The sequence below is a fragment of the Pseudomonas sp. 05L36 genome (assembly GCF_056398125.1).
On the sequence record NZ_JBFTOU010000029.1, the window covers coordinates 1 to 54,203 of the forward strand.

Here is a 54,203-nt window from a genome sequence, read left to right on the forward strand (position 1 = left end):
GGTGTTCAGGTGTTCACCTTGAATGAAGCGTTTCATGGGCAGCCCTTGCGATGAAATCCGGGGCAATCATAGCAAGGGTTGGCTTTGGCGTTTTGACACACTCTGGGCCATGGATGGCCGATGGCGGCGGGCCCACGGAGCAGGACCGGAGCGAGGGCATGCCGAGCCTAGGCGAGGCACCGAACGTCAGGGGCAAGAGCCCTTTGGTTACTTTGGGGCTTTTCCAAAGTGACCCGCTGTAAGAGCGGAACCATCAGTGGCCGTGACCGCAGCAACGGATATGCACACCCACAAAATACTCATCGCCTGACACACAGCCTTCGCGAGCAGACTCGCTCCCACACAGAATCGAGGACAATCGCAAAATCTCCTTGCATTACCTGCAATCGGGCCATCTCCCCGAAATAACGGATGGCGGTGTACAATCGCGTTCTTATACCCTCTGTTGATCATGCGAAGGATTTTCCGGATGTTGTCGCGCTTTCCTGCCGTCACCCGCTGCCTGACACTTGCCGCCCTTTTGGTGGCCGGTCCCGTTGCAGCATTGGAGTTTCCCCTGCCACCGCCCGGTGAAGACATTATCGGCCAGGTGCAGGTGATCAAGGCCAAGTACGAAGATACCTTCGCCGACCTTGGTACCGCCTACGATCTGGGCTACACGGAAATGGTCGCGGCCAACCCGGGTGTCGATGCATGGTTGCCAGGCACCGGCACGGAAATCATTCTGCCGACCCGCTTCATCCTGCCACCGGGCCCGCGTGAAGGCATCGTGATCAACCTGGCCGAGTACCGCCTCTACTACTACCCGAAAGGCAAGAACGTGGTGTACACGTTCCCGCTGGGTATCGGTCGTGAAGGCTGGGGCTCGCCGATTGCCCACACCAGCATCACCGCCAAGACGCCGAACCCGACCTGGACGCCTCCGGCTTCGATCAAGGCCGAGCACGCAGCAGACGGTGATCCGCTGCCCAACGTCGTGCCGGCCGGCCCAGACAACCCGCTGGGGCCGTTCAAGTTCACCCTGGGCACACCGGGCTACCTGATCCACGGTTCGAACAAGAAGTTCGGTATCGGCATGCGCACCAGCCACGGTTGCTTCCGCATGTTCAACAACAACGTGCTGGAAATGGCGGGCATGGTGCCGGTCGGTACGTCGGTGCGGATCATCAACGACCCGTACAAGTTTGGTTTGAGTGGCGGCAAGGTCTATCTGGAGGCGCATACGCCGCTGGACGACAAGGGCAACCCGTCGGTGGTCGACAAGCACACCGCGGTCATCAACGCGATGCTCAAGCGTGAAGACATCACTAACAACCTGCGCATGAACTGGGATGTGGTGCGTGATGTGGTTGCCGCTGAAGACGGCCTGCCGGTGGAGATTGCTGTGCCGGGCAACAACGCCGTACCGATGGTGTCGAGCACTCCGGTCGACCCGATGCAGTAAGCTTGTAAAGAGCCCGTCGGTGCGGACTGCGTCGACGGGTTTTTTATTGCCTGGAGAAACGCCGGGCAATAAAAAAGCCGACCCAAAAAATGGATCGGCTTGATAACAATCCCGAAGGATTATTACTTGCGGCTAGCTTTGTCCAGCATGCGCAGAGCACGCTCGTTAGCTTCGTCAGCAGTCTGTTGTGCTTTTTGAGCAGCAGCCAGAGCTTCATCAGCTTTACGGTAAGCTTCGTCTGCACGAGCCTGGGAGCGAGCAGCTGCGTCTTCAGTAGCGGTCAGACGTGCTTCGGTTTCTTTCGATGCGCTGCTGCAACCGGTAGCCAGAACTGCGGCCAGAGCCAGAGCAGAGAATTTCAGAACGTTGTTCATCGTGTTCCCCTTCAAGGACTTTCTATTAAGTAGCTATCTCCTCCGATTGAGGAAATAGCCGGCGTACATACTACCTATTACTTGTAGTAAGTAAAACTGACGTGACGCAAGAAGCAAAAAAAATTGTAGGCGTTGATTCTTTTTCGAGCAACTTTTAACTGAACTGATTAAAAAACATCCAGCTGCAAGGCCCGTGGCTGAGCCAGCTGGCGAGAAAAAGTTCCTTCGGCATACCGCTCTTTTTCCAGTCTGGCTAGAGCCCGCCTACATGGATTCGTCTACACTTTTGTTCGGCTTTTGCGTAGCGCCTCCCAATATCTTTCTCGATGTTCAGGTGACTTTAACAACGGGCGCTCGTCTTAAGTCTCAACATCCGGCAATGTTCAGGCTATCGACCCGGAGTGATCTTCGGTCGAGCCATTCCTGCGTGATCCGGAGCAGCACCCGCCAACCCGCACGATGACGAGCGCACCTTGAGCATTTCTGCCAATGGTGCCTACTATTTGTAGGTGCTCGGTAGCGCGAGATCGGTGCAGCTCTTCTCGGTGTCCATTCAGGCACGGGGTGGCGTAGATGTTCCTTCGCCGGAAAAACATCGGTAAGGTAGGGGTCGGAATTCCAGACCCGCGAGGAGTAGTGATGAGCGAGGCGTTGTCCATCCACCATGACCAGGCTGGTCATCAGTTCGAGACCAATGTGGACGGTCATCGTGCCTATCTGACCTATATGGACCTGGGGAAGCAGACCCTGGATATCTATCGCACCTTCGTGCCCAACGCACTGCGTGGTCGCGGTATTGCGGCAGCCTTGACCGAGAAGGCGCTGGAGTACGCTGACGAAATGGGCTACACCGTCATTCCATCGTGCTCCTACGTCGAGCGCTACATGGAGCGTCACCAGCGGCATGCGGCCAAGCTGAGTCAGTGACCTTCAACAAAACGAACGCATAAAAAAACGCCGGGTTCAGCCCGGCGTTTTTTTATGCGCTTTTTGTGCAACCAATCAGGCAGATCAGCTGCGATCGCGTTTAGGCAGCACATCCTTGAGCTTGGCATGCATGCTGCGCAAGGTGTTTTCGGTCGCGGTCCAGTCGATGCAGGCGTCGGTGATCGATACGCCGTATTGCAGGTCGGCGAGGTCTTTCGGGATCGCCTGGGCACCCCAGTTCAGGTGGCTTTCAACCATCAGGCCGATGATCGACTTGTTGCCTTCGAGGATCTGGTTGGCGACGTTTTCCATCACCAGCGGTTGCAGGGCTGGATCCTTGTTGGAGTTGGCGTGGCTGCAATCGACCATGATGTTCGGCTTGATCTTCGCCTTGTTCAGCGCCTGCTCGCAGAGCGCAACGCTGACCGAATCGTAGTTCGGCTTGCCGTTGCCGCCGCGCAGCACCACGTGACCGTAGGCATTGCCCTTGGTGGTCACGATCGACACGCCACCTTCCTGGTTGATGCCCAGGAAACGGTGCGGGCTGGAAACCGACTGCAGGGCGTTGATCGCCACGGTCAGGCCGCCATCGGTGCCGTTCTTGAAGCCGACGGCCGAGGACAGGCCGGAGGCCATTTCACGGTGAGTCTGGGATTCGGTGGTGCGCGCGCCGATGGCCGACCAGCTGATCAGGTCCTGCAAGTATTGCGGGGAGATCGGATCGAGGGCTTCGGTGGCGGTAGGCAGGCCTTTTTCGGCCAGGTCCAGCAGCAACTGGCGACCGATGTGCAAGCCGTCCTGGATCTTGAACGAGTCGTCCAGGTACGGGTCATTGATCAAGCCTTTCCAACCGACGGTGGTACGTGGCTTCTCGAAATACACGCGCATGACCAGATACAGGGTATCGGACACTTCGGCAGCGAGAACCTTCAGGCGCTCGGCATACTCGTGGGCGGCCTTGATGTCGTGGATCGAGCAAGGCCCGATGACGACGAACAGGCGGTGGTCGGTGCCATCCAGAATGTTGCGAATGACTTCGCGGCCCTTGGTGACGGTGCGCAGTGCGGCGTCGCTCAGGGGAATATCGCGCTTGAGCTGATCGGGAGTGATCAGAGTCTCGTTGGAGGCGACGTTTAGGTCGTTGATCGGTAAATCAGCCATCGTTTACTCGTCAGGTCACGGGTGCCGGCCGCCAGCGAACCCGCGCGGCGGAGCACAGCAAATTAAGCGCGTCGGGGAGCCGAACCTTAGCGCGTTACACCGTGGCTCGACAATGGGCAGACGCCGGTTTGGTGGGCTTTCGCAGTCAGTTTCCCTGCCATGAGGGGCAAACCGATCAAGAACACCCCTATTCCAGCACCGGCTGCGCAAAAGCCTTGCGCACCGAATCGTGAGAGAACTCGTCGGCGTGCTCCTGTACCCATTCAAGGGCCCGAGCCTGGATATTCTGCAAGTCGTCGTGGGCGTCATGCAGGCGGCAGTAACGTTCGATCTGGCACACCTGCTCGCCCATTCGGGCGCTGAATAGCGTTTGTTCGTCGACAAAGACGATGCCTACCAGATAACCGCGCTTGCGCCGCAGGCACCAGGCGACATAACCCAGGTAGCGCATGTCCGGGTTCACGGTCGGCATGCGTACCTCCAGCGCGGTGCCGTAGCGCCACGCGCGGTGATAATTGCAAGCCATGCCCCCGAGACTGATAGTGTGCAGCTGTCGCCGCGAAATACACTCTGGTTTCAGCAACGTTAATTCGACGGGCACATCGTCAGGGTGAGGAATAAATCGTCCCATGAACACAGACTCCATGTGTCGGCCATCTGACATTGTTACACCCAGTATAGTGGTCGAATTGGAACTGACCGATTTCGACGCCGACCAACGGCTGCTGGCGATGAGCGGCGTATCACTGGTTATTTTCACCAGTGTCGGCTGCGCCAGTTGCCGTTTTGCCCGCGAGCAATTGCCGACACTCGATCTGGCAGTCGATCGACTGTGCTGGATCGATGCCGGCAACAACGGCGGGGTGGTCGAGCGTTATCAGGTCTTTCACTTGCCGGCGCTGTTTGTCGTTCGCGACGGCGAATTCTTTGGAGCACTGAAATCGCGCCTGACCGACACCGAGCTCAACCGGGCCGTGCGCCAGGCGCTGAGTCGAACAGCAGAGGAGTTGCCATGATGGGGACAGTTGCCAGGCCGACGATCGGCATAATCGGGACCGGCGCAATCGGTGGTTTCTACGGGGTAATGCTGGCGCGTGCCGGTTTTGATGTGCATTTTCTGCTGCGCAGCGAGTTTTCCGCTGTGGCCGAGCACGGGTTGCAAGTCGATAGCGCGCCCCATGGCGCGCTGAAACTGAACCCGGTGCAGGCTTATTCGAACGCTGAAGACATGCCGCCCTGCGACTGGCTGCTGGTGGGCGCGAAAACCACCAGCAACGCCGACCTGGCACCCGCTATCCTGCAAGCGGCGGCACCGAACGCCAAGGTACTGCTGTTGCAAAACGGCCTGGATGTCGAAGACAGCCTGCGCGCGTTGCTCCCCGATTCGCTGCATGTGCTTGGAGGGCTCTGCTACATCTGCGTCCATCGCGAGGCGCCGGGCGTCATCACTCATCAGGCGTTGGGCGCGGTGCACGTTGGTTATCACAGCGGTCCTGCCGATGGGCCGGCACGCACTGCGATTGTCGAGGAAGGTGTCGGCCTGTTCCGCAGCGCCGGTCTCGATTCCCAGGCCATGGCGAATTTGCATCAGGCGCGTTGGCAAAAACTGGTCTGGAATATCCCTTACAACGGTCTCTCGGTGTTGCTGGGAGCGAGCACCACACCGTTGATGGGCGATGCCGACAGTCGCGAACTGATCAAGGCGCTGATGGCTGAAGTGGTGCAAGGCGCAGTCGCGTGCGGGCACGGTGTACCGGCGGGGTATGCCGAGCACTTGTTCATGGTGACCGAAAAAATGCCTGACTACTGGCCGAGCATGTACCACGATTTCCTGCACAAGCGACCGCTGGAGCTGGCCGCGATCTACGCCCGGCCACTGGCGGCCGCCAGGGCCGCGGGGTGTGAGATGCCGCGCATCGAGGCCTTGTATCGCAGTTTGAGTTTCATTGATCGACGAAACACCTGAGTCGACCAACCTGAGGGAGAAGGGCATGCCGAAGGCAATTGACGACAAACTGGTGCTGGCGATTTCTTCGCGGGCGCTGTTCGACCTGAGCGAAAGCCACAAGGTCTATCTGTCGAGCGGTGTCGAAGCCTACCGGCAGTATCAGATCGAACACGAAGACGAAATCCTCCAACCCGGCGATGCCTTTGCGTTGGTGCAGAAACTCCTGAACCTCAACAATAGCCTCGGCCGTGCCCGGGTCGAGGTGATTCTGGTGTCGCGCAACAGCGCCGACACCGGGCTGCGGGTATTCAACTCGATTGACCATTACGGACTGGCAATCTCTCGCGCGGCCTTTGTCGGCGGGCGCAGTCCGTATCCCTACCTCAAGGCCTTTGGCTGCGACCTGTTTCTCTCGACCCACGCCGAAGACGTACGCAATGCACTGGACGCCGGGTTCGCCGCGGCGACCATTCTGTCGGGCGGTGCCAGTCGTGCGGCCAGCGACGAATTGCGCATCGCCTTCGACGGAGACGCGGTGCTGTTTTCCGATGAGTCGGAGCGCGTTTATCAGGCCGGTGGTCTGGAGGCGTTCCAGGCCAGCGAGCGTGAGGCCGCCCGCGAGCCGTTGCGCGGTGGGCCGTTCAAGGGCTTTCTCGCGGCCCTCAATCTGTTGCAGCGTGAGTTCCCGGAGGACGCCTGTCCGATCCGTACTGCGCTGGTCACGGCGCGATCGGCGCCGGCCCATGAGCGAGTGATTCGCACGTTGCGCGAATGGGACATCCGTCTCGACGAGTCGCTGTTCCTCGGCGGCCTGACCAAGTCAGCCTTTCTCGAAGCCTTCGCGGCCGATGTGTTTTTCGACGATCAGGCCGGCCACTGCGAATTGGCCCGTGAAGTCGTCGCCACCGGTCATGTGCCCCATGGCATAAGCAACGAGCAAAAGGTTTAAGCCCACTGTTCAATGCGTTGCGCCGCATGTCGTAGTCGCCAAGGCACTGCTAAGCTGAATCAAATCTCCGCCATGTTGGCAGTCGAGGAGGTCATATGATTCGTTCGATGCTGTATGCCACTGACCTTGGCCTGTACGCGCCCGTGGTGATGCAGCATGCCCTGGAACTGGCCCGGACCTTCAATGCCGATTTGTATGTGGTGCATGCGGTTGAACCCATGGGGTTGTTTGCCGAGTCGGTGCTGCAAAGTTATCTCGATGAACAGGCGCTGAACGAGTTTCACAGCCAGGGCCTGAATACAGTGATTGCCAGTATCGAGCAGCGGGTGCTCGACAGTTTTCGTGAGGAGTTGGGGGATGAAGGGGAGCACGATCTGGAGCGGATTCAGGCAGTACGGGTGGTGCAGGGCGACCCATCGCAGGTGATTCTGGACCAGGCGCAGAAACTCTCCGTGGATTTGTTGATCGTAGGAAGTCACAGCCACGGTGCGGGTGCGGAAACGCCTTTGGGGCGAACCGCCGCCCGTGTGCTGCAACTGTCCAAGGTGCCGGTCTATCTGGTGCCGCTGGTGCAACGTCGTCGCCAAGGGGATCTCTAGAACACGAATAATGGCAATTTGACAAAAAAGTTCTAGATTTATTCTTCGAACCATTAATATAGTTATATACCGTCGCTGATGCCCGTGGCGTCTACCTGCTTTGAGGGATTCATATGAAGCTTCAACAATTGCGCTACATCTGGGAAGTGGCGCACCACGACCTCAACGTTTCCGCTACAGCCCAAAGCCTTTACACCTCTCAACCGGGCATCAGTAAACAGATCCGTCTGCTGGAAGACGAACTGGGCGTCGAGGTTTTTGCCCGCAGCGGCAAGCACCTGACCCGCGTTACCCCGGCCGGCGAACGCATCATCACCACCGCTGGCGAAATTCTGCGCAAGGTTGAAAGCATCAAGCAGATCGCCCAGGAATTCTCCAACGAGAAGAAGGGCACCCTGTCGATTGCCACCACTCACACCCAGGCGCGTTATGCGTTGCCGCCGGTGATCAGCAATTTCATCAAGCAATACCCGGACGTGGCCCTGCATATGCATCAGGGTTCGCCCATGCAAATCGCCGAAATGGCCGCCGACGGCACCGTGGATTTCGCCATCGCCACCGAAGCGCTCGAGCTGTTCGGTGATCTGGTGATGATGCCGTGCTACCGCTGGAACCGTTGCGTGGTCGTGCCTCAGGGCCACCCGCTGACCAAACTGTCGAAACTGACCCTCGAAGCCCTGGCCGAATACCCGATCGTGACGTACGTGTTCGGTTTTACCGGCCGGTCGAAGCTCGACGAAGCATTCAGCCATCGTGGCCTGACGCCGAAAGTGGTGTTCACCGCCGCCGACGCCGACGTGATCAAGACCTATGTTCGCCTGGGTCTGGGCGTGGGCATCGTGGCGAAAATGGCTGTCGACAGCAAACTCGACAGCGACCTGGTGGTGCTTGATGCCAGCGAACTGTTCGAGTCCAGCGTGACCAAGATCGGCTTCCGTCGCGGCACCTTCCTGCGTGGTTTCATGTGCGACTTCATCGAGAAGTTCGCGCCGCACCTGACCCGCGAAGTCATGGCCAAGGCCATTCAGTGTCACAACAAGCAGGAACTGGAAGAGCTGTTCGAGGGCGTCGAACTGCCCGTTCACTGATAGTGTTTCCTGCCGGTCAAACCACCTCGGTGACAGCGAACTGTTGCCGAGCGCCCGCCACCAGAATCTCCACCTCATCGCCCTCGAACTTGCCCAGCAGGCTTTTGCCCAGCGGTGAGCGCGGGGTGATGACGGTTATCAGTTGCCCCACCAGATCGACCTTCAATCCGGCTGCATCGGGGGCGAGAAACAGCCATTGTTCGCGCCCCCTTTCGTCCTCGAGCCCGAGCAGCGCGCCCACTTCGATGCCCCGCTGATCGTCATACGGGCGCAGGGCCAGGTTCTGGCAGAGGCTCAGTGACTGGCGAATTTCCTCGACCCGCCTGGCTTGCCCGGCCGCGAGATAGGACGCTTCCAGCCCCAGGGTGTCGTATTTGTTCTCGGCGATGTTTTCTTCATGGGTCGCCGTTTCGTAAGCGGTTTGCGCGGCCCGTTCGGCGATGTCTAGATCGATCCGCAGCTTGTCGAGAATCAGTTGGTGGACTGTGTGCTTATTCATGATCAATCGCAGAATTGCAGGACGTTGGCGCGGCTTTTTTCGCTGGGTGCAGTCCGGTCCTGTTGCAGCCAGAACTGACAGCTTGGGTTGGATAGGTTGCGACTGCTGCTGCGCGCCTGATCGAGCCGTTGCTGCTGCTCGTTCTTGCGCAGGTTTTCTTCATATTGCTCAAACAACGGACTCTGTTGCGGAATGTCCGGCACCGGTTGCGCTGCCACCGGTGGTTTGGCCAGTTGCTCCACAGCTGCTGCCACAGGTGCCAGTTGCTCGCTGAAAAGCAGGCGCGAAGCGAGCCAGCAGGTCAGCACAATGGCAATGAATCCCAGCCACATGCCGAGGGCGATGCTGCCGGTCAATTGCAGGGCATTGAGGCTGATTGGGAAAGAGCGGTGCGGAGTGGGGCGGTGGGGCATGGTTGCTTCCTGGCGAAAGGTCACGGGCGAGTGGCGATTGTCGCATGAAGAATAATCATCGTCGGCTCTTCTGCACGGGGTAATTTATGCGGACAATCGGCGCCTTTGCCAACGGGAACCTGGAATGCCTGAAATGAAAACCCGCTGGGATATTTTTTGCACCGTAGTCGATAACTTCGGCGACATCGGCGTGACCTGGCGACTGGCCCGACAACTGGTCGCCGAACATGGGCTGGCGGTGCGTCTATGGGTCGATGATCTGCGAGCGTTCGAGCGCCTGTGCCCGGAAATCGACATCCACGCTGCGCAGCAGTGGCAACAAAACGTCGAAGTGCGCCAATGGCCAGCCGAGTGGCAACCGACCGAAGCCGCCGATGTGGTGATTGCTGCATTTGCCTGCCAATTGCCGAGCGCCTACATGGACGCCATGGCCGAACGGGAAAAGACGCCGCTGTGGATGAACCTCGACTACCTGAGTGCCGAGGACTGGGTGATCGGCTGCCACGGTTTGCCCTCGGTGAAGTACAAAAGCGTGCAGAAGTTCTTTTTCTTTCCGGGGTTCCAGAAGGGCACTGGCGGGTTGTTACGTGAGCGTGGATTGCTTGAGCGTCGTCGGCAATTTCAGCAAAACCCGCAGGCTCAAAGAGAATTCCTGCACGGTTTGGGGATTGATCGTGCACCCGGTGCGCAGTTGATCTCATTGTTTGCCTACGAAAACACCGGGCTGGCCAGTTGGCTCGATGCGATGGCTGGCGATTCTACGGCCACTCATCTGCTGGTGCCGGAAGGGCGGATTCTCGGCGACGTAGAGCGTTGGCTCGGTGTGGAGGGTTTGGCGGCCGGTGCCGTGCATGTGCGTGATGCCTTGACCGTGCAAGTGCTGCCATTCGTCCGCCAGGACCAATACGACTTGTTGCTATGGTGTTGCGATTTCAATGCCGTGCGCGGCGAAGACTCCTTTGTGCGCGCTCAATGGGCCGGCCGGCCATTTCTCTGGCACATCTACCGGCAGGAAGAAGATATCCATCTGGACAAACTCGAGGCCTTCCTCGAAGTCTATATAAAGGGGCTTTCTGAACCTGCGCGGGAGGCGATCAGCGGTCTCTGGCGGGCGTGGAACGCTGGTGAAAAAATAGCCGACCACTGGCAATTCACCCGTAAACACTGGCCAGAGCTGGAAAAACACGCCGAGGCGTGGTGTCTGGAACAGGCCTTGCAGGCCGATCTTGCCACGGCGCTGGTACAGTTTTATGGAAATTGGATATGATACGCGGCCTAGATTTTTGTAAATCCCATCCAAATTCGGATATTCGCAATGAAAACTGGTAAAGAACTGAAACCCGGGACCGTGATTCGTCTCGAAAACGATCCTTGGCTGGTTCAGAAAGCTGAATTCACCAAGTCCGGTCGTAACAGCGCGATCATGAAGACCAAGCTGAAGAACCTGCTGACCGGTTACAAGACCGAGATCGTTTACAGCGCCGACGACAAACTGGACGACGTAATCCTCGACCGCAAAGAAGCGACCCTGTCCTTCATCAGCGGCGATACCTACACGTTCATGGACACCACCGACTACACCATGTACGAGCTGAACGCTGAAGACATCGAAGCCGTTCTGCCTTTCGTTGAAGAAGGCATGACCGATGTTTGCGAAGCGATCTTCTTCGAAGAGCGTCTGGTTTCCGTAGAGCTGCCGACCACCATCGTGCGTCAGGTTGACTACACCGAAGGTTCCGCTCGCGGCGACACTTCCGGCAAGGTGATGAAGCCTGCCAAACTGAAGAACGGTACCGAGCTGTCGGTTGCTGACTTCATCGAAATCGGCGACATGATCGAGATCGATACCCGCGAAGGCGGTTCCTACAAAGGCCGTGCCAAATAAGCACCGCTTGAGGAATGAAAAAGCCCGACCATTGAGTCGGGCTTTTTTGTGCCTGGATGAAACATCCAGTTCTCCTGTAGGAGYGAGCCTGCTCGCGATGKGCGTTAACGATAACGCGAGCTTCCTGAATGCCCGCGTTGTCTGGGCGTCCATCGCGAGCAGGCTCGCTCCTACAGTTGGGCGGTGTTATTTCAAGTGCTGTTTCAGTTCTTCAGACGCCTGCAACATTGCCGAACGCACCGCCGGCACCTGGCTTGCCACGTTGAGCAAACCGTAGTCGTGGATCAAGCCGTTGTAGCGAATCGAGGTCACCGGCACACCGGCTTCATCGAGTTTGCGGGCGTAGGCTTCGCCTTCATCGCGCAACACGTCGGCACCGGCGGTCTGCACCAGCGCTGGAGGCAATCCTTTCAACTGGGCGGTGGTCGCGCGCAGTGGTGAGGCGTAGATCTCGTTCCGTTGATTGGCGTCGGTGGTGTAGTTGTCCCAGAACCACTTCATCATGTTTTTGGTGAGGAAGTGCCCTTCGGCGAACTGGTTGTAGGACGCTGTTTCGAAGTTGGCATCAGTCACCGGCCACAACAGCACCTGGAACCTGATCGCCGGTGTGCCCTTGTCCTTGGCCATCAGCGCAACCACGGCCGCCATGTTGCCGCCGACACTGTTGCCGGCTACCGCCAGGCGCTTGCCATCGACGTTGATCTCTTTTCCGTGCCCGGCCACCCATTGGGTCGCCGCGTAAGCCTGGTTGATTGCCACCGGGTAATGCGCTTCCGGCGACGGCGTGTAGTTGACGAAGACGGCCGCTGCACCCGAACCCGTCACCAGGTCACGTACCAGCCGCTCGTGGGTCGGGAAATCTCCCAGTACCCAGCCACCGCCGTGGAAGAACATGAATACGGGCAGCTCACCCTTGACCCCGGCCGGCCGGACGATGGTCAGGCTGATCGGTTGGCCGTCGACTTGAATGGTCTTCTGGCTGACATCGGCTTTTGGCTGCGTCAGCTTCACCCCGGCCTGCGCGCCTACCAGAACGGCGCGGGCCTCGGCGGGCGTCATTTGCTCCATCGGCTTGCCGGTACCGGCGTTCAGAACGTCGAGGAATGCCTGGGTGTTGTGTTCAACCCCAGTACCTGCGAACGCGTTGCTGATGGACAAGGCGAGAAGGGTACCGGTCAAGACTTTGCTGAAAGTGTTCATGTTCGTTTCCTGTTCGGGCCTGGGTAGTCAGCGCTTAGACGGTTACGTGCAGACGCACATCGACGTTGCCACGGGTGGCGTTGGAGTACGGGCAGACCTGGTGGGCCGCGTCGACCAGTGCTTGTGCGTCGGCTTGTTCAAGACCGGGCAGGCTGATGTGCAGGTCGATGTCCAGACCGAAACCGCCAGGGATCTGGCCGATGCCGACATGGGCGGTGATCGAAGCGTCGTTCGGGATGCTGCGCTTGGTCTGGCTGGCCACGAATTTCAGGGCGCCGATGAAGCAGGCGGAGTAGCCGGCGGCGAACAGTTGCTCAGGGTTGGTGGCTGCGCCGCCGGCACCGCCGAGTTCTTTCGGGGTGGCGAGTTTGACGTCGAGGATGTTGTCGCTGGAAACCGCACGACCGTCACGGCCACCGGTGGAAGTTGCGATTGCGGTGTAGAGAGTTTGCATGGTGAAAGCCTCGTTTGGGGTTTGTTTTGCGCTAAATGTTTGCGCGCTAATTAAGTGCGAGGTGAATGTATCGCGCAAATATTTAGCGCGCAATATAAATTTTCAAACAGATTTGAAAAAGCGAAATGTCAGCGAGGGCGTTTTTGTTGGAAGTGTTGAGCTAGAGCTATCGAGGGAAATTTTTCAAGAAGAGGTGGCGAACCCGATTTTTCGGTCCCGCGCAAAACAAATGTGGGAGCGAGCTTGCTCGCGATTGCAGTCTCACATTCAGCAATGATGTTGACTGACACACCGCCATCGCGAGCAAGCTCGCTCCCACAAGGGATTTGTGGTGAATTGGAAATTACAGGCTGTCTTGCAGGTGACGACGCAGTTCTTGCAGCTCCGCTTGCAGGTTTTGCAGGCGCTCCAGTGTCATCCCGCTGGCGCCGAGGATGCACTGGGGAATATCCCGGGCTTTGTCGCGCAAGGCTCGGCCCTGCTCGGTGAGCTCGACGATCACCACGCGCTCGTCCTCGCGGCTGCGGGTGCGGCTGAGCAAGCCTTCGCCTTCCAGGCGCTTGAGCAACGGCGTCAACGAGCCAGGGTCGGTCAGCAACCGCGTGCTGATTTCACCTACGGTCAAACCGTCCCTTTCCCACAACACCATCATCGCCAGGTATTGCGGGTAGGTCAGGCCCAGCGCTTGCAGCAAGGGTTTGTAGACCTTGGTCATCATCAGCGAAGTAGAATGCAGGGCGAAGCAGGCCTGATTGTCCAGCAACAGGTTGTCGCAGTTATCCGGGGGGTTGCGCTCGGTGGTCATGTCGAAGCCTTGATCTGTGATCTTAGGAATCTAGCGGGCGAATCTTTAATGCGCCAGATAAATTTGATCAGTGCTGTTGCAAATGGGTTTGCAGCAGCAGATCCCAGGGTGGAACCGGGCTGAAGCGGGTTTTCAGGTACTCCAGCAACAAGCGACTGCGGGAGTTGGGTTGCTGTTCCAGGCGCAAGGCGTAGATGCCGGTGCTTTCCGGTTTCGGCAGGCCGCTGTCGCAGAACAGCGGCAGCAACTCACCCCGCAACAGGTACTCGCTGACCAGCCAGGTTGGCAGGTGCGCGATACCCAGTCCGGCCAGCGCGCCGCAGACCAGCGCCTCGGCATTGTTGGCACTCATGCGCACCCGCGCCGGCCGGTGCAACTGCATTTGCCCGTCGCGCTCGAAACGCCAGGCGAAGGGCGGGGCCAGGCCATCCCAGTCGAGTCCGTCGTGTTCAGTCAGTTGTGAGGGCTCGGTTGGCACGCCGCGACGCTGCAAGTAATCAGGGCTGGCGCAGGCGATACGCACCATGCTCGCCAGTGGCGTGGCTACCAGCCGGGTATCGGCCAATTGCCCGGCGCGCAGCACCAGATCGACCTTGCCGAGGTTCAGGCCCTGCATGTCGACGAAGCTGTCGATCAGGTGCAGTTGCACATCGAGACCGGGATAGAGCAAGAGGAAATCGGCGATCACCGGTGCCAGGTGCCGGCGCCCAAAGGCTGTCGGCGCATCGATGCGAATCAGACCTTCCGGCGCGCTGCTCAGAGACACCGCTTCGGCCCGGGCCAGGCGCAACTCGGCGACGATCCGCCGTGCGCGCTCGGCAAAGACCAATCCCGCCGGGGTGGCGCGTACTGCATGAGTGCTGCGCAGGAACAGCTGACTGCCGACCGCGCTTTCCAGGCTGTCGATTCGCCGTGCCACGGCCGAAGGGGTCAGCGGATGACGGCGCGAGGCGGCGGAAAAACTGCCGGTTTCCAGCACGTCGAGGAACAAGACCAGTTGGTCGGTCAGTTGATTGGGGTTCATGGCAGGTTTGCGCTTGTGCGAATTTGGCACAGCCATTGTGCGATGCTGTGCGTTTCCGCGCCAGAAGCAACTGCGTAGGATCAAAGGCCTGACGGCAACGGGGAAAATGCTGTGATTGAGTTTTTGATGTATCTGGTGTTCGGCGCTGCGTTGGGCACGCTCGGCGGGTTGTTTGGCATCGGCGGCGGCCTGATCGCCATTCCGCTGCTGGGCGTGCTGTTCGGGCTCGATCAGCAGATAGCCCAAGGCACAGCGCTGGTGATGGTGGTGCCGAACGTGATGCTGGCGCTGTGGCGCTATCATCAGCGCAACCGGATCGAACTGCGCCACGCGCTACCGCTTGCGATCATGGGGTTCTGCTTCGCCTGGCTCGGATCGATCTGGGCGGTAGGCATCGATGCGCAAACCATGCGCATAGGCTTTGTCGCGTTTCTGATCGCGCTGTCGGCGTACAACCTCGTTCGCATGTTCGCCGCCAGCGCTCCGCCGGCTTCGCAGATGAACTATTCATGGCCCTGGCTGGGCGTACTGGGTGCTGCATCGGGCACGATGGGCGGGTTGTTTGGCGTGGGGGGCGCGGTGGTGGCGACACCGGTGCTGACCAGTCTGTTCGGCACCAGCCAAGTGGTTGCGCAGGGGTTGTCGTTGGCGCTGGCCTTGCCGAGTACCGGGGTGACGCTGGTGACTTACGCCGTGCACCATCAGGTCAGCTGGGTGATCGGCTTACCCCTGGCGGTCGGCGGGCTGATGAGCATCAGTTGGGGCGTGAAGGTTGCCCACGCATTGCCGGAGCGGCTGCTGCGCGGGCTGTTTTGCGGGTTCCTGGTGTTCTGTGCGGTGATGCTCGCCTTCAAAGTTTGAAGCCTTCGATGATGTGCTCGGCCAGGCACTCGGTGATCGGTGACGGGTTATGCAGGTTGCGCACGAGCATGATGCTGGCCTCGGGCAGCAACGGCAGGTCCTCGGCTGCACCGAGGATGCGCATGTCCGCGGTGATCAGGCTTTCAAGCTGCGCCGTGACGGCCAGCCCGGCGCTGACTACTGCCATGATCGCCGACAGGCTGTCGCTGTTGTACGCCACCCGGTAGTCGCGCCCTTGGGCATCCAGGGCATTGCAGGCCCACAGGCGGCAGAAGCAATCACTGTTGAACATTGCCAGCGGCAGCGGCGTCTGCTCATGAGCGCTGTAGCATTGCGCTTCGGCCCAGACAAAACGTTCCTTGCGCAACAACTGGCCGATTTCGCTGCCCGGCTCGCGGGTGACGATGGACAGGTCGAGGTCCTGGCGCATCAGCAGTTGCTTGGATGATTCGCAGTGCACTTCTATCTGAATCAGCGGGTAGGACTGGGCAAACCGGCGCAGAATCCCCGGGAGGAATCGCATCACATAATCGTCCGGCGTGCCGATGCGCACCGTGCCGACCATGTCGGGTTCGCGCAAGGTATTGAAGACCTCGCTGTGCAGCTTGAGGATCCGCCGCGCATAGCCCAGCAACACCTGGCCTTCAGCCGTCAGCCGCACCTGCCGCCCGTCGCGCTGGAACAACTGACGCTGCAGCACATCTTCTTCCAGGCGTTTCATCTGCATGCTGACGGCTGACTGGGTGCGGTTGACGATTTCGCCGGCGCGGGTAAAGCCGCCCTGGTCGGCGATGGCGACGAAGGTGCGCAACACTTCGGTATCGATACTCGGGTAGGCGGACATCCATCAATCTCCGAGATATGTGACATCAGAAACATTCGTTGGATTGATCTTAGACCCGGCGCGAGACTGGAGCCATCCAAACGGAGGGCAACAAGATGAAAGGTCAACATGAGTTCCACGGTGCAGAAAAACACTCGATTCACGTGATATCCGATCTGCTGCACAAGGTCGGCCGCTGGTACGAACTGCATCGCGAGCGCGAACTGCTGGCGAGCTTGAGCGACGAAGCACTCAAGGACATCGGCATGAGCCGTGCGGATGTGGAGAACGAGTCGATCAAACCGTTCTGGAATGACCCGATGCATAAATGACCCGATCAATAAATGATGAGTGCCACGCTACACAAACCCCTTACCGGTGAGGTAGGTTGCGAGCAGACAAGGAGGCACCCATGCGCGCAACGTTGTCCTTTACCCTCAACCAGGCTCGGCGTCTGGCGCTGGCCGCCCAAGGGTTCAACGGGCGGTCGCCGCCAGCGGCGATCAAGGCTGTTGCACTCAATCGCCTGATCGAACGGCTGGGCATTTTGCAGATCGATTCGGTCAATGCATTGGTGCGTTCGCACTACCTTCCGCTGTTTTCCCGCCTCGGTAACTACTCTTCCGATTTACTCGACCAGGCTGCCTGGGGTCAGGGTAGGCGACGTACGTTGTTCGAGTATTGGGGTCATGAAGCCTCGTTATTGCCACTTTCCATGTACCCATTGATGCGTTGGCGCATGCAGCGTGCAGCCCGTGGCGAAGACATTTATCAGCAATTGGCGCGCTTTGGCCGTGAACAGCAAGACACCATTCGCCGGGTGCTGGCTTCGGTCGAGGAGCAGGGCGCGCTGGGGGCCGGAAGTCTGTCGACCCGTCAGGAACGAGCCGGTCCGTGGTGGGACTGGAGCGCGGAAAAGCATGCGCTGGAGTGGTTGTTCGCGGCCGGTGAAGTGACCGTTGCCGGACGGCGCGGATTCGAAAGGCTCTACGATCTGCCGGAGCGGGTGATTCCCCGGGCGGTTCTTGCGCACCCCGTCCTGAGTGAAGGCGATGCCCAGCGCGGCCTGTTGCGGCATGCGGCAACGGCCTTGGGAGTCGGTACGGAGAAAGACTTGCGTGACTATTTCCGCTTGAACCCTGCGGACAGCCGCCCACGTTTGGCCGAATTGGTCGAGGCCGGTGAATTGCAGACCTGCGAAGTCCAGGGCTGGCGGCAACCGGCCTATTGTCTGGCCGGGCCAAAAGTGCCGCGCAAAGTCGTCGCCAGTGCATTGCTCTCGCCGTTCGATTCGCTGATCTGGGAGCGCAGCCGGACCGAGCGGCTGTTTGATTTCCGCTATCGATTGGAGATCTACACGCCGCAGGACAAGCGGGTGTACGGCTATTACGTCCTGCCGTTTTTGCACAACGAGCGGATTGCCGCACGGGTAGACCTGCGCGCCGAACGGGCGGCGGGCCGTTTGGCAGTGCATGCCGTACATGAAGAGCAAGCGGGACTGGATGAGGAGGGGATGCTGGCGTTGGCGGTCAATCTGCGGCAGATGGCGGATTGGCTGGGGTTGGCGCAGGTTCAGTTGAATTGCCCACGGGCGAGTGCGGCAAGGTTGCGGGTGGCATTCACACAAATTGGCGGTGCTTGAGCTGGCCCCTTCGCGGGCAAGCCCGCTCCTACAGTGATCGAGCCGATCACTGATTTTGTGTACGGCGCGAATCCTGTAGGAGCGGGCTTGCCCGCGAAGGCGATATATCAGGCAGTCAAAATCTACCGCCGAACTTGCTTCAGAGTTTCAGCAATCAAAAACGCCAGTTCCAGCGACTGATCGGCATTCATCCGCGGGTCGCAATGGGTGTGGTAGCGATCCGACAAACCATCCTCGGTAATCGGCCGCGCACCACCGATGCATTCGGTGACGTTCTGCCCGGTCATTTCGATATGGATACCACCGGCATAACTGCCTTCGGCTTCGTGTACCTGGAAGAACTGCTTCACTTCGCCAAGGATCTGCGCGAAGTCGCGGGTCTTGTAGCCGCTGCTGGCCTTGATCGTATTGCCGTGCATCGGGTCGGAACTCCAAAGCACTTGCTTGCCTTCCCGCTGGACGGCACGGATCAGCTGCGGCAAGTGATCGCCGACCTTGTTCGCGCCCATCCGCGCGATCAGGTTCAGGCGACCCGGATCGTTCTGCGGGTTGAGCACGTCGATCAAACGAATCAGGTCGTCGGGGTTCATGCTCGGGCCGACCTTGACCCCGATCGGGTTGTTCACCCCGCGCAGGAATTCGACGTGGGCACCGTCGAGCTGGCGGGTGCGGTCGCCGATCCACAGCATGTGGGCCGAGCAGTCGTAGTAATCGTTGGTCAGGCTGTCACGACGCACGAAAGCTTCTTCGTAGTTCAGCAGTAGCGCTTCGTGGGCCGTGAAGAAACTGGTTTCGCGCAACTGCGGCGAGGTGTCCATGCCACAAGCGCGCATGAACGCCAGGGTTTCATCGATACGGTCGGCCAGGTGGCTGTACTTTTCCGCCAGCGCCGAGTTGGCAATGAAGTCCAGGTTCCACTTGTGCACCTGATGCAGATCGGCAAACCCGCCCTGGGCGAACGCGCGCAACAGGTTCAGGGTGGCGGTGGACTGGTGGTAGGACTGCAGCAGGCGTTCCGGGTCCGGTACGCGGTTTTTTTCGTCGAAACCGATACCGTTGACGATGTCGCCGCGGTAGGCGGGCAGGGTCACGCCATCGATGGTTTCGTCGTTGGCCGAGCGGGGCTTGGCGAACTGCCCGGCCATGCGCCCGACCTTGACCACCGGGCAGCCGGCGGCAAACGTCATCACGATCGCCATCTGCAACAACACCTTGAAGGTGTCGCGGATTTTCGCCGCGGAGAATTCGGCGAAGCTTTCGGCGCAGTCGCCACCCTGTAATAGAAACGCTCGGCCCTGGGTCACCTCGGCAAACTGACGGCGCAACTCACGGGCTTCACCGGCAAATACCAGCGGCGGATAGCTGGCCAGGGTCTGCTCGACCTGCTGCAAATGCGCGGCGTCGGGGTATTGGGGTTGTTGCTGGATCGGCAGGGCGCGCCAGCTGTCAGGGCTCCAGGGTTGGCTCATCACGGTCTCTAGTGTTTTCGCTCGGACCTCCATGTTATCAGCAAATTAGTGCGTGACCTGTTCCCGTCGCTTCGCCGACAATCTCGCCTTTGCCGCTCTCTATACGCGGTGTTATTGCGTTGCCGGCCCCGGTGACGATCAGGAGATGAAATGACTGAGGAGCGCGTCGAGCATCTGCTCGCCGAGGTACAGGACGAGTTCGGCGTGATTCGTGTGCTGGAAGTGGCCGATTACCGTTTTCTCGAGTTCGGTGATGCCATCGAGCAAAGTTGCGTGTTCACCGCCGATCCGAGCTGGCTCGAGTACGACTATACCCGGGCGATGCTGATCGGCGCGCTGTGCCACGAGCAACCGGAAAGTGCGCTGTTTCTCGGCCTCGGCGCCGGGACGCTGACCCAGGCCTGCCTCAAGTTCCTGCCGCTGGAAGATGTCGAAGCCATCGAACTGCGCCCGGATGTACCGCGCCTGGCCATCGAGTACCTGGGGCTGGATGACGATCCGCGCCTGTACATCCGCGTTGGCGATGCGCTGGAGCTGCTGGACACCGCCGAATCGGCCGATCTGATTTTCGTCGACCTTTACACCGATGTCGGTCCGGGTGTCGGGCATCTGGCCTGGAGCTTTCTGGAAAACTGCCAGAAGCGATTGAATCCGGGGGGCTGGCTGGTCATCAATCAATGGGCTACCGACGATGGCAAACCCTTGGGCGCCGCGTTGTTGCGTGGTTTGTACCACCGACATTACTGGGAGCTGCCGGTGAAGGAGGGCAACGTGATACTGATCGTGCCGTCGGAGCTGGACCAGGAACTGGACATGGACGGCCTGATCGCCCGCGCCGAAGCGCTGGCGCCACGGTTGGGGTATTCGCTGGATTCATTGATCAAGTGCATTCGTCCGGCGACATGAGTTGTCTGTGAAGGCGTCATCGCGAGTAAACTCGCTCCCACATCTGACTGCGATCCCCTGTGGGAGCGAGCTTGCTCGCGATAGCTTTCCAACTGGCGCTACAAGGCTAAAGCCCTTTGAACACTCCAGGCCGCCGCTCCACCATCGACCGCACACCCTCCTTGACGTCCTCGCTGGCCATCAACTTCTTGACCAGCAGCGGCAACGCCTTTGCCGCTGCGGTTTCCCCTTCATACCGGGCCTGTCGAGCAGACATCAGCGTCGCCTGCACCCCAAGGGGTGCCTGGCGGGCGATCCGCTCGGCCAGCTCGATCGCCCGGGGTAGTAAATCCTCGCTGGCCATGACTTCTTGCACCAGACCCAAGTGCAAGGCATCACGGGCGTCGAATTCATCACCGGTCAATAACCAGCGCATGGCATTTCCCCAGCCGGAGACTTGATGCAGACGCAGGGTGGCGCCGCCGAACGGGAAGAGCCCGCGTTGCACTTCCATCTGCGCGAATCGGGTGTTGCTGGCGCACAGGTTGATGTCGGCGGCCAGCATCAATTCGATGCCGATGGTCAGGCAATAGCCTTGGGCGGCGACAATCACCGGTTTGCTGACCCGGGGACCTGCGAACACCCCCCATGGATCACAGCCGCCGGGCGGAACCTGCCAGCCGTCTGCGAGCGTGGTGCTGGCATTGACCAGGTCGAGCCCGGCGGTAAAGTGCTCGCCATGAGCAAACACCACCGCCACACGCGCCTCGCTGTCGGCTTCGAACTCGCCATAGGCCTGGCTCAACGCGTTGAGCAAATCGAGATCGAAGGCGTTGCGCTTTGCCACCCGATCCAGACCGATCATGAACACATGACCATGCCGTTCGCGGCTGACTCGACTGGAGCAGGGCTGATTCATGGAGCGATCCTCGGGGTGGGAAGGGCGTGCCAGACCGGCGGACTGCACGGCAAAGGGTGAACCGTTTTAGCGCCATCACCCGCAAGGCCGGGCCTTTGAAAAATAGACGGCTGATCGATTATTCGCAAAGCCTGTGACACAACGGTGTATCCGGTGGATTTTCGATAAAAAAAGCTCCCTTTTTTGGCGAATTCCGGTATAGTGCGCGCCGGCCTTTAACCTGGCCGCGTTTAGGTAGCGCAATTCCCCGAAGCCAGCTTCGGCTGCACGTCCGCCCAGCGGACTCTTCCTTGACGATTCTTTTCATTCATTCGTTTTCGCAAATCCCCGCCGACAAAGCTGCCAGGGCGACTCTTGAGTCTCAACACGGCACGCGCAGCTTTGGAGCATGGGTCTTTGCGGATGCACTTAGAGGCAGACCCATGACCCAGGAAACCGGCGGCTTCGCCGCTTTTAATCTTAATCCGAATATTCTTGCAGCCGTCACCGCGACTGGCTACGAAGAGCCTTCGGCTATTCAGCAGCAATCGATCCCGATCATCATGGCCGGTCACGACATGATTGGTCAGGCGCAAACCGGTACGGGTAAAACCGCTGCGTTCGCCCTGCCGATCCTGCATCGCATCGATCCTGCAAAGCGCGAACCGCAAGCCCTGATCCTGGCCCCAACTCGTGAGTTGGCGCTACAAGTTGCAACCGCTTTCGAAACCTATGCCAAGCAAATGCCGGGCGTAACTGTTGTGGCTGTCTACGGCGGCGCGCCGATGGGCCCACAGCTGAAAGCAATCCGTAATGGCGCACAGATCGTTGTCGCCACACCGGGCCGTCTGTGCGACCACCTGCGTCGCGACGAGAAAGTACTGGCGACTGTGAACCACCTGGTTCTCGACGAAGCCGACGAAATGCTCAAGCTGGGCTTCATGGACGACCTGGAAGTTATCTTCAAGGCCCTGCCTGTCACCCGTCAGACCGTATTGTTCTCGGCCACCCTGCCGCAGTCGATCCGAGCCATTGCTGAACGCCACCTGCGCGATCCGCAACACGTGAAGATCCAGACCAAGACCCAGACCGTTACCGCGATCGAGCAGGCTCACCTGTTGGTTCACGCTGACCAGAAGACTTCGGCCGTTCTCAGCTTGCTGGAAGTGGAAGATTTCGACGCCCTGATCATGTTCGTGCGCACCAAGCAAGCGACCCTGGATCTGGCCAGTGCCCTGGAAGCCAAAGGCTACAAAGCCGCTGCGCTGAACGGTGACATCGCCCAGAACCAGCGTGAGCGGGTGATCGACTCCCTCAAGGATGGCCGTCTGGACATCGTTGTGGCGACCGACGTTGCCGCTCGTGGCCTGGACGTTCCGCGCATCACTCACGTATTCAACGTTGACATGCCGTACGATCCAGAGTCCTACGTTCACCGTATCGGCCGTACCGGCCGTGCCGGTCGCGAAGGTCGTGCACTGCTGCTGGTGACTCCGCGTGAGCGCCGCATGCTGCAAGTGATCGAGCGCGTAACCGGTCAAAAGGTTGCTGAAGTTCGCCTGCCAGACGCTCAAGCTGTTCTGGATGCGCGCATCAAGAAGCTGACCAACAGCCTGTCGCCGCTGGTGGCCGATGCCGAATCGACTCACGGTGATCTGCTGGATCGCCTGACTGCCGACATCGGTTGCAGCCCGCGTGCCCTGGCCGCAGCCCTGCTGCGCAAGGCAACCAACGCTCAAGCGCTGACCCTGGCTGCAATCGAGAAAGAACGTCCACTGGTGCCTAACAATGCACCGCGTGGCGATCGTCCAGAGCGTTCCGGTGATCGTCCTGAGCGTGGTGACCGCGAGCGTCGTGCTCCGATGCCACTGGGCGAAGGCCGTGCACGTTGCCGTACCGCGCTGGGTGCGCGTGACGGTATCGCTGCCAAAAACCTGCTGGGCGCCATCCTCAACGAAGGTGGTCTGGCGCGTGAAGCCATCGGTCGCATCCAGGTGCGTGATAGCTTCAGCCTCGTCGAGCTGCCGGAAGATGGTCTTGAGAAGTTGCTGACCAAGCTGAAGGACACTCGCGTTGCCGGTAAGCAATTGAAGCTGCGTCGCTACCGCGAAGATTGATCCGCTTTCGGGCTGATTGATCGAACATAAAAAATCCCCGACTGGCTCGGGGATTTTTTATGCCTTATTGGCTAGCCGAAGCGATAGATGTCCATGCCCAATGCCCCCATGGTGAAGCCTTGGTGGGCAATGCTGAACTGCCCACCGGCGGCACGGGCAAAGTACAGCGGTAACAAGTGTTCGTCGCCGGGATGGTTGCGCACGGCATTCGGTGCCTGCGCGCGATAGTCGTGCAGCGCGGCTTCGTCGTTCGCGGCGAGTTTTTCGATCATCCAGTCACGAAACGCCTGAGCCCAAGGCTCAACGCTTTCGGGACCGGCATGCCAGTCCAGTTCCCGCAGGTTGTGGGTGATACTGCCTGAGCCGATCAGCAGCACGCCTTGCTCGCGCAGGCTGGCCAGCGCGTGGCCAACGCGGGTCTGCAGGGTGGGGCCGCCACGGGTGGGCAGCGAAATCTGGACAATCGGGATGTCTGCCTGCGGATACATCAGTGATAAAGGCACCCAGACGCCATGGTCGAAAGGCCGATTGCTGTCGATACGTGCTGGAAAGCCAGCGGTTTTCAATAACCCGGCAACCTCTGCGGCGAGTCGTGGGTCGCCTGGGGCTGGGTACTGCACTTCGAACAGGGCTTTGGGAAAGCCACCGAAGTCATGCCAGGTTTGCGGTTGTGGATTGCCGCTGACCAGCAGCTCATTGCTTTCCCAGTGTGCGGAAACAATCACGATGGCTTTTGGCTTCGGTATCTCGGCGGCCAGGCGGGCGAGTGCCGGCCCGCTGGCGCCGGGTTCCAGGGCGAGCATGGGGGAGCCGTGGGATATGTACAGGCTGGGGAACATGAATGAGCTCCTGAGAGTTAAGATGCAACATCTTCAGTCAGATCATTAATCTAAATCTAATATAAGTTTTAGGGTGTTTTGATCGAATTTTCGGGGTTATTTATGCAGCCGGAGTTTTGGCACAAAAAGTGGGCGGCGAACCAGATCGGCTTTCACCTGCCGCAGGTGAACCCTCATCTGAAGCGGTTCTGGCCAGCGTTAAGCCTTGAAGAAGGCGCGCGCGTGTTGGTGCCGTTATGTGGAAAAAGCCTGGATTTGCTATGGCTCGCCCATCAAGGCCATGAGGTCTTGGGGGTCGAACTGTCGGAAAAAGCCGTCGAGGAGTTTTTCAGCGAGCATGGCTTTGATCCGGCCGTCAGCGAGCAGGGGCCTTTCAAGGTCTATCGGGCAGGTTCCATTGAACTGTGGTGCGGCGATTTCTTCGAGCTGACGGCAGGCGATGTTGCCGATTGCTCCGCGCTTTACGATCGCGCGGCGTTGATCGCGCTGCCGGCGGAAATGCGAGAGCGCTATGCCGCCCATTTGAAGCGGATACTGCCGAAGGAGTCCCATGGCCTGGTGATTACCTTGGACTATGACCAGGCGCAAATGCCCGGCCCGCCATTTGCTGTACTCGATGATGAGGTGCGGCGGTTGTTCGGGGACTCGTGGACGCTGAAGATTTTGGAAGATCAGGATGTGTTGAGTGAAGGCGGGAAATTCCTGGAGGCGGGTGTTACGCGGCTGGAGGAGCGGGTGTATCGCCTGACGAGTCATTAATAGCAAAAGATCGTCCGAACGCGGCCCGAGCCTTCGGACGATCTTTTGATCTTGAAAAAAAACGGGGCGATCAGATCGCCCCGTTTGATTACCGCAAAACTATCAGCCCCGACGACGAGCCAGCGCATCGATACGTTCTTCCAGTGGCGGGTGGCTCATGAACATGCGAGCGAACCCTTGCTTGATGCCACCGTTGATGCCAAATGCGTTCAGGGTGTCGGGCATGTGCACCGGCAGCCCCTGTTCCGCCCGCAGGCGTTGCAGGGCACCAATCATCGCGGCGGTGCCGGCCAGGTTTGCACCGGCTTCGTCGGCACGGAATTCGCGCTTGCGCGAGAACCACATGACGATGGCGCTGGCCAGAATGCCCAGAACCAGTTCGGCGAAGATGGTCGCCACGTAGTAGGCAATGCCCTGGCCTTCTTCGTTCTTGAAGATCACCTTGTCGACGAAATTGCCGATGATCCGTGCGAAGAACATCACGAAGGTGTTCACCACGCCCTGGATCAACGCCAGGGTAACCATGTCGCCATTGGCCACGTGACCGATTTCGTGGGCCAGGACGGCTTTCACTTCATCCGGCGAGAAACGCTCGAGCAAACCCTGGCTGACTGCGACCAATGCGTCGTTCTTGTTCCAGCCGGTGGCGAAGGCGTTCGCCTCGTAGGCCGGGAAGATACCGACTTCGGGCATCTTGATTCCGGCTTCGCGGGACAGTTGCTCGACGGTTTGCAGCAGCCATTGCTCGTGACGGGTGCGTGGCTGGGTGATGATCTGGGTGCTGGTGCTCATCTTCGCCATCCACTTGGAGATGAACAGCGAGAACAGGGAACCTGCGAAACCAAAGACCGCACAGAAAATCAGCAGCTGATTGAGGTTGAGGTCAACCCCATTGGCCGCCATGAACCCGTTGAAGCCGAAAAGGCTCAGGGTGATGCTGGCAATCAGCACGACCGCCAGGTTAGTGGCCAAGAACAGCAGGATGCGCATCATGGTTGTAGAAATCTCCTCAAGCTAAAGATGTAGCGTACTGCGGGGTATATAAGGTGCTGCACCGGGGGATTCAACCGGGTGACTATTTCAAACTGTGTCCTACGGCGACAGTCTAGCTGCTTGCAGGGCATTTCCGACAAGTGTGCGGGAAGTGTTTGTCAGTCAATTCGTGTCGAAGGCCCCGCCTTTGTTAGGCGCGAGCAGCCAAGGCGCTGTCCGGCAGCGACAAAGCGACTGCCAGTGGCGCATTGCAAACAAATGTTGCCGGATCAATCACCGTGCGACCTGTGGGAACGTCGCACGGTGACAGATCGCTTACTGGCGGTAGGACTTGAGGAAGCCGCCGATGCGTCCGATGGCCATCTCCAGGTCATCGACACGGGGCAGGGTCACGACGCGGAAGTGGTCCGGCCATGGCCAGTTGAATGCGGTGCCTTGAACCACCAGCAGCTTTTCGGAGAGCAGCAGGTCGAGGACAAATTTTTCGTCGTTATGGATCGGGCAGACCTTGGGGTCGATCCGCGGGAATGCATACAGCGCACCCATCGGCTTGACGCAGCTCACGCCCGGAATGTCGTTGAGCAACTCCCAGGTGCGGTTGCGTTGTTCCAGCAGGCGACCCTGCGGCAGCACCAGGTCATTGATGCTCTGATAGCCACCCAGGGCGGTCTGGATCGCGTGCTGGCTCGGCACGTTGGCGCACAGGCGCATGTTCGCCAGCATGTCGATGCCTTCGATGTAGCTCTGGGCGTGGTGTTTCGGGCCGGAAATGGCGATCCAGCCGGAACGGAAACCGGCGACGCGATAGGACTTGGACAGACCGTTGAACGTCAGGCAGAGCAGGTCGGGCGCCAGGGAGGCGGTGCAGATGTGCACGGCATCGTCGTAGAGGATCTTGTCGTAGATCTCGTCGGAAAACACCACCAGGTTGTGCTGGCGGGCCAGTTCCAGCATGCCCAGCAGCACTTCCTTGGAATACACCGCGCCGGTCGGGTTGTTCGGGTTGATGATCACCAGGGCCTTGGTGTTCGGGGTGATCTTGGCCTTGATGTCGGCCAGGTCCGGCCACCAGTTGGCTTGCTCGTCGCACAGGTAATGCACCGGATTGCCGCCGGACAGGCTCACGGCTGCGGTCCACAATGGATAGTCCGGCGCTGGCACCAGCACTTCGTCGCCGTTGTTGAGCAGGGCCTGCATCGACATCACGATCAGTTCGGAAACGCCGTTGCCCAGATAGATGTCTTCAATGCCGACGCCTTCCACCTGCTTTTGCTGGTAGTACTGCATCACGGCCTTGCGCGCACTGAACAGGCCCTTTGAGTCGCTGTAGCCCTGGGCGGTCGGCAGGTTGCGGATCACGTCCTGGAGGATTTCATCCGGTGCTTCGAAACCAAAGGGCGCCGGGTTGCCGATGTTCAGCTTGAGGATGCGATGGCCTTCCTCTTCCAGGCGCTTGGCGTGCTTGAGCACCGGGCCGCGAATGTCGTAGCAGACGTTGGCGAGCTTGTTCGATTTGCTGACCTGCATGGCGATGTGTTCCCGAAAATGAACGATCCAGACGGCGTTTGGACAACCGTGCTGGGAATCCTGCGTATTCACACAGGCCTGACGCCTTGAGATGCAGCACCCATATTTCCGTTTGAATGCGCGTGGTCTGGCTGCCAGACTGGCGTTTGACGAGGCGCAATCATACGTGCCGCCCGATCCGTGGAAAAGGTACAGATCGGGCTTTTTCAGCCGCTGAGGTGTGATGATGGAAAAGTTGGAAAAAACCCTGGAAGAATGGAAGTCAATGCTCGATCCGGAGCAGTACAACGTGTGCCGCCTCAAAGGCACCGAACGTCCGTTTTCCGGCAAATACAACGCCACCAAGACCGACGGTATCTACCACTGCATCTGCTGTAACGAGCCGCTCTTCGACTCCAGGACCAAATTCGACTCCGGCTGCGGCTGGCCAAGTTTCCATTCGCCGATCGGCGACAGCGCCATGACCGAAATCCGTGATGTCAGCCACGGCATGGTCCGCACCGAAGTGGTCTGCGCCAAGTGCGACGCGCACCTGGGGCATGTATTCCCCGATGGGCCACCACCGACGGGCCTGCGTTATTGCATCAACTCGGTGTGCCTGGACCTGGTGCCCCGCGCGTAATGCGAGCCCTGTAGGAGCTGCCGAAGGTTCGGGCCGCGTTCGGACGATCTTTTGATTCTTGGCCTCAAGAAAGACCAGATCAAAAGATCGTCCGAACGCGGCACCGAGCCTTCGGCAGCTCCTACGGTTGGTCAGAGTTTTGATTAATTAAATTGCACGCAATTCAATTGCTCGCTATTTTGTTATCTCTTCCATCCACTCGGACCCTCAAACATGAGCGACAACCTGCTGAGCATCCCTTGCACCACCATCAAGGGTGAGCAAAAGACCCTGGCGGATTTCGCCGGCAAGGCCGTGCTGGTGGTCAACACGGCCAGCAAGTGCGGTTTCACTCCGCAATACAAAGGCCTGGAAGAGCTGTGGCAGACCTACAAGGACCAGGGCCTGGTGGTGCTCGGTTTTCCCTGCAACCAGTTCGGCAAGCAAGAGCCGGGCAACGAAGGGGCGATCTCCGAATTCTGCGAGCTGAACTTCGGTGTCAGCTTCCCGCTGTTCAAAAAGATCGACGTAAACGGTGCCGACGCCCATCCGCTGTTCGTGCAATTGAAAAAGCGTGCACCGGGTGTGCTGGGTTCCCAGGGCATCAAGTGGAACTTCACCAAGTTCCTGATCGGCAAGGACGGGCAATTGGTCAAGCGCTTCGCTCCGGCGACCAAGCCGCAGGACCTGACCCGCGAGATCGAAGCCCTGCTCAAATGAATACCTTGTCAGTCGACTCCCTGAAGCTCGATAGCCAACTGTGTTTCAAGCTGTACGCGGCTTCCCGGGCGGTGATTCGCGCCTACAAGCCAATGCTCGATCAGTTGGGCCTGACTTACCCTCAGTACCTGGCGATGCTGGTGCTGTGGGAGTGGCAGGAAGCGGCCCCGGAGCAGCCGACCGTGAAGGCGTTGGGCGAGCGTTTGGCCTTGGATTCCGGCACGCTGACACCGTTGCTCAAGCGCCTCGAACAACTGCAACTGGTGCAGCGTCAGCGTTCGGCGCGCGATGAGCGTGAAGTGCATCTGAGCCTGTCGCCAGCCGGCACGGCCCTGCGCGATCAGGTAGGGCCACTCAAGGCCCGCCTGTTGTGCGACAGCGGGGTCGATCTGAACCGTCTCAACGATTTGCGCGATGGCCTCGATCACTTGTTGGGACAGATCAAGGCGCTGTCGTAGCGGGGATCCACAAGTCCAGCAGGGAGGCCAGTTCTTCCCGCCGGAAGGGTTTGGCCAGGTAGTCACTCATGCCCGCGGCACGACAGCGTTCGCGCTCTTCCGACATGGCGTTGGCCGTCAGGGCGACGATGGGCAGTTGGGGCCAGCGGCCGCTGCGGCGGATTTGCCGGCTGGCCTCATAGCCGTCCATCACCGGCATGTTGCAGTCCATCAGCACCAGATCGAACTCCCGTTGTTCGAGTTGATCCAGGGCTTCGGCACCATGGGCCGCGGTGGTCACCTCGCAGCCGAGTTTGCCGAGCATGCCCTTGGCCACCAATTGGTTGACCGGATTATCTTCCACCAGCAGCACGCGCCCGCGGCGCTGCGGGCTTTGCGCGTCGAGTGGGACATTGTTGATCGGGTGGGTTTGCGGTTGCAGGATTCGCCGCAACAACTGATGCAGCGAATTGCGTGCCAGGGGGCGGGCCTGCTGTTGCAAGGGGGCGAGGGCGTTGACCTCTTCGCTGGGCATGAAATTGCCATAAGCGGTAATCAGCAGGATCGGCGCGCTGAGAGTGGGGCGCAAAATGAACAGGCACTCGGGGCAGTCGGTGATGAGCACGTCGGCCGCCAGGCCAAGCAGTGGGTCATCCATGGAGCGCCGTTCATAGTCCAGTCCCCAGCCAGGCAACAGGCCGTTCAGCAGTTCGCCCAGCCCGCTGCTGGCGGCCGTGATGGCGATGACTTTGCCCTTGAGCGAAACAGCCGGCATTGCACGGGTATGGCTGGGCAATGGCAAGTCCGCGCAGAACTGGCTGCCAAAACCCGGCTCGGAGTCGATCGTCAGGCGCCCTTGCATGGCTTCGCAAAGGTTGTAGGTCAGCGCCAGGCCCAGCCCGGTGCCGCCAAATTGGCGGGTAATACCGGCGCCGGCCTGAGTGAAAGGCTGGAAAATTTTCACTTGGGCATCCAGAGGGATTCCGATGCCGGTGTCACACACTTCGATTCTGACGCCGTCCCCGAACGTCGACAGGCGCACGTCGACACGCCCGAAACGGGTGAACTTGAGGGCGTTGGACAGCAGATTACTGACGATCTGCCGCACCCGGGTCGGATCGCCGAGCACGAGTGTCGGGAAATGCGGATCGATCAGGCAGGTCAGTTCGACGCTGGGGGCGGCGTTCTGCGATAACAGGTTGGCAGTGTCTTCGATCAGCGAGCCGAGGTCGAAGGGGATGTGTTCGAGTTCGAGTTGACCGGCATCGAACTTCGACAAGTCGAGAATATCGTTGAGCAATTCCACCAGCACTTTGCCCGAGTCATGGGCGATGGACAGCTGTTGCTGTTGTTCGGCAGTCAGCGGCCCGTCGAGGGACAGCGCGATCATCCCGAGCAAGCCATTGAGGGGCGTGCGGATTTCATGGCTCATGTTGGCCAGGAACACCGAGCGGGCGTCGGCCATGTCCAGTGCTGTGCTGCGAGCGGCTTCCAGTTCCAGGTTGGATTGGCTCAGCCGGGCATTGATCGCGTTGAGTTCGGCAGTGCGGGCCGAGACGATATTTTCCAGTTGGCCGAGATACTCGGTCAGGCGGTTTTCCGCATTGCGCCGCTGCTGGATTTCGGTGGCGATGTTTTTGAATTGCTGGTTGGCAACCTTGACCAGCACGCCGATCTCATCGTCGGCGTGCCCGGCGGGACACTCCAGTGAGCTCGGCTCGGTGCTGCTCGGGTCGCGGCCGCTGAGTTCACGGATGACCCGCACCAGGGGTTTGGTCAGCATCACATAGAACAGCGCCAACAGGATGCCGGACAGTAGCAGGCTGCGGGCGAAGCCATTGAGCAGGGTCACTTCGGCCCGGCGCAGGAACCGGTTGCCGAAGGCGTAAGTGTCGACGTTCAGCCGCAGCGTACCCAGGGATTCGCTGGGTAAATGATCCAGGTAAAGCCGGTCTTCGAACTGTCGGTTGGCGCCGAACAGGAAGTCACTGAACATCCGGTAACCATTTTCCACACCGGCTCGCTTGACGCTGGCCAGCACAGTGCCGTTGTTGTCGGTCAGTTTCACGCCAGTGATCGCTGGCGAGCGCAGCAGGCCCAGGGTCAGTTCCTTGGCGAGTTCGGCGTCGATGTTGTAGGCAATTCGCGAGGCCGGGTTGTGGCTGATTTCCAGCAATGAAAGGATTTCACGATTGATGGAGGCGTCTTCACTGGCATAATCGATGCCTATTTGCAGCAGGCTGAGCAGCGTGCCCAGAATGAAACCGACCAGCACGGTAAGCCGGGCTTGCTTGAATGACAGCCGGTTGGTGAATTTGATGTCCATGGAGGGGTGAACCACTTCCGTTTCCTTTCGCTGCTCAAGCATAGTCGATCATGCCTGCCTGTTGATGTTCTCGCGAGGCCTGTACTGCGGGGGCCGCCGCTTGTGTGACGCTGTGTTTCGTCGCTGTATCACCATCATTACTGTGAACGTGCCCGAGGAGAAGTCGTGGATTCCCGATTGAATGCTTTTCTTGAACGCGCCGATGCCGTTCTGGCCCGTATCGAGCCGTTGCTGCCGGCCCCCCGGCCAGCCATCGACTGGACGCAATGCCTGGCCGCGCGCTGGCAGCGTGAGTCGCGCGGCGGTTATCTGATGCCGCTGGAGGTCAGCCTCGACATGCATTTGTCGGACCTGATCGGCGTCGACCGGCAAGTCGAGCAGCTTGGGCGCAATACCCAACAGTTCCTCGATGGCATGCCCGCCAATCACGCCTTGCTCTGGGGCTCGCGCGGCACTGGCAAGTCGTCGCTGGTGCGCGCCTTGTTGGCCGAGCACGCGCAAGCCGGTTTGCGTTTGATCGAGATTGAACGTGATCACTTGGCAGACCTGCCGCGAGTGGTCGAACAGATCGGCAAACTGCCCCAGCGTTTCGTGCTGTTTTGCGATGACCTTTCCTTCGAGTCGGGCGAGGGTGATTACCGGGTGCTCAAAAGCGTCCTCGATGGCTCGCTGGAACAGGCGCCGGACAACGTTTTGCTGTACGCCACGTCCAACCGTCGCCACCTGGTGCCGGAAAAGGAAAGTGACAACGAAAACTGGAAACGGGTCGACGGCGAACTGCATCCCAGCGAGGCGGTGGAAGACAAGATCGCGCTGTCGGACCGCTTCGGTTTGTGGCTGTCGTTCTATCCGTTTACCCAGGAACACTTCCTCAACGTCGTCGAGCACTGGATCGGTCAGTTGGCCGGCAAGGCCGGACTGGCGTGGCAGCGCAGCGAAGAGCTGGACATTCTGGCGGTACGCTGGGCCACCGGCCGGGGCAATCGTAATGGACGTTGCGCTTATCAATTTGCCCGTTATTGGGTCGGGCTGAAACTGTTGGAGCACAAGGCATGATCGACTTACAAAAGAGCGGCCAGGGCCTCGAAGGCTACGGCATGCTGCACGCGCAACTGGAGTCCTTGCTGGCGGACGAGCGGGATTTCATCGCCAATGCCGCGCAGTTCTCGGCGTTTCTGTTCAATCAGCTCGATGACCTGAACTGGGCCGGCTTCTACCTCAACCGCCATGAAGAACTGGTGCTGGGGCCGTTTCAGGGGCAGATCGCTTGCGTGCGGATTCCGTTCGGTCGCGGCGTATGCGGGGCAGCGGCTGCCACCTTGCAGACTCAACGAGTCGAAGATGTGCACGCGTTCCCCGGTCACATTGCCTGTGACAGCGCCTCGAACAGCGAACTGGTGGTGCCGCTGGTCAAGGACGGCCGATTGATCGGTGTGCTCGACCTCGACAGTCCGAAACTGGCGCGTTTCACCGAACCGGACCAGGCAGGAATCGAACAGCTGGCGGCGATTTTCCTGCGCCTGACCGACTGCTGATCAAGACCCCGGGCCTGCCTTGAGCAGCAGGCCTGACGCCGGTTTTCTCCATGACGGTCAACACCCTGCCGAGGGTCCAGGCATCGTCAAGGCTCTGTCACTTTGCCTTCGTCGTAGTGCTCGATCTGACGTAGTAACGCGCCCTCCAGCTCAATTATGGCGCACTCCATGGATTTACAGCATGCAACCACTTTTTCGCGATCGAAATCCTCATGGCAGGCTGCTTCGAGTGCCTCGCAGCGGTCGATCAAGCGGGATGCCTGCACTATCCGGGCTGCGCCTTTGATTTTGTGGGCAATGTCCTTCAGCGCCTGCGTATCTGCGGAGCTGGATAGCGACAACAGCGTTTGCAGATCCTGGCGGTTGCTATTCACCAACTCGTTGAGCAATCGCCGGTTCAACATCGGGTTGCCCCCGGTCAGCAGTTTCAACCCGTGCAGGTTGAACGCCGGGGCTGCCTGGGTGGGCTCAATGCCTTCCACCCATAGACTCAAGGCACCGAGGCTGAGGGGTTTGAACAGGCAGTCGTCCATTCCCGCCTGTTTGCAGCGTTGTACTTCTTCCGGTTGGGCGTTAGCGGTAAAGCCGAGAACGGTGCAGGGAGGACGATGGTTTTGTCGTTCATGCTGGCGAATGGCGCGGGCTAGCTCGTAACCGTTCATGACCGGCATGTTGCAATCGGCGATCACCAGATCAAACGGCCGGTCTTTCCATGCATCCAGTCCCTCCTGGCCATCGGCCGCGACGGTAAATCGATGCCCAAGAAACTCCAGTTGCTGGCACGTGAGCAAGCGATTGGCCGGGTGATCGTCGACTACCAGCACACTCAACGGGGTTGTGGCGACGATGATTTGCGTTTCGGCCACCTGGGCTGACTGTTGTAGCGGCAACGTTTCCAGCAGTAGCAACACCTCCACTTGAGTGCCGACGCCCGGTTCGCTACGCAATTGCAGATTGCCGCCCATCATCTCGCAGAGGTTGCGGCTGATCACCAGCCCCAGCCCTGCGCCCCCCCTGGCCGATTGCATGGCGTTGTCGGCCTGTGCGAAGGGTTCGAACAGGTGCTGTTGATCCTGTTCGCTGATCCCGATACCACTGTCGTGAACCTGCACCCGCATTTGCACGCGCTCAGGTTGCGTTGCCGGCTGCAGATCGACAATGACCCGGACCTGGCCTTGCTCGGTAAACTTGATGGCATTGCTGATCAGGTTGGACAGCACTTGTTTGAAGCGCAAAGGATCCAGCAACACATCGAAGGTCGGGTTGGCCGATGAAAACTCCAGTACCAGCCCGAGCTTCTTCTGTCGGGCCAGGCCATCGAAAATCCGCACGACCGAGGCTACGAGTTCACCCGGACTAACGCGCTCCGGGCTCAGGCTCAAGCGTCCTGATTCGATTCTGGCAATGTCCAGAATGTCGCCAATCAGCTCCAGCAACCCTTTCGCCGAGTTGTATGCGACATCGATGGTCGCGCGCTCCGGGTGCAGATGATCAAGACGCTTGAGTGTCAGTTCAAGCATGCCAATGATTGCATTCATCGGCGTGCGGATCTCATGGCTCATCGTGGCCAGAAACGTGCTTTTGGCCCGGTTGGCGTTATCGGCACGTTCTTTCGCGCAACGCAGATCATCGAGCAGTTGCCGCCGTTCGCTGATATCGATCCAGCCACCGATAATGCCTTGCACTTTTGCGCTGGAATCCCGATAGGGAAGAATCCAGTGATAGATCGTCAGCCGCCGGCCGCCAATGTGCAGTTCGCGATCGACGATCAAAGGTCTGCCCTCGGCCACCACGCGTTGGTAGTCAGCCTGGTACTCCCGGGCTTCGAATACATTGCTCATCGATCCCTGCATGACACTTTTGCCGATGACATCTTCACGCCTGGCGCTGAACGCTTGCAGGTAACTGTCGTTGCAACTTTGCAGTAGTCCCTGGCGATCACGTACGTAGATCGGATGGGGCGTGCCATTGACCAGCGATCGCATGAACTCGAACTGATCGTTCAACGCACGCTCGGCGGCCTTGCGTTGCTTGATCTGGCGTCGCATGTAGTCGTTCCACGCAATGGAAATCAGCAACAGCACGCCGGCACCGATGACGATCTGATAGAACAGTCGTTGATAGTTGCGCCAGGTGTTTTGCGAAGACGCCGAATAGCCGCGCCAACGGCTGTTGATGATGCCCAGTTCTTCCGGCGAGATGCTTAGTAACGCCTTGTCGAGAATCGCGTTCAGCTCTTTGGCGCCCCGAGCGGTGGCAAGGGAAAACGCTGCCTGCTCGGTGCCGATGGTGGTGCTGATTTGCAGTGTGTGCTCGAACAGTCGCGACGAAATGAAGTAATTGGCAATGATCAGTGAGTTCACCGCGCCCTCGACCTGGCCTTCGGCGAGTAACTCTACGGCGCTGAAGGTGTCCGGGGCTTCAATCAACTTGATCCGGGGAAATTCTCTGCGCAGGTAATCCATGAGTGGATTGCCACGGGCAATGGCCAGGCGCTTGTCCTGCAACTGCACGAGGTTGGTCGGGCTGTCGGCGGCTTTGCGGGTCAGCAGGACGTAGGAATTTTCCAGAAAGGGTCGGGTAAAGTTCAGTTGGGTTTGACGTTGCGCGCTGGGAAGCAACGCGGCGATCACATCGGCCTTGTTGTCCTTGATCTGTTTGATCATCTCGTCATCGCTCCGACTGTGCTGGATGTCAAAGCGCAAGCCGGTGCGCAGCCTGATCAGCTCAAGCAAATCTGCGGTGACCCCGCGAAAGTTGCCGTTGCTATCGAAAAACGTCAGTGGCGCAAAGGCTTCGTTGACGACGACGCGCACTATCGGGTGGCGTGCCAGCCAGCGTTCTTCCCGTTCAGTGAGTTGCAACTTTTGATCGGTCAGCAGAATGTCGCTACCGGCGCTCCAGCGTTTGGCGATGTTTTCTCGTTCACTGGAGGGGATGGCCGTGATCGTCGCGTTGATGATGCCAAGCAGCTCGGGGTTGCTCCTGTTCACGGCGAAGCTGAAACCATAGGCTTCATGTTTGCCGAAGTTGGCCATCCGGATGTTGTTCAAGTATCCCTTGTTGATCATGTAGTGAGTTGAAATGGTGTCACCGAGAAACACGTCCGCCTGATCGAAAGCAACGGCGTTGATTGCATTCTGGTAGGAGGGATAGGACGTGATGATCGCCTTCGGGTACAACGCCCTGACTTCCGTCAGCGGCAAGTAGTGATACACCATGCTCAGGCGCAATCCGGCCAGGCCCTCGGTGAGGGATCGGGTTTCCCCTTCGCGGGTCACCAAGACGGGTTGGTCGACGGCATAGGGTATCGACAGTGCAATGTCGGCATTGCCAGCTTCGAATCCATTGGCGGTGCCTAGCAGATCGACTTCGCCGCTTTCCAGTGCAGCGATCGCGGCCCCTCGGGAATCGAAACGCTGAACCGTGACGGGCAAACCGGTTATTTTTCCCAGAAGACCAGCGTAATCGGCGGTAAACCCTTCATAGTCCTGCCCACTGGTGGTCAGGTCGAAAGGGGGGTAGTCCGGGGCTGACGTCCCGAGCGTCAGTTCATGTTTTTGCTTTATCCATTGCCGTTGGGATTCATCCAGTCGAACCTCCATTGCTCCGGCCTTCGAACGGCTGAGCAGTGTGTAGTGTTCACTGTTCGGTGCCCCAAACAACGAGGTGCTCACGCATAGACCTGCAGTCACCTGTATCAGATAAACCTTCAAACGGCTGGGCATCGAGGGTCTCACACTAGCGCGTTTCGTTTAGCCATCTCGATTAGTTCAACCAGGGATTTGGCTTTGAGCTTCTGCATGAGGCGCTTTTTGTAGGTGCTCACGGTCTTGTTGCTCAGAAACATCCCCTTGGCGATTTCCTTGTTTGTGCGACCTTGGGCAAAAAGTTGCAAGACCATCAGTTCCCGGTCGTTTACGGATTTGAACAGTTCCAGTTCGATGCAGCGTGTTTCATCTCCGCGGATGGGGTTCAAGGCCTCGCTCGGAAAATAGTTGTAACCTGCAAATACCGCTTTTATGGCGCTGACCAGTTCACTGATGTCCTCTTGTTTGCAGACATAGCCCGAGGCACCGGATTGCATGCAACGAATGCCGAAAAGTGTCGGGCATTGTGCTGTCAGTACCAGTGTTTTAAGAGGTGTATTCATGGCGTTGAATCGGGATAGCACTTCCAGGCCATCCAGTTTTGGAATGCTGATGTCGAGAATGACCAGATCCGGCATGCATTCGCGAACCATCTGCATGGCGTCGACCCCATTGTCAGTTTCGCCGACGACTTTGTAACCTTCATGCTCCAGCAGCATTCGAACGGCAAGGCGGATAACCGGGTGATCGTCGACAATAAAAACGGAGTTCATAATCAAGTCCCATGCGAGCTCAAATAAAGCGCGCACCTTAGCTCAGATACTTGAAGGGGCGCATGAACTGACCGAGCTGTAGCAGCAATATAGGAGAAATCCTACAGATCAAAAGGAATGGGACTACGTGTTAACTAGGTTTCTTATTAGGAAGGCTAAGAAAGTCCAGCGCTTTGGTGCACTTTTGAAGGAAGTTGTTTGTAAGTTTTACGTTGTATGTTTTCCGGCTTTTATATGTTTCTTTTTTCTATGGTAGTGCTGAGGTCAACAAGTCTCTAAATTCAGATTGTTTCAGTGGTTTTATCAAATATCCCAATAATGGCAGCCCGTAATCAGTGGCCGTTTTTACAAGCTCATCCAATTCAGACGTTGTCAGGCTACTCAGAATGATCGCCTGTCTGATCAGCCCTCGCTGGCTGGCGAACCGGACCAGATCGAGTCCCGTCAGATCGGGCAGGCATTGATCGCATAAAAGAATGTCGAACGGTTGGTCGGCCCCGAGCATTTTCTGCATGGCGCTTTTGGCGCTATCGGAGGTAGTCAGCCGGGTGAAGCCATAACTTTCCAGCAAGTACTGAGTGGCTATTAGTTGGAAGGGATGGTCTTCCACCACGAGGATGCGTAGATCGTCTTCGGCCATGGGGCGCACTTCATCTGTCGAACAGAAGGGAGGGCGATTGTTTCGCGAGAGTGCCGGACAAGCGATCAGTTTGCTCGACAGGTGCTGTAGGGCGATTCGACGAAACTTGAGTGCTGTTGGAGTTTGAAGGGGAGATCAGCCATTACGAATGCTGTAATGGCTGATCAATCGATACACCTCAGTGGCTGGCGCGTCCGGTCATTTCCAAGGCCATGTCACTGGCATAGCTGTCGGTCATGCCGGCGATGAAATCAATCATGCGCAAAAACGAAGTGTGCAATGGGCCGTGAGGGTCGGGTGCATTGTTGCCCAGCAGATCAAGGATACGACGGCTCTTGAACGACGGCGTACGTCCGTTGTGCTGCTCCAGCGCTGCGCCGCAAAAGGCGTTGAGCAGGATTTCCAGTGTGGTGTAGGCACCGATCTCGTGCAGAGTCTTGCGCTTGTCCTGGAAGATTTTCTTGCGGGCCATGTCTTTGGCATTCAGCACGCAACGCTTGGCGGGACCATGCATGTGTTCCACCAGGTCGCCGCAAAGCGTACCGGCCAACAGCGCATCCTGTTGCTCGACAAACGCCCGGGCCGCGGCATTGGTCAAGTGTTCGATGGCTTTACCGCGCAGTATCGCCAGTTTGCGTCGGCGCGAATCGCCGGGACCAAGCTGGCGGTAGGTCTCAGGCAAGTCATCGCCCACCAGGCCCAGCAACAGGGACTCGACTTCGGCGTATTCCAGCAACTCCATTTCCAGGCCGTCTTCCAGGTCGATCAGTGCATAGCAGATGTCGTCGGCAGCCTCCATCAGGTACACCAGAGGATGTCGCGCCCAACGTTGCTCCTCCAGTTGTGGCAGGCCGAGTTTATGGGCGATCTGCTCGAGTAGCGGCAGCTCGCTCTGATAACAGCCGAACTTGTGTTTCTTGTAGCCCAGCGAGTCGGCGTGCCTGGCCGTCCATGGATACTTCAGGTAGGTGCCCAGCGTTGCATAGGTCAGTCGGGTGCCGCCGTCGAACTGGTGATACTCCAGTTGAGTGAGTACCCGAAAGCCCTGGGCATTGCCTTCGAAATTCAGGAAGTCATTGCGCTCGGCTTCACTCATTGCATCCAGCCAGCCACGGCCGGCGGCTTGCTGGAACCAGTGCCGGATCGCGTCTTCACCGGAATGGCCGAAAGGCGGGTTGCCGATATCGTGTGCCAGGCAAGCCGATTGCACCACCATCCCCAGGTCGCTGGGTTCGCACCAGTCGGGCAGGGCATTGCGGATGGTTTCGCCGACCCGCATGCCCAGTGAGCGACCCACGCAACTGACTTCCAGCGAGTGGGTCAGGCGCGTATGAATGTGATCATTGCTGGACACCGGATGGACCTGGGTCTTGCGCCCGAGGCGGCGGAAAGCCCCCGAGAAAATGATGCGGTCGTGGTCTTTGTGAAAAGGGCTGCGACCGAGCTCTTCAGGGCTGTGCAGAGGTTTTCCGAGGCGTTCGCGGGTAAGCAGAGTGTGCCAATCCAAGGCGGGGTCTCTCCGTCAGGTGACTAATAGCCTAGCTTCCCGTTTCGCGCCATGACCTGCAAGCGGAACTACAGTCCGGCGGCGTCGATATCGATGAGTAACCGACGCCGAAATCATCGATGGCTATCCGCGCGCCGGCTTGCCGGTAAGGCACCACCACATGGGCCAGACTCATCAGTCTTTGCGCGAAGAGCCTTGCATGATCAGTGTGATCAGCGGACCTAGTGTTGTGCCGAGGCGGATCAGCCGGGTCAGGCTGCTGAGGCCGCCACCGTTTTTTGCACCCTTGCCGGTCAGATAGCCCAGCAAGGTGACGGCAGCCACGCCCCAGAGTGGAGCGTGCTTGACGCCGAAGCCGTCCTTCAGGTTTTGCGTTATCCCGCGCACCCGCTGCAAAGGTTGTAGCAGTTGCGCGGATTCGTGGCGGATTTCCTGACGATGCATTTCCATGCGCAAGCGGATCAGGGCTTTGCGCATTTCCGTGCGTGAGCTGTTGTGTGGCAATTCAGGCAGGTTCATGGCATCAGGCGCTCCCGATCGTTGGCCAGCTCTTCCAGTGTGCCGTGGAAGGGCGAGGACTCATCGAAAATCGCTGCTCTCAAACGCATTCCACAGAATATGGCGGCGAGGGTGTAGAACACGCAGAGCCCGATGATGGCGGTCAGGCGATAGGTGTCCCAGAACACAATAAGCACCAGCGTCGACAACCCCACCAACAGCAGCAATGCAAACACCAGCGCCAGGCCGGCAAACAGCAACAGGCTGACGGTGCGGGTCTTTTGTTCCTGCAATTCGATACCGAACAGTTCGACATGGCTGTGCAGTAATCCAAGGAAGGCAGCGCCCAGGCGCCGCGATGAGGAGCTGGTTCCCGCTACAGACGGGCCGGATTCACCGATCGACATATCAGCGCCGGCTGGCCAGCAGGCCGATCAGGAAACCCACACCGGCCGCGATCCCGACGGATTGCCAAGGGTTGGCCTGGACATAGTCTTCCGTGGCGGTGACTGCTGCCTTGCCGTGTTCGCGCAGGGAGTCTTCGGTCAGCTTCAGGGTTTCACGGGCACGCAAGAGACTGTCGTGAATCTGCTCGCGCAATTCATCGGCCTGATCGCCGGCCAGGGTCGCGGTGTGCTCCAGCAACCGTTCGGTGTCACTGACCAGTGTCTGAAAGTCGTTCATCAGGATTTCTTGAGCAGTCTTTGCCTTGGTGCGGGCCATGGGGGATCTCCATAAGTGGCTTTCTGATGCGTTCGAGTATGAGCCTTCGGCGAAGGTTCAGTACAAATGACTGGTACAACTTTTGCTACGTCGTGGTGCGCCGGTCCGCACCATTGCGCTATGGCCGGGCATGATTTCAATAAAACCGTAGGACCAACAATCAAAAACTCGCGTAAACGTCCGGGGCGCGTTTTTCCTGGAGGGCGTCCGTGCGCCAAAGTGGTTCAACGAGATCAGTGCGCTGATGCTCCGAAGCCGCAACTTGGTGCGTGGACAGTCATCGCGAACTGCTTTGGTGCTTTTTTCTGCCATAAGGTCTGCCCATCCCATGGAAAACCTGCAAAGCGCTGTGGACACCCTGGTCCATAGCTCCAACACGCTGTTCATTCTGATCGGTGCGGTCATGGTTCTGGCCATGCACGCCGGTTTTGCCTTTCTCGAAGTCGGAACCGTGCGACAGAAAAACCAGGTCAATGCGTTGTCGAAAATCCTCAGTGACTTCGCTGTTTCGACACTGGCCTACTTCTTTATAGGCTATTGGATTTCCTATGGCGTGACATTCATGCAGCCAGCGGCCGTGCTCAATGCCGACCATGGCTATGGACTGGTGAAGTTTTTCTTCCTGCTGACCTTTGCCGCGGCGATCCCGGCGATCATTTCCGGCGGGATCGCCGAGCGCGCCCGGTTTGTTCCCCAGTTGTGTGCAACCGCGTTGATCGTCGCGTTCATCTATCCGTTCTTCGAAGGCATTGTCTGGAACGGCAACCTGGGTTTGCAAGCCTGGTTGCTGGAGCGCTTTGGCGCCGGTTTCCATGACTTCGCAGGATCGGTGGTGGTGCATGCCATGGGCGGTTGGCTGGCACTGGCGGCGGTGCTGTTGCTCGGGCCGCGTAATGGCCGCTATCGCGACGGTCGGCTGGTCGCGTTCGCGCCATCGAGCATCCCGTTTCTGGCACTGGGCTCGTGGATCCTGATTGTTGGCTGGTTCGGCTTCAACGTCATGAGCGCGCAAACCCTGCAAGGTGTCAGCGGACTGGTGGCGGTGAACTCGTTGATGGCCATGGTTGGCGGTACGGTGGCGGCGCTGATTGTCGGGCGCAATGACCCCGGCTTTTTGCACAACGGCCCGTTGGCGGGGCTCGTGGCAATCTGTGCCGGTTCCGACCTGATGCATCCTGTGGGCGCGCTGGTCACCGGTGCCGTCGCGGGGGCGCTGTTTGTCTGGTGCTTTACCGCGGCCCAAGGCAAATGGCACATCGACGATGTGTTGGGTGTGTGGCCGTTGCATGGCTTGTGCGGTGTGTGGGGCGGCATCGCCTGCGGCATTTTCGGCCAGACCGCTTTGGGCGGGTTGGGCGGGGTCAGCCTGATCAGCCAGTTGATTGGTACTGCACTGGGCGTCACTGTGGCACTGGCCGGCGGGTTTGCCGTGTATGGCGTGATCAAGGCGTTGCATGGATTGCGCCTGAGTCAGGAAGAGGAGTATTACGGCGCGGACCTGTCGATCCACAAGATCGGTGCCGTGAGCCAGGACTGATTCAGGTTTTTTCGTCGTCCGTGGCATTAGGGGGCGTTCTCAATTAGTTTCCCTACCGCGCCGGGTCTGCTGTTGTGCAGGGCAGGGGGCTCAATGGCTCGACGGTTTTTCGGGGCAGGCCTAGAATGGTCAATTCATTATCTGGTTGAGTGCTCATGCTTCCCGAATGTCAGCTGTTCGGCACCCTTGGATGCCATCTCTGTGAAGTGGCCGAAGCCATGTTGATGGAGTTTGTCGAGCGCGGCCTGCTGGTTGAACTGGTGGATATCGCCGACGATGAAGCGTGGTTCGCCGCTTACAGCCTGCGAATTCCAGTGCTGCGACGAGTCGATACCGGTGCTGAACTGGGCTGGCCGTTCAGCGCCGATCAGGTGGTGGCATTCCTGCGTTGAGCGGTTCTTGTGCTGGCGGTATGTTCCGTCTGTCGAACTTTGCGATTGATCCCCTTGGCTTATTCGGTGTTGATCGGATACTGTATGCGTATACAGTTATTCGCGGTGCCTGCCATGCCGTTCCTGATTTTCGGGAGTGAGCAGGCAAGCCCGGGCGTGAGAGGGATGAATCGTGGTCAATGTCGAACAGTTGAAGAGCAGCGTGAACCGGATGTCCGCAGACGTCGTGCGCGAGGCCGTCCTTGAGTTGCGTCTGGATGGTCTGGTGACCGAGGGGAAAACGCCCTTCAACAAAATGCATTTCAATACCTGTTTCGCAGAAATCGAAGCCTTGTTTCAGCGCGCGGGTTATCACCGGCAACTCGATGTCGTGGGTTATCAGGGATTGTTGTACGCCCTGTACGACCCCGCTCGCTGGGAAGCGGTCGATGTACTGCGCTGGCTCAAGGAGTACACCGAAGCGGCGGCGCGCACGCAGATCCCGGCTTGAGGAATCTCCTCCAGGGGGCGCTCCCGATTAGTTTTCACGGGAACACTAATTGATAACGCCCCCTAGGTTCATTCCCCTTGCTGTTGGATAATGCCGCTCTGCACTGAGGGTTAGAGCTTTCGTATGTCCACTTCTTCTTTTTCCGCGGCACACAGTCAGGCCAGTACGCTCTACTTGCCACCCGGCCCGTGGCATACCGTTGTCGATTGCCTGTGCGAGCATTTCAGCGCCATCGGTCGCGAACAATGGCTGGACAGAATTGCCCGTGGCCGGGTCCTCGATGGGCAGGGCATGCCGATAGCCCTCGATCTGGCCTACAAGGAAGGTTTGCGGATTCATTATTTTCGCGAAGTGCCGGATGAAAAGCCGATCCCGGTGATCGAGTCGATCCTGTACGCAGACGAGCATCTGGTGGTGGCCGACAAACCGCACTTTCTGCCCGTGACGCCGGCTGGCGAATACGTCGAACAGACGCTGCTCAGGCGCTTGATCCGTCGCCTGGACAATCCGCATCTGGTGCCATTGCATCGCATCGACCGGCATACCGCAGGGCTGGTACTGTTTTCCGCCAATCCGCAGAGTCGTTCGGCTTATCAGTCGTTGTTTCCAACCCGGCAGATCGAAAAGCGTTACGAGGCCATCGCTGCGGCGTTGCCTGAACTTGCTTTCCCGCTGGTTCATAGAAGCCGACTGGTCGATGGCGAACCGTTCTTCCGCATGCAGGAGGGCCCCGGGGCCAGCAACACCGAGACTGCGGTCGAAGTCAGGGAAAAACAGGGGGATCTCTGGCGTTATGGTCTTTACCCGGTGACGGGCAAGAAACATCAGTTGCGGGTACATATGGCGGCGTTGGGGGCCGGTATCTGCAATGATCCGTTTTACCCCGAGGCGCTCAAGGATGCGCAGGATGACTACGCCAATCCATTGAAACTGCTGGCTCAGGGGCTGAAATTTATCGATCCGGTCACAGGCGAGGCGCGAGAGTTCGAGAGTGAAATCACCCTGCAATGGTGATCACAAAGCTACCCTGAAGCGCTGTTCTTCAGGCATGAAAAAGCCCGCATCAAGCGGGCTTTTCTGTATCCGGCGGTGCCAGGATTACAGCTCTTTAACGGTACGAACCTGGTCTTTGTTGATGCGGGTCTGTTTGCCGTCGAGCTGTTCGAATTCGTAGAAACCGGAATCCTTGTCGAACTGTGGCGTGTCGACGGCCTGGATTTCGCGACCGTCATTCAAGGTGATCACCGTAGGCGATGCGCAACCGGCGAGGGTGGCGAGGCCGAGTGCAAGCATGAAAGTGGCGAGGGTCCGTTGAGTCATGAGTGTGTTTCTCCGAATAAGAAATCTTTGGTTACCGAACTTGAGACGTGCACCATTCGCGCAAGTTCCTGATTAATCTCAGTCTGACACAGTGTCGTGACCGCTTAACAGTTCCGGCGTGTTGAGGTTGGCCAGCCGAGGGTCCTTGTCGGGGCATTGCAGTGCGGTCGCACCGAGCTTGCGCATCAACCGGCCAGGGCTGCGCTCACCTTCGTTCCAGGCGTTTTCAAATGCTGCCCTGTGTAGCACAGGAATCACGCACAACAACGGTTCCCAGTGGTCATCATGCCGCACCATCAGCGGCTTGTCCGGATGCAGGTTGGCGGTCTCGCGCATATTGTCGATCAGCGCCGCATCGATGCCCGGAACGTCACAGGGCAAGACCAGCAGATGGCTATGGCGAGCAGCTTTCAGGCCAGCGCGAATACCGGCCAGCGGCCCGGGGAAGTCACCTTCATCATCGTGGACCAACTGGTCGGCGTAGGGCGCGTACTTCTCAAGGTTGCGATTGCAGGAGATGATCAGGTCATCGCTCAGCGGGCGGGTCTTGCGATGCAGATGTGCAATCAGGGGTTCGCCCTGCCAGTCCAGCAACCCTTTGTCCCGACCACCCATACGTTGGCCGCGACCGCCCGCCAGGAGCAGAATGGAGCAGGGTGGCAATTGTGAATTCGAGGTCATGGCAGGTCTCCATGGGAGCGGCGAAAAAACGGAGCGCTGTGATATAACACCGGGCTGTTTCTCCTACAACTGGACGAGCCTATGAAAGCCAAGGCTGATGTACCTTTCGCACCGCTGAATATTGCAGTGCTGACTGTCAGCGATACCCGCACACTGGAAACCGACACCTCAGGTCAGGTCTTTGTCGACGGCTTGACCGCCGCCGGTCATTACCTGGCAGCCCGGGTGTTGCTCAAAGATGACCTCTACAAAATTCGCGCGCAAGTCGCCAACTGGATTGCCGACGATGTCGTACAGGTTGTGCTGATCACCGGCGGCACCGGTTTTACCGGGCGTGACAGCACACCGGAAGCCGTCGGCTGCCTGCTGGACAAACAGGTTGATGGATTTGGTGAACTGTTCCGCCAGATCTCGGTTGCCGATATCGGCACTTCGACCGTTCAGTCCCGGGCGTTGGCCGGTCTGGCCAACGGCACGCTGGTTTGCTGCTTGCCGGGCTCCACCAATGCCGTGCGCACCGGTTGGGACGGCATACTGGCCGAGCAACTGGATTCGCGGCATCGGCCGTGCAATTTCGTGCCTCACTTGAAACAGGCAGCGCCTTGTGAATCCCGTGGGTAAGCCTGGCAAGACTGGCAGCCTGATGCCCGTCGAGCAGGCGTTGGCACGCTTGCTGGAAATGGCCGAGGCTACAAGGATTGTCGAGCGCGAACGCTTGCCGTTGGCACAGGTACAGGGGCGTGTACTGGCTGAAGACCTGGTGTCGACCCTTGACCTGCCACCCTGGCCCAACAGTGCCATGGATGGTTTTGCCTTGCGCATGGCGGACTGGACGGGAGAGCCGTTGGTGGTCAGTCAGAAGGTGTTTGCTGGCCAGGCCCCCGATCCGTTGCTGCCAGGAACCTGTGCGCGCATTTTCACCGGGGCGCCTGTTCCCGCCGGTGCCGATTGCGTCGAGATGCAGGAAAATGTCGAGGTTCAGGCGGATGAGCGAGTACGTTTCACTGAAGCCTTGACCCAAGGTCAGAACATCCGTCCGCAAGGCCAGGAAACCACCGTCGGCGAGCTGATTCTGCCGGCAGGTACGCGGTTGGGGCCGATCGAGCAAGGATTGGCTGCCTCATTGGGGTGCGCTGAGCTGGAGGTGGTTCGCAAGGTGCGTGTGGCGGTGCTGTCCACCGGCGACGAATTGATTGAGCCTGGGCAGACGCTGGGGCCGGGACAGATCTACAACAGCAACCGGGTGTTGTTGTGCAGCTGGTTGCTGCGTTTGGGGTGTGAGGTCGTCGACGCGGGAATTCTTCCTGACAATCTGCAAACCACTCGTTCCCGATTGGGTGAATTGAAGGATGTCGACCTGATCCTCTCGACCGGTGGCGTATCGGTAGGGGAAGCCGATTTTCTGGGTATCGCCTTGCGCGAAGAGGGCGAATTGACGCTGTGGAAACTCGCCATCAAGCCCGGTAAACCGTTGACCTTCGGACATTTTCGCGGTGTGCCGGTGATTGGCTTGCCGGGCAATCCGGCATCGACCCTCGTGACTTTTGCATTGTTGACCAGGCCCTATCTCCTGCGCCGTCAGGGTGTAGAAGAAGTCGAGCCGTTGAAGGTGCAGGTGCCGGCAGGGTTTGACTGGCTCCAACCTGGCAATCGGCGTGAGTATTTGCGCGGACGGCTGGAAAACGGCAGGGCGACGATCTACAAAAACCAGAGTTCTGGCGTATTGCGTAGCGCTGCCTGGGCTGATGGATTGGTAGAAGTCCTGGAAGGTCGCACGCTGGTTCAGGGCGATAGCGTTTTCTTCATTCCGCTGAGTGAAGTTCTGAGCTGATAGTTTCAGCGGCTTGGTCACACAAAACCCGGTTGATTGAACCGGGTTTTGTGTCGAAGGCCACTCAATGCGCCAGAAGCAATGAAATAACCTGCTCGAAACGGCTATTGGCGATCCAGCCAAGGAGGCCGAGGATCACGGCTGTTCCGCAGGCGGAATAGGCAAGCCTGTGCTTGATGGATTTGACGTCATCCAGGACTTCGTCCATGTCCCTGCGTAAGCTCTTGAGGTGTGTTTCCAGCTCGGTGACGCGAGGTTCCATATCAACTTCTCCCGTGGCTTTTGTGCTGTTGCGGTATTCAGCTCGATGGCCTGCATTTTTATTATCTGTGAGCGGCAAGACCGAAATGGCCGGTGATCCGAGGTTTTGGCTTTGCATGGCACGTCCTTGTGGTGTCCTGCTGTAGCCCCCAAAAGTCTACCAATTCAGGTTTCCGGTCAATTGAGCCGATTCCTCACTTTTTGTAAGAAAAATCCTGCCGTGTGGGGGGATCAAGACTGTCCGACTGGAAGTCATTCGTTTTCTTGCGACTTTTAACGGCGGAGGGCTTCTGGCGTCGACAGCATGTTTATTCGTGTGCGCCTGCCCTGGAAGGGGACAACTTGCGTTTCTCGGTTCGCCCGGCGGCGTTACTCGTGCATCTGCCTGAGGTTTCGCCCCTAGTCGTCAAGGCTGATGATTTGTTCGCGCACGGCAAACAGCACCAGGCCGGCCACATCGTAGATCTGCAGACGCTTCATGATCTGCGAACGGTGAGTTTCTACGGTCTTGACGCTCAGCCCCAGGCCATTTGCGATCTCTCGAGTGGATTTTCCGCGAACGATCAACCGCAAGATTTCCAGCTGACGTGCCGTCAGGTTGTGCGAGTCGGCAGGTTCGGGTGGGTGCTTCTGGTTTCGGGTCAACGCCTGGTTGATCACCGTGTGGGCAATGGCCGGGCTCAGATAGCGCTCGTTGTTGCGCAAGGCCTCCAGCGCGTGCTCGAGCTCGGTCGCCGTGGTGTCCTTGAGCAGGTAGCCATGGGCTCCGGATTCCAGCGCCTGCATGATCAGGGCCGGGTCGGTGTGCATCGAGAGGATCAGGACCTTGCTCTGCGGGCGCACCCGCTTGAGTTGCTGCAAGGCTTCGAGCCCACCGGTCTGGCGCATCGAAATGTCCAGCAGGACAATATCCGGGGACAGGTGCGCGACCATCTCGAGCAACTGCGAGCCGTCACTGGCCTCACCGATGACGGCGTAGCCGGGCAGGTCCATTACCAGGGCGCGCACGCCAGCCCTGATCAGCGAGTGGTCATCCACCAGTAGTAAATTGCAAGTCAATGCATAACCTTATTCGAACTGGCCCGTTCGAGCGCACGGGGCGCCCAGGGAAAAAGAGCTTCGATCTGGGTGCCTTTGCCAGGCTCGCTGGTCACGGTCAGCGTGCCACCCAGTTGATCGATCCGTTCCGACATCCCGGCCATACCGCGTTGTCCTTCACGACCGGGGTCGGTTGCAGGCGCGAAGCCTTGACCATCATCGCTGATCTGCAACTTCAGGCCTTGTGGCAGACGCTGCAGGCATACCAGCAGGTTCTTGGCCTGGGCATGTCGAAGGATGTTGGTGACCGCTTCCTGGGTAATACGGAAAGCGGCCACGGCCATTTCCTCCGGTATGCCGGTCAGGCGTTGCTGGCATTCCAGGCTCCAGTGCAGCGGGGTGTTGGCCAGGCTCTTGAGCAGGTGCGCGCGCAGACTGGCTTCCAGCCCGAGGCTGGTCAACTGCCGGGGATTGAGAATGGCGGATACGTCACGAACTTTGGTCAGGGTTTCTTCCAGCGTGTCGCAGAGGACCGAGCATTGCTCCTGGAGTTCTTCAGGCATCCGGCGTTTGAGCCAGTCACTTTGCAGTTTTGCGGCGGTCAGCAATTGACCGATGTCGTCATGCAGTTCCCGGCTCAGCCGGTGACGCTCGTTTTCCTGAACCTGCAACAGCCGGTCGGCCAGTTCCTGGGGCTGGAATTTGATGGATTTGCGCGAGAGGCAGTACTGCACGGCTGCACTGGTCAGCGCCGCAACGTTGAGCACCAGCAATGACAGGGGCAACGGGATGGACAAGCCATAGGCCAACAGACTGCCGAGCGTCGAGCAGGCGCATAACAACAGCGTGAATGTGCGTGCATTTTCTCGGGAAGGTGGCCACGTGGCGATTGACTTGAGGCTGGCGTGCATAGCGGATGGAGCCAATGGATTTTCGCTGCGGGCAGACCGGTCATGCTGGCTGACAGGCCCCTGTTTTTTAATCTGGAGCGTCGACTTCAACGGGGTGTACTTTTTTGGAGAAATCAGCCCCAAACTGTCCGGCTGCAACCACACTGCCACTAATTGGCGTCAACTAACAGGCGGCATAGTAGCACTTAAGATACCGCTGGTCGCGTCCGTATATATGTCCGAAAAGTCAGGAGTCCAGTCGTTGGACGCTGCTTCCATAAAGAAACAAGTTGGTTGATGTGTTTGTTAAAAGAGGTCGTTTATAGCTATGAAAAAATCAATTGCGACATGTGTGCACTCAAGTTACAGCGCGGTATTGATAACCAAAGCACGCCATACGACATGGTTCGGCAAGTTCAGGCCTGTCGCTGCGAATAGGAAACGAGGGTGAGCGGCCTGGAATTGATCGGTGGTTGAAATCGGCTTTGCCCGACCTGAAAGGCAAAGGCTTCAATAAGGGTGACCTGCTCACTGTCGTCGAGACTGAGCTGTCCGGTGGTCTGGTCGATGAGTTCAAGTTGCCAGGCAATCAGGGTCAGGCAGTCTTTCAAGGCACTCAGCGCCTCGTCGTGCAGGCTCATGGTGTTCTGGGCGTGGTTCAGCAGGCCATGAATATGCAGAGAGAATTCAGACACGGCCGCCAACGCCAGGGCATCGGCCTTGTTGGCCAGCTTGAGCAGTGTGCTGAGCATGCAGTCGATGGCGTCCTTGTCATTGCTGATCAGCTGCAGATGACTCAGGCATTCCTCGGTTTTGGCCAGGAGTGTTTGCGCCTCGACGAGGAACTCCGTGAGCCGCTGGGTCCACTCTTTACGGTCGTTCGGCATACTTATCTCCACAACGTCATGTCAAATGAGGGGGATATCGAGTGTGTCGACGAGGGCGCTCGGGACCCCGGCATTGCCGAGTCGTCGGGTGAACGAGCTTCGGCTGGCCCGCAGGCAGGCAGGGGAACACGAGAGGGTGGTTGGCCACTTACTTGCGATCGCACACAAAAGCCTGACTCCGTTCATGCAATGAGAATGGCGTCACATTAATGGCTATTGGATATTGCGAATATCAGGTTGCACCTGATTGTTGATAGGGGAATCCCTTACGCAGCGGAACCTATCGCGTGAGTTGTGGTCGTGTGGCGCAGAAGTGCGGCAGATGTAATCGCAGCGCCAGTAAAGCATGATGTTAATGTGACATCAATGCCTGGGCGTGGCATTTTAGAGTGGGTCAAGCTTCGGCAAAAACAGCCGATAACATTCTTTAAGTGAATTCATCCGAACAAGACCAGGAGTCATTGATGGCCGGCATTCTCGACACGGTAGACCAACGCACGCAACTGGTGGGTGAGAATCGCCTGGAAATTCTCATGTTCCGGCTCGCCGGACGGCAATTGTTCGCGATCAACGTCTTTAAAGTACAGGAAGTCTTGCAGCTGCCAAAGTTGACGCTGATGCCACAGCGCCATCCTTTTGTGTGCGGCGTGGTCAACCTGCGTGGCCAGACCCTGCCGGTGATCGACCTGTCCCAGGCCATCGGCATGCGCCCGTTGGTGCCGGGGCCTGGCAGCACGATTATCGTCACCGAATACAACCGTTCGGTGCAGGCCTTCCTGGTCGGAGGCGTGGACCGGATCGTCAACATGAACTGGGAAGCCATCCTGCCGCCACCGAGCAGTGCCGGCCGCCAGCACTACCTGACGGCCATCAGCAAAGTCGATGATCAACTGGTGGAAATCATTGACGTCGAAAAGGTCCTGGCCGAAATCGTCCCGTACAACGCCAAAGTCTCCCGCGACAAGCTCGAAGATCCGGTACTGGAACGTGCCCGTGGCCGTGAGGTGCTGCTGGTGGATGACTCGAACGTAGCCCTGGCGCAATTGCGCGATACCCTGGGACAGCTCGGCGTGAAGATGCACATCGCCAGCGACGGGTTGAAGGCCTTGAACATGCTCAAGGCCTGGGCCGATACCGGCGTGGACATGACCGACAAACTGCTGATGGTCTTCACCGATGCGGAAATGCCGGAAATGGATGGCTATCGCCTGACCACCGAAATTCGCAACGATCCACGCCTGCGCGGCTTGTACGTGGTGCTGCACACCTCTTTGTCCGGCAGCTTCAACGATTCGATGGTCAAAAAGGTCGGCTGCGACAATTTCCTCTCCAAATTCCAGCCGGACAAACTCGTCGACGTGGTGCGCCAGCGCCTGATGCTTGACGAAGTACCGGCCTGATCAGGCCACGGGCAGTTTTTTTGGCCTTTGATTCGGTGATCAAGCTCGTATAGGGTGGCGTTTTGCCTACCAGGGAGCTGGCCATGTTGCGTCTGAGCGCGCTGTATCGTTATCCGTTGAAATCCGCCAAAGGCGAGGCCTTGCAAGCAATCGGTCTCGACAAGTTGGGGCTGGACGGCGATCGGCGCTGGATGCTGGTGGATGAAGCCAGCGGTCGCTTCCTGACCCAGCGTGCAGTGGCGCAGATGAGCCAGCTGTCGGCGTTGTGGAATGCCGAGGGTGGCTTGGCTCTCAGTGCCCCAGGCTTTGCGCCGATCGATATCGCCTTGCCCGATAGCGATGCACAACTGCGAGGCGTGACGATCTGGCGCGATACCTTGCGAGTGCCCGATGCAGGCGATGAAGCAGGGGCCTGGGTCAGCCAGTTCATCGGCAAACCGACACGCCTGGTGCAAGTGCCGCTCGATCGGGCGCGGATGACGGAGGCCGGCTACGGCAAGGATGACGATCAGGTGGCGTTCGCCGATGGCTATCCGCTGTTGATGATTGGCCAGGCCTCTCTCGAGGACTTGTCGCAACGGGTCGGGCGCCCATTGGAGATGCTGCGTTTCCGGCCGAACCTGGTGATCGAAGGCAGTGCAGCGTTCGCCGAGGACGGCTGGAAGCGTATCCGTATCGGCGAGGTCGAGTTCCGCGTGGTCAAGTCCTGTTCACGCTGCATCCTGACCACCATCGACCCGCAGACCGGGGAGCGCAGCGACGATCGTGAACCCTTGGCAACCTTGCAGAAATACCGTGCCCAGGCGGACGGCGCCATGTTCGGCCAGAACCTGGTCAACGACGGCAACGGTCGACTTGAAGTCGGCATGCCGGTGGAGATCCTGGAGTAGAAACTCTCGACTCACCGCCCGCACAACGAAAAATGCCCGTGTCCTGAGACACGGGCATTTTTTTCGCAGTGACTTTTTTCGGTGAAATCCCGCGGGTTTAGCCGCGGTATTCGCACAGGTAGGCAGTGTCGACGGCCACTTTCAGCTGGAACTTGCTGTTGGCCGGCACGTTGAACTGGCTGCCGGCAGCGAAGGTTTCCCAGTCGCTGCTGTCCGGCAGCTTGACGGTCAGTGCACCGCTGACCACGTGCATGATTTCACGCTGGCTGGTGCCGAATTCGTACTCGCCCGGAGCCATGACGCCGATGGTCGCTGGACCTTCTGCGGTGCCAAAGGCGATCGACTTGACGGTGCCGTCGAAGTACTCGTTGACTTTAAACATGGGCGATTCCTCGAAAAGGGCTAAAAAGGGCCGGCCAGTATGCACAAGGCCCTTGGCGTCGTCACCTGTCTAAAGCGGCAGAACCAGCGGCAGCAGGCGTGCGGTATTGCGCGCATCTTCCAGCGCCCGGTGTTGCTGGCCAGTGAACTGCAGGCCGGCCAGTTGCAGAGCGCCGTTGAGTCCTAGCGGGCGTTCCAGGCGTCGGGCCTTGGCAAAGCGCTGTTTGAGGTTCATGTGCGGCACGTTGGCCAGCATGCTGGCGAGTCCCAGCTGCTGCCAATCCTGAAGCAGTTGTTTACGATCGTAATCGCCCCAGCTGGCCCAGCCTTCAAGTCGCACGTGGTGTTGGCCGAGCCAGCGTTCAAACGCCGGCCAGACTTCGCCCAGCGGTTGCGCGGCATCGATGTTGGCTTGGGTGATGTGCGTCAGCTCGCGGCAAAACGGCGTCAGCAACGGCCGCCGCAAAGGCCGGACGAAACGCTGGAACTGGTCCAGTTCGCGTCCCTTGCGGTCCACCAGGGTGGCGCCGATTTCAATGATTTCCATATCCGTTACGGGCCAACCACCTTCATCGGTGGTGGCCTCCAGATCAATGACCAGCCAGTGAGGCATTGCAGGTTTCCTGGTATCCGCGTCCTGTAGGGTTTGAGCGTAGCCAAACCCGGCGGTTCCGCCTAGCGGCTTATTCGACCTCCAACAGAATCTGCCGGTTTTTTACCTGATCCCCGACTTTGACTTGCAGGCGTTTGAGCACACCGTCGATACCCGATTTCAACGGGTGCTCCATTTTCATCGCCTCCAGTACCACCAGCAACTGGCCCTTGCTCACGGGGCTGCCTTCATTGACCAGGACGTCGACAATCGCCCCGTCCATCGGTGCCTTGAGGGTGCCGGAGCTGACACCGGCCTGGCTGGTCACCTGCGCCTGGGTGCGATCCTCAAATTGCAGGCTGCCCGGGCGGGTAAACAGCCAGAGCTGCCCGGCCTCCAGGCGATAAGCGTGGCGCTGGCGGATGCCATCAATCTCAAGGGTGGCCCAGCGTCCGTCGTTGTGGATGATCTTCAGCGCGAGGTTGTGCCCGGCGACCTGAATGTGCAACGGCTCGCCCGGGATTGCCCGCAACGCTACCGGCCAATCCTGATCCTGCAGGCCAATGCGATAGTGCAGTGGCACGCTGGCGTTGTTGCGCCAACCGCAAAGCGCGGCCGGATGAGCCTGCGCTGAGGCCTGATAGAAGAGGGCGGTGGCGATGGCCAGGTGATGCGCGCCT

General features: G+C 58.9%; 60 protein-coding genes and 2 pseudogenes (1 of these 62 running past the window's edge). 29 read left to right on the plus strand and 33 right to left on the minus strand.

Annotation, left to right across the window (positions count from 1 at the left end):
* Positions 1-469: 469 nt before the first annotated feature.
* Complete coding sequence (locus AC1DKH_RS24925; protein WP_477760132.1) at positions 470-1,444, plus strand: L,D-transpeptidase family protein; 975 nt, start codon at positions 470-472, stop codon at positions 1,442-1,444.
* Positions 1,445-1,566: 122 nt separating this feature from the next.
* Here the strand turns inward: AC1DKH_RS24925 and oprI are convergent, their stop codons facing one another.
* Positions 1,567-1,818: an outer membrane lipoprotei OprI gene (gene oprI, locus AC1DKH_RS24930; RefSeq protein WP_003199355.1), complete on the minus strand. Its 252-nt coding sequence runs from the start codon at positions 1,816-1,818 to the stop codon at positions 1,567-1,569.
* A gap of 639 nt (positions 1,819-2,457) precedes the next feature.
* Here oprI and AC1DKH_RS24935 point away from each other — a divergent pair.
* Positions 2,458-2,745 (plus strand): GNAT family N-acetyltransferase, encoded by a 288-nt coding sequence (locus tag AC1DKH_RS24935; RefSeq protein ID WP_007973562.1) that lies wholly within the window; start codon positions 2,458-2,460, stop codon positions 2,743-2,745.
* An 84-nt stretch (positions 2,746-2,829) separates the two neighbouring features.
* On the opposite strand, the gene AC1DKH_RS24940 is transcribed toward AC1DKH_RS24935, so the two are convergent.
* Complete coding sequence (locus tag AC1DKH_RS24940; RefSeq protein WP_007973561.1) at positions 2,830-3,906, minus strand: 3-deoxy-7-phosphoheptulonate synthase; 1,077 nt, start codon at positions 3,904-3,906, stop codon at positions 2,830-2,832.
* Positions 3,907-4,093: 187 nt separating this feature from the next.
* Entirely contained in the window at positions 4,094-4,537 is a 444-nt protein-coding gene (locus tag AC1DKH_RS24945) for a PilZ domain-containing protein (protein ID WP_223463731.1), read from the minus strand.
* On the opposite strand from AC1DKH_RS24945, the gene AC1DKH_RS24950 reads away from it, so the two are divergent.
* The 5 genes from AC1DKH_RS24950 (at position 4,536) to cysB (ending at position 8,490) form a co-directional block, all read left to right on the plus strand.
* Positions 4,536-4,922 (plus strand): thioredoxin family protein, encoded by a 387-nt coding sequence (locus tag AC1DKH_RS24950; RefSeq protein ID WP_116264777.1) that lies wholly within the window; start codon positions 4,536-4,538, stop codon positions 4,920-4,922. The genes AC1DKH_RS24945 and AC1DKH_RS24950 overlap by 2 nt on opposite strands.
* Positions 4,919-5,872 carry a putative 2-dehydropantoate 2-reductase gene (locus AC1DKH_RS24955; RefSeq protein WP_477799611.1) on the plus strand — a complete coding sequence of 318 codons (954 nt, stop codon included), beginning with the start codon at positions 4,919-4,921 and terminating at the stop codon, positions 5,870-5,872. The genes AC1DKH_RS24950 and AC1DKH_RS24955 overlap by 4 nt, the downstream gene beginning before the upstream one ends.
* A gap of 25 nt (positions 5,873-5,897) precedes the next feature.
* Complete coding sequence (locus AC1DKH_RS24960; RefSeq protein ID WP_477756259.1) at positions 5,898-6,803, plus strand: 5'-nucleotidase; 906 nt, start codon at positions 5,898-5,900, stop codon at positions 6,801-6,803.
* 95 nt (positions 6,804-6,898) lie between these two features.
* Entirely contained in the window at positions 6,899-7,402 is a 504-nt protein-coding gene (locus AC1DKH_RS24965) for a universal stress protein (protein ID WP_477760129.1), read from the plus strand.
* Between the two features lie 113 nt (positions 7,403-7,515).
* Positions 7,516-8,490 (plus strand): HTH-type transcriptional regulator CysB, encoded by a 975-nt coding sequence (gene cysB, locus AC1DKH_RS24970; RefSeq protein WP_046043380.1) that lies wholly within the window; start codon positions 7,516-7,518, stop codon positions 8,488-8,490.
* Positions 8,491-8,506: 16 nt separating this feature from the next.
* On the opposite strand, the gene AC1DKH_RS24975 is transcribed toward cysB, so the two are convergent.
* Entirely contained in the window at positions 8,507-8,989 is a 483-nt protein-coding gene (locus AC1DKH_RS24975) for a GreA/GreB family elongation factor (RefSeq protein WP_477764713.1), read from the minus strand.
* Positions 8,990-8,991: 2 nt separating this feature from the next.
* Positions 8,992-9,402 carry a hypothetical protein gene (locus AC1DKH_RS24980; RefSeq protein WP_477799612.1) on the minus strand — a complete coding sequence of 137 codons (411 nt, stop codon included), beginning with the start codon at positions 9,400-9,402 and terminating at the stop codon, positions 8,992-8,994.
* Between the two features lie 124 nt (positions 9,403-9,526).
* Between AC1DKH_RS24980 and earP the strand changes: the two genes are divergently transcribed.
* Entirely contained in the window at positions 9,527-10,669 is a 1,143-nt protein-coding gene (gene earP / locus AC1DKH_RS24985; protein WP_477764711.1) for an elongation factor P maturation arginine rhamnosyltransferase EarP, read from the plus strand.
* 48 nt (positions 10,670-10,717) lie between these two features.
* Positions 10,718-11,287: an elongation factor P gene (locus tag AC1DKH_RS24990; protein WP_007943632.1), complete on the plus strand. Its 570-nt coding sequence runs from the start codon at positions 10,718-10,720 to the stop codon at positions 11,285-11,287.
* 186 nt (positions 11,288-11,473) lie between these two features.
* Here the strand turns inward: AC1DKH_RS24990 and AC1DKH_RS24995 are convergent, their stop codons facing one another.
* From AC1DKH_RS24995 to AC1DKH_RS25010, 4 genes are all read right to left on the minus strand, one after another.
* Positions 11,474-12,487, minus strand: a complete 1,014-nt coding sequence (locus tag AC1DKH_RS24995; RefSeq protein WP_477799613.1) for an alpha/beta hydrolase — start codon at positions 12,485-12,487, stop codon at positions 11,474-11,476.
* Between the two features lie 34 nt (positions 12,488-12,521).
* Positions 12,522-12,941 (minus strand): organic hydroperoxide resistance protein, encoded by a 420-nt coding sequence (locus AC1DKH_RS25000; RefSeq protein ID WP_046031808.1) that lies wholly within the window; start codon positions 12,939-12,941, stop codon positions 12,522-12,524.
* A gap of 343 nt (positions 12,942-13,284) precedes the next feature.
* On the minus strand, positions 13,285-13,746 hold the full coding sequence (locus tag AC1DKH_RS25005; RefSeq protein ID WP_477799614.1) for a MarR family winged helix-turn-helix transcriptional regulator: 462 nt from the start codon (positions 13,744-13,746) through the stop codon (positions 13,285-13,287).
* A gap of 67 nt (positions 13,747-13,813) precedes the next feature.
* Entirely contained in the window at positions 13,814-14,770 is a 957-nt protein-coding gene (locus AC1DKH_RS25010) for a LysR family transcriptional regulator (RefSeq protein ID WP_477799615.1), read from the minus strand.
* Positions 14,771-14,881: 111 nt separating this feature from the next.
* Here AC1DKH_RS25010 and AC1DKH_RS25015 point away from each other — a divergent pair, with 111 nt between their 5' ends.
* Positions 14,882-15,631 carry a sulfite exporter TauE/SafE family protein gene (locus AC1DKH_RS25015; protein WP_477799616.1) on the plus strand — a complete coding sequence of 250 codons (750 nt, stop codon included), beginning with the start codon at positions 14,882-14,884 and terminating at the stop codon, positions 15,629-15,631.
* On the opposite strand, the gene AC1DKH_RS25020 is transcribed toward AC1DKH_RS25015, so the two are convergent.
* Positions 15,621-16,475 carry a LysR substrate-binding domain-containing protein gene (locus AC1DKH_RS25020; RefSeq protein WP_477754040.1) on the minus strand — a complete coding sequence of 285 codons (855 nt, stop codon included), beginning with the start codon at positions 16,473-16,475 and terminating at the stop codon, positions 15,621-15,623. The genes AC1DKH_RS25015 and AC1DKH_RS25020 overlap by 11 nt on opposite strands.
* 95 nt (positions 16,476-16,570) lie before the next feature.
* Here AC1DKH_RS25020 and AC1DKH_RS25025 point away from each other — a divergent pair, with 95 nt between their 5' ends.
* Positions 16,571-16,786, plus strand: coding sequence for a DUF1127 domain-containing protein (locus AC1DKH_RS25025; protein WP_007983517.1), 216 nt, complete (start codon positions 16,571-16,573; stop codon positions 16,784-16,786).
* Between the two features lie 80 nt (positions 16,787-16,866).
* The gene (locus AC1DKH_RS25030; RefSeq protein ID WP_477799617.1) at positions 16,867-18,096 is read left to right on the plus strand and encodes a winged helix-turn-helix domain-containing protein; all 1,230 of its coding nucleotides are present in this window, start codon (positions 16,867-16,869) and stop codon (positions 18,094-18,096) included.
* 122 nt (positions 18,097-18,218) lie between these two features.
* On the opposite strand, the gene AC1DKH_RS25035 is transcribed toward AC1DKH_RS25030, so the two are convergent.
* Positions 18,219-19,565 (minus strand): class II 3-deoxy-7-phosphoheptulonate synthase, encoded by a 1,347-nt coding sequence (locus AC1DKH_RS25035; RefSeq protein ID WP_477754038.1) that lies wholly within the window; start codon positions 19,563-19,565, stop codon positions 18,219-18,221.
* 150 nt (positions 19,566-19,715) lie between these two features.
* Between AC1DKH_RS25035 and AC1DKH_RS25040 the strand changes: the two genes are divergently transcribed.
* Complete coding sequence (locus AC1DKH_RS25040; protein WP_108229894.1) at positions 19,716-20,471, plus strand: spermidine synthase; 756 nt, start codon at positions 19,716-19,718, stop codon at positions 20,469-20,471.
* Between the two features lie 106 nt (positions 20,472-20,577).
* On the opposite strand, the gene AC1DKH_RS25045 is transcribed toward AC1DKH_RS25040, so the two are convergent.
* Entirely contained in the window at positions 20,578-21,369 is a 792-nt protein-coding gene (locus AC1DKH_RS25045) for a crotonase/enoyl-CoA hydratase family protein (protein ID WP_477799618.1), read from the minus strand.
* A 422-nt stretch (positions 21,370-21,791) separates the two neighbouring features.
* Between AC1DKH_RS25045 and AC1DKH_RS25050 the strand changes: the two genes are divergently transcribed.
* Positions 21,792-23,465 carry a DEAD/DEAH box helicase gene (locus tag AC1DKH_RS25050; RefSeq protein WP_150756007.1) on the plus strand — a complete coding sequence of 558 codons (1,674 nt, stop codon included), beginning with the start codon at positions 21,792-21,794 and terminating at the stop codon, positions 23,463-23,465.
* 71 nt (positions 23,466-23,536) lie between these two features.
* On the opposite strand, the gene AC1DKH_RS25055 is transcribed toward AC1DKH_RS25050, so the two are convergent.
* Positions 23,537-24,304: a DODA-type extradiol aromatic ring-opening family dioxygenase gene (locus AC1DKH_RS25055; protein WP_477799619.1), complete on the minus strand. Its 768-nt coding sequence runs from the start codon at positions 24,302-24,304 to the stop codon at positions 23,537-23,539.
* Positions 24,305-24,406: 102 nt separating this feature from the next.
* Here AC1DKH_RS25055 and AC1DKH_RS25060 point away from each other — a divergent pair, with 102 nt between their 5' ends.
* Positions 24,407-25,063 carry a thiopurine S-methyltransferase gene (locus AC1DKH_RS25060; RefSeq protein WP_477764702.1) on the plus strand — a complete coding sequence of 219 codons (657 nt, stop codon included), beginning with the start codon at positions 24,407-24,409 and terminating at the stop codon, positions 25,061-25,063.
* A gap of 102 nt (positions 25,064-25,165) precedes the next feature.
* On the opposite strand, the gene htpX is transcribed toward AC1DKH_RS25060, so the two are convergent.
* Positions 25,166-26,056: a protease HtpX gene (htpX, locus tag AC1DKH_RS25065; RefSeq protein ID WP_007973520.1), complete on the minus strand. Its 891-nt coding sequence runs from the start codon at positions 26,054-26,056 to the stop codon at positions 25,166-25,168.
* A 315-nt stretch (positions 26,057-26,371) separates the two neighbouring features.
* Positions 26,372-27,583, minus strand: coding sequence for a pyridoxal phosphate-dependent aminotransferase (locus tag AC1DKH_RS25070; protein WP_007973513.1), 1,212 nt, complete (start codon positions 27,581-27,583; stop codon positions 26,372-26,374).
* Between the two features lie 226 nt (positions 27,584-27,809).
* Between AC1DKH_RS25070 and msrB the strand changes: the two genes are divergently transcribed.
* From msrB to AC1DKH_RS25085, 3 genes are all read left to right on the plus strand, one after another.
* On the plus strand, positions 27,810-28,205 hold the full coding sequence (gene msrB / locus AC1DKH_RS25075; RefSeq protein WP_477799620.1) for a peptide-methionine (R)-S-oxide reductase MsrB: 396 nt from the start codon (positions 27,810-27,812) through the stop codon (positions 28,203-28,205).
* Between the two features lie 213 nt (positions 28,206-28,418).
* Positions 28,419-28,904: a glutathione peroxidase gene (locus tag AC1DKH_RS25080; protein ID WP_056727098.1), complete on the plus strand. Its 486-nt coding sequence runs from the start codon at positions 28,419-28,421 to the stop codon at positions 28,902-28,904.
* On the plus strand, positions 28,901-29,362 hold the full coding sequence (locus AC1DKH_RS25085; protein ID WP_046043405.1) for a MarR family winged helix-turn-helix transcriptional regulator: 462 nt from the start codon (positions 28,901-28,903) through the stop codon (positions 29,360-29,362). The genes AC1DKH_RS25080 and AC1DKH_RS25085 overlap by 4 nt, the downstream gene beginning before the upstream one ends.
* Here the strand turns inward: AC1DKH_RS25085 and AC1DKH_RS25090 are convergent.
* On the minus strand, positions 29,346-31,667 hold the full coding sequence (locus AC1DKH_RS25090; protein ID WP_477799639.1) for a hybrid sensor histidine kinase/response regulator: 2,322 nt from the start codon (positions 31,665-31,667) through the stop codon (positions 29,346-29,348). The genes AC1DKH_RS25085 and AC1DKH_RS25090 overlap by 17 nt on opposite strands.
* 165 nt (positions 31,668-31,832) lie before the next feature.
* Here AC1DKH_RS25090 and AC1DKH_RS25095 point away from each other — a divergent pair, with 165 nt between their 5' ends.
* Together AC1DKH_RS25095 and AC1DKH_RS25100 are read left to right on the plus strand one after the other, a co-directional pair.
* Positions 31,833-32,723, plus strand: a complete 891-nt coding sequence (locus AC1DKH_RS25095; protein ID WP_477799621.1) for an ATP-binding protein — start codon at positions 31,833-31,835, stop codon at positions 32,721-32,723.
* On the plus strand, positions 32,720-33,202 hold the full coding sequence (locus AC1DKH_RS25100; RefSeq protein ID WP_477799622.1) for a GAF domain-containing protein: 483 nt from the start codon (positions 32,720-32,722) through the stop codon (positions 33,200-33,202). Before AC1DKH_RS25095 ends, AC1DKH_RS25100 begins: the two co-directional genes overlap by 4 nt.
* Before the next feature lie 86 nt (positions 33,203-33,288).
* On the opposite strand, the gene AC1DKH_RS25105 is transcribed toward AC1DKH_RS25100, so the two are convergent.
* The 8 genes and pseudogenes from AC1DKH_RS25105 to AC1DKH_RS25140 all read right to left on the minus strand — a co-directional run bounded on the left by AC1DKH_RS25105 (position 33,289) and on the right by AC1DKH_RS25140 (position 40,933).
* The gene (locus AC1DKH_RS25105) at positions 33,289-36,930 is read right to left on the minus strand and encodes a transporter substrate-binding domain-containing protein (protein ID WP_477799623.1); all 3,642 of its coding nucleotides are present in this window, start codon (positions 36,928-36,930) and stop codon (positions 33,289-33,291) included.
* A gap of 8 nt (positions 36,931-36,938) precedes the next feature.
* The gene (locus tag AC1DKH_RS25110) at positions 36,939-37,565 is read right to left on the minus strand and encodes a response regulator (protein WP_477754030.1); all 627 of its coding nucleotides are present in this window, start codon (positions 37,563-37,565) and stop codon (positions 36,939-36,941) included.
* A gap of 247 nt (positions 37,566-37,812) precedes the next feature.
* Positions 37,813-38,205, minus strand: coding sequence for a response regulator (locus AC1DKH_RS25115; protein WP_477799624.1), 393 nt, complete (start codon positions 38,203-38,205; stop codon positions 37,813-37,815).
* A gap of 178 nt (positions 38,206-38,383) precedes the next feature.
* On the minus strand, positions 38,384-39,712 hold the full coding sequence (locus AC1DKH_RS25120; protein WP_108219621.1) for a deoxyguanosinetriphosphate triphosphohydrolase: 1,329 nt from the start codon (positions 39,710-39,712) through the stop codon (positions 38,384-38,386).
* An 85-nt stretch (positions 39,713-39,797) separates the two neighbouring features.
* Positions 39,798-39,899: pseudogene (locus AC1DKH_RS25125) on the minus strand (hypothetical protein); the annotation flags it as partial.
* On the minus strand, positions 39,887-40,231 hold the full coding sequence (locus AC1DKH_RS25130; protein ID WP_477756113.1) for a hypothetical protein: 345 nt from the start codon (positions 40,229-40,231) through the stop codon (positions 39,887-39,889). The gene AC1DKH_RS25130 and the pseudogene AC1DKH_RS25125, both read right to left, overlap by 13 nt.
* Positions 40,228-40,617, minus strand: coding sequence for a phage holin family protein (locus AC1DKH_RS25135; RefSeq protein WP_477756112.1), 390 nt, complete (start codon positions 40,615-40,617; stop codon positions 40,228-40,230). The genes AC1DKH_RS25130 and AC1DKH_RS25135 overlap by 4 nt, the downstream gene beginning before the upstream one ends.
* A gap of 1 nt (position 40,618) precedes the next feature.
* Positions 40,619-40,933: an ElaB/YgaM/YqjD family protein gene (locus AC1DKH_RS25140; protein WP_477756111.1), complete on the minus strand. Its 315-nt coding sequence runs from the start codon at positions 40,931-40,933 to the stop codon at positions 40,619-40,621.
* Between the two features lie 328 nt (positions 40,934-41,261).
* Between AC1DKH_RS25140 and AC1DKH_RS25145 the strand changes: the two genes are divergently transcribed.
* From AC1DKH_RS25145 to AC1DKH_RS25160, 4 genes are all read left to right on the plus strand, one after another.
* The gene (locus AC1DKH_RS25145) at positions 41,262-42,470 is read left to right on the plus strand and encodes an ammonium transporter (RefSeq protein WP_477756110.1); all 1,209 of its coding nucleotides are present in this window, start codon (positions 41,262-41,264) and stop codon (positions 42,468-42,470) included.
* Between the two features lie 155 nt (positions 42,471-42,625).
* Positions 42,626-42,862, plus strand: a complete 237-nt coding sequence (locus AC1DKH_RS25150; protein ID WP_477756109.1) for a glutaredoxin family protein — start codon at positions 42,626-42,628, stop codon at positions 42,860-42,862.
* 172 nt (positions 42,863-43,034) lie between these two features.
* Complete coding sequence (locus AC1DKH_RS25155; RefSeq protein ID WP_477756108.1) at positions 43,035-43,352, plus strand: transcriptional regulator; 318 nt, start codon at positions 43,035-43,037, stop codon at positions 43,350-43,352.
* Between the two features lie 123 nt (positions 43,353-43,475).
* On the plus strand, positions 43,476-44,366 hold the full coding sequence (locus AC1DKH_RS25160; protein WP_477799625.1) for a pseudouridine synthase: 891 nt from the start codon (positions 43,476-43,478) through the stop codon (positions 44,364-44,366).
* Between the two features lie 84 nt (positions 44,367-44,450).
* Here AC1DKH_RS25160 and AC1DKH_RS25165 read toward each other — a convergent pair whose 3' ends face one another.
* A complete protein-coding gene (locus AC1DKH_RS25165) occupies positions 44,451-44,672 on the minus strand; it encodes a YgdI/YgdR family lipoprotein (protein ID WP_007994800.1) in 222 nt (73 codons plus the stop codon).
* A 78-nt stretch (positions 44,673-44,750) separates the two neighbouring features.
* Positions 44,751-45,353, minus strand: coding sequence for a molybdenum cofactor guanylyltransferase MobA (mobA, locus tag AC1DKH_RS25170; RefSeq protein WP_477760123.1), 603 nt, complete (start codon positions 45,351-45,353; stop codon positions 44,751-44,753).
* Positions 45,354-45,434: 81 nt separating this feature from the next.
* Here mobA and moaB point away from each other — a divergent pair, with 81 nt between their 5' ends.
* Entirely contained in the window at positions 45,435-45,974 is a 540-nt protein-coding gene (gene moaB, locus AC1DKH_RS25175; RefSeq protein ID WP_223456911.1) for a molybdenum cofactor biosynthesis protein B, read from the plus strand.
* A complete protein-coding gene (locus AC1DKH_RS25180; protein ID WP_477799626.1) occupies positions 45,958-47,184 on the plus strand; it encodes a molybdopterin molybdotransferase MoeA in 1,227 nt (408 codons plus the stop codon). Before moaB ends, AC1DKH_RS25180 begins: the two co-directional genes overlap by 17 nt.
* Positions 47,185-47,248: 64 nt before the next feature.
* Here the strand turns inward: AC1DKH_RS25180 and AC1DKH_RS25185 are convergent, their stop codons facing one another.
* The gene (locus tag AC1DKH_RS25185) at positions 47,249-47,563 is read right to left on the minus strand and encodes a hypothetical protein (protein ID WP_477754956.1); all 315 of its coding nucleotides are present in this window, start codon (positions 47,561-47,563) and stop codon (positions 47,249-47,251) included.
* A gap of 209 nt (positions 47,564-47,772) precedes the next feature.
* Between AC1DKH_RS25185 and AC1DKH_RS25190 the strand changes: the two are divergent.
* Positions 47,773-47,883 (plus strand): annotated as a pseudogene (locus AC1DKH_RS25190) (lipid kinase YegS); the annotation flags it as partial.
* Here AC1DKH_RS25190 and AC1DKH_RS25195 read toward each other — a convergent pair.
* From AC1DKH_RS25195 to AC1DKH_RS25205, 3 genes are all read right to left on the minus strand, one after another.
* Positions 47,845-48,504, minus strand: a complete 660-nt coding sequence (locus AC1DKH_RS25195) for a response regulator (protein ID WP_477760592.1) — start codon at positions 48,502-48,504, stop codon at positions 47,845-47,847. The pseudogene AC1DKH_RS25190 and the gene AC1DKH_RS25195 overlap by 39 nt on opposite strands.
* On the minus strand, positions 48,501-49,394 hold the full coding sequence (locus AC1DKH_RS25200; RefSeq protein ID WP_477799640.1) for a sensor histidine kinase: 894 nt from the start codon (positions 49,392-49,394) through the stop codon (positions 48,501-48,503). The genes AC1DKH_RS25195 and AC1DKH_RS25200 overlap by 4 nt, the downstream gene beginning before the upstream one ends.
* A 395-nt stretch (positions 49,395-49,789) precedes the next feature.
* Positions 49,790-50,260 (minus strand): hypothetical protein, encoded by a 471-nt coding sequence (locus AC1DKH_RS25205; RefSeq protein WP_477754958.1) that lies wholly within the window; start codon positions 50,258-50,260, stop codon positions 49,790-49,792.
* Between the two features lie 464 nt (positions 50,261-50,724).
* Between AC1DKH_RS25205 and AC1DKH_RS25210 the strand changes: the two genes are divergently transcribed.
* Positions 50,725-51,660, plus strand: coding sequence for a chemotaxis protein CheV (locus tag AC1DKH_RS25210; protein WP_218427764.1), 936 nt, complete (start codon positions 50,725-50,727; stop codon positions 51,658-51,660).
* A gap of 83 nt (positions 51,661-51,743) precedes the next feature.
* Positions 51,744-52,550 (plus strand): MOSC domain-containing protein, encoded by an 807-nt coding sequence (locus AC1DKH_RS25215; RefSeq protein ID WP_477799627.1) that lies wholly within the window; start codon positions 51,744-51,746, stop codon positions 52,548-52,550.
* A gap of 97 nt (positions 52,551-52,647) precedes the next feature.
* Here AC1DKH_RS25215 and ppnP read toward each other — a convergent pair whose 3' ends face one another.
* The 3 genes from ppnP to AC1DKH_RS25230 form a co-directional block, all read right to left on the minus strand.
* Positions 52,648-52,932 carry a pyrimidine/purine nucleoside phosphorylase gene (gene ppnP / locus AC1DKH_RS25220; RefSeq protein ID WP_007940055.1) on the minus strand — a complete coding sequence of 95 codons (285 nt, stop codon included), beginning with the start codon at positions 52,930-52,932 and terminating at the stop codon, positions 52,648-52,650.
* A 69-nt stretch (positions 52,933-53,001) separates the two neighbouring features.
* Positions 53,002-53,544, minus strand: a complete 543-nt coding sequence (locus tag AC1DKH_RS25225) for a 3'-5' exonuclease (RefSeq protein ID WP_477754961.1) — start codon at positions 53,542-53,544, stop codon at positions 53,002-53,004.
* Positions 53,545-53,614: 70 nt separating this feature from the next.
* On the minus strand, positions 53,615-54,203 hold the final stretch of the coding sequence (locus AC1DKH_RS25230) for an acetyl/propionyl/methylcrotonyl-CoA carboxylase subunit alpha (RefSeq protein ID WP_477799628.1). It continues 1,373 nt past the right edge of the window; the window shows 589 of its 1,962 coding nt (coding positions 1,374-1,962); the start codon falls outside the window, past its right edge; its stop codon occupies positions 53,615-53,617.

Bases quoted from the DNA above. Each gene is read 5' to 3' on its own strand.
- AC1DKH_RS24925 (WP_477760132.1), top strand. From the start codon at position 470: ATGTTGTCGCGCTTTCCTGCCGTCACCCGCTGCCTGACACTTGCCGCC.
- oprI (WP_003199355.1), bottom strand. From the start codon at position 1,818: ATGAACAACGTTCTGAAATTCTCTGCTCTGGCTCTGGCCGCAGTTCTG.
- AC1DKH_RS24935 (WP_007973562.1), top strand. From the start codon at position 2,458: ATGAGCGAGGCGTTGTCCATCCACCATGACCAGGCTGGTCATCAGTTC.
- AC1DKH_RS24940 (WP_007973561.1), bottom strand. From the start codon at position 3,906: ATGGCTGATTTACCGATCAACGACCTAAACGTCGCCTCCAACGAGACT.
- AC1DKH_RS24950 (WP_116264777.1), top strand. From the start codon at position 4,536: ATGAACACAGACTCCATGTGTCGGCCATCTGACATTGTTACACCCAGT.
- AC1DKH_RS24945 (WP_223463731.1), bottom strand. From the start codon at position 4,537: ATGGGACGATTTATTCCTCACCCTGACGATGTGCCCGTCGAATTAACG.
- AC1DKH_RS24955 (WP_477799611.1), top strand. From the start codon at position 4,919: ATGATGGGGACAGTTGCCAGGCCGACGATCGGCATAATCGGGACCGGC.
- AC1DKH_RS24960 (WP_477756259.1), top strand. From the start codon at position 5,898: ATGCCGAAGGCAATTGACGACAAACTGGTGCTGGCGATTTCTTCGCGG.
- AC1DKH_RS24965 (WP_477760129.1), top strand. From the start codon at position 6,899: ATGATTCGTTCGATGCTGTATGCCACTGACCTTGGCCTGTACGCGCCC.
- cysB (WP_046043380.1), top strand. From the start codon at position 7,516: ATGAAGCTTCAACAATTGCGCTACATCTGGGAAGTGGCGCACCACGAC.
- AC1DKH_RS24975 (WP_477764713.1), bottom strand. From the start codon at position 8,989: ATGAATAAGCACACAGTCCACCAACTGATTCTCGACAAGCTGCGGATC.
- AC1DKH_RS24980 (WP_477799612.1), bottom strand. From the start codon at position 9,402: ATGCCCCACCGCCCCACTCCGCACCGCTCTTTCCCAATCAGCCTCAAT.
- earP (WP_477764711.1), top strand. From the start codon at position 9,527: ATGCCTGAAATGAAAACCCGCTGGGATATTTTTTGCACCGTAGTCGAT.
- AC1DKH_RS24990 (WP_007943632.1), top strand. From the start codon at position 10,718: ATGAAAACTGGTAAAGAACTGAAACCCGGGACCGTGATTCGTCTCGAA.
- AC1DKH_RS24995 (WP_477799613.1), bottom strand. From the start codon at position 12,487: ATGAACACTTTCAGCAAAGTCTTGACCGGTACCCTTCTCGCCTTGTCC.
- AC1DKH_RS25000 (WP_046031808.1), bottom strand. From the start codon at position 12,941: ATGCAAACTCTCTACACCGCAATCGCAACTTCCACCGGTGGCCGTGAC.
- AC1DKH_RS25005 (WP_477799614.1), bottom strand. From the start codon at position 13,746: ATGACCACCGAGCGCAACCCCCCGGATAACTGCGACAACCTGTTGCTG.
- AC1DKH_RS25010 (WP_477799615.1), bottom strand. From the start codon at position 14,770: ATGAACCCCAATCAACTGACCGACCAACTGGTCTTGTTCCTCGACGTG.
- AC1DKH_RS25020 (WP_477754040.1), bottom strand. From the start codon at position 16,475: ATGTCCGCCTACCCGAGTATCGATACCGAAGTGTTGCGCACCTTCGTC.
- AC1DKH_RS25025 (WP_007983517.1), top strand. From the start codon at position 16,571: ATGAAAGGTCAACATGAGTTCCACGGTGCAGAAAAACACTCGATTCAC.
- AC1DKH_RS25030 (WP_477799617.1), top strand. From the start codon at position 16,867: ATGCGCGCAACGTTGTCCTTTACCCTCAACCAGGCTCGGCGTCTGGCG.
- AC1DKH_RS25035 (WP_477754038.1), bottom strand. From the start codon at position 19,565: ATGAGCCAACCCTGGAGCCCTGACAGCTGGCGCGCCCTGCCGATCCAG.
- AC1DKH_RS25040 (WP_108229894.1), top strand. From the start codon at position 19,716: ATGACTGAGGAGCGCGTCGAGCATCTGCTCGCCGAGGTACAGGACGAG.
- AC1DKH_RS25045 (WP_477799618.1), bottom strand. From the start codon at position 21,369: ATGAATCAGCCCTGCTCCAGTCGAGTCAGCCGCGAACGGCATGGTCAT.
- AC1DKH_RS25050 (WP_150756007.1), top strand. From the start codon at position 21,792: ATGACCCAGGAAACCGGCGGCTTCGCCGCTTTTAATCTTAATCCGAAT.
- AC1DKH_RS25055 (WP_477799619.1), bottom strand. From the start codon at position 24,304: ATGTTCCCCAGCCTGTACATATCCCACGGCTCCCCCATGCTCGCCCTG.
- AC1DKH_RS25060 (WP_477764702.1), top strand. From the start codon at position 24,407: ATGCAGCCGGAGTTTTGGCACAAAAAGTGGGCGGCGAACCAGATCGGC.
- htpX (WP_007973520.1), bottom strand. From the start codon at position 26,056: ATGATGCGCATCCTGCTGTTCTTGGCCACTAACCTGGCGGTCGTGCTG.
- AC1DKH_RS25070 (WP_007973513.1), bottom strand. From the start codon at position 27,583: ATGCAGGTCAGCAAATCGAACAAGCTCGCCAACGTCTGCTACGACATT.
- msrB (WP_477799620.1), top strand. From the start codon at position 27,810: ATGGAAAAGTTGGAAAAAACCCTGGAAGAATGGAAGTCAATGCTCGAT.
- AC1DKH_RS25080 (WP_056727098.1), top strand. From the start codon at position 28,419: ATGAGCGACAACCTGCTGAGCATCCCTTGCACCACCATCAAGGGTGAG.
- AC1DKH_RS25085 (WP_046043405.1), top strand. From the start codon at position 28,901: ATGAATACCTTGTCAGTCGACTCCCTGAAGCTCGATAGCCAACTGTGT.
- AC1DKH_RS25090 (WP_477799639.1), bottom strand. From the start codon at position 31,667: ATGGACATCAAATTCACCAACCGGCTGTCATTCAAGCAAGCCCGGCTT.
- AC1DKH_RS25100 (WP_477799622.1), top strand. From the start codon at position 32,720: ATGATCGACTTACAAAAGAGCGGCCAGGGCCTCGAAGGCTACGGCATG.
- AC1DKH_RS25105 (WP_477799623.1), bottom strand. From the start codon at position 36,930: ATGCCCAGCCGTTTGAAGGTTTATCTGATACAGGTGACTGCAGGTCTA.
- AC1DKH_RS25110 (WP_477754030.1), bottom strand. From the start codon at position 37,565: ATGAACTCCGTTTTTATTGTCGACGATCACCCGGTTATCCGCCTTGCC.
- AC1DKH_RS25115 (WP_477799624.1), bottom strand. From the start codon at position 38,205: ATGGCCGAAGACGATCTACGCATCCTCGTGGTGGAAGACCATCCCTTC.
- AC1DKH_RS25130 (WP_477756113.1), bottom strand. From the start codon at position 40,231: ATGAACCTGCCTGAATTGCCACACAACAGCTCACGCACGGAAATGCGC.
- AC1DKH_RS25135 (WP_477756112.1), bottom strand. From the start codon at position 40,617: ATGTCGATCGGTGAATCCGGCCCGTCTGTAGCGGGAACCAGCTCCTCA.
- AC1DKH_RS25140 (WP_477756111.1), bottom strand. From the start codon at position 40,933: ATGGCCCGCACCAAGGCAAAGACTGCTCAAGAAATCCTGATGAACGAC.
- AC1DKH_RS25145 (WP_477756110.1), top strand. From the start codon at position 41,262: ATGGAAAACCTGCAAAGCGCTGTGGACACCCTGGTCCATAGCTCCAAC.
- AC1DKH_RS25150 (WP_477756109.1), top strand. From the start codon at position 42,626: ATGCTTCCCGAATGTCAGCTGTTCGGCACCCTTGGATGCCATCTCTGT.
- AC1DKH_RS25160 (WP_477799625.1), top strand. From the start codon at position 43,476: ATGTCCACTTCTTCTTTTTCCGCGGCACACAGTCAGGCCAGTACGCTC.
- AC1DKH_RS25165 (WP_007994800.1), bottom strand. From the start codon at position 44,672: ATGACTCAACGGACCCTCGCCACTTTCATGCTTGCACTCGGCCTCGCC.
- mobA (WP_477760123.1), bottom strand. From the start codon at position 45,353: ATGACCTCGAATTCACAATTGCCACCCTGCTCCATTCTGCTCCTGGCG.
- moaB (WP_223456911.1), top strand. From the start codon at position 45,435: ATGAAAGCCAAGGCTGATGTACCTTTCGCACCGCTGAATATTGCAGTG.
- AC1DKH_RS25185 (WP_477754956.1), bottom strand. From the start codon at position 47,563: ATGCAAAGCCAAAACCTCGGATCACCGGCCATTTCGGTCTTGCCGCTC.
- AC1DKH_RS25200 (WP_477799640.1), bottom strand. From the start codon at position 49,394: ATGCACGCCAGCCTCAAGTCAATCGCCACGTGGCCACCTTCCCGAGAA.
- AC1DKH_RS25205 (WP_477754958.1), bottom strand. From the start codon at position 50,260: ATGCCGAACGACCGTAAAGAGTGGACCCAGCGGCTCACGGAGTTCCTC.
- AC1DKH_RS25210 (WP_218427764.1), top strand. From the start codon at position 50,725: ATGGCCGGCATTCTCGACACGGTAGACCAACGCACGCAACTGGTGGGT.
- AC1DKH_RS25215 (WP_477799627.1), top strand. From the start codon at position 51,744: ATGTTGCGTCTGAGCGCGCTGTATCGTTATCCGTTGAAATCCGCCAAA.
- ppnP (WP_007940055.1), bottom strand. From the start codon at position 52,932: ATGTTTAAAGTCAACGAGTACTTCGACGGCACCGTCAAGTCGATCGCC.
- AC1DKH_RS25225 (WP_477754961.1), bottom strand. From the start codon at position 53,544: ATGCCTCACTGGCTGGTCATTGATCTGGAGGCCACCACCGATGAAGGT.